The organism is Microbispora sp. NPDC049633 (assembly GCF_040675265.1).
GTDB classification, from domain to species: Bacteria; Actinomycetota; Actinomycetes; order Streptosporangiales; family Streptosporangiaceae; genus Microbispora; species Microbispora maris.
Genome location: NZ_JBFAOO010000057.1, coordinates 1 through 40,891, shown reverse-complemented (window position 1 = coordinate 40,891; position 40,891 = coordinate 1). Strand labels below are relative to the sequence as shown.

At 71.9% G+C, this 40,891-nt stretch carries 45 protein-coding genes; 26 read left to right on the top strand and 19 right to left on the bottom strand.

Annotated elements, in window-relative coordinates:
- The 3 genes from AB0J39_RS17435 to era form a co-directional block, all read left to right on the top strand.
- On the top strand, positions 1-404 hold a 404-nt coding region (locus AB0J39_RS17435), incomplete at its 5' end, for a hypothetical protein (protein WP_363465515.1).
- Positions 401-736, top strand: coding sequence for a cytidine deaminase (locus AB0J39_RS17430; protein ID WP_363465513.1), 336 nt, complete (start codon positions 401-403; stop codon positions 734-736). The genes AB0J39_RS17435 and AB0J39_RS17430, both read left to right, overlap by 4 nt.
- Before the next feature lie 2 nt (positions 737-738).
- Positions 739-1,650, top strand: coding sequence for a GTPase Era (gene era / locus AB0J39_RS17425; protein WP_363465511.1), 912 nt, complete (start codon positions 739-741; stop codon positions 1,648-1,650).
- A 4-nt stretch (positions 1,651-1,654) separates the two neighbouring features.
- Here the strand turns inward: era and AB0J39_RS17420 are convergent, their stop codons facing one another.
- The 7 genes from AB0J39_RS17420 to AB0J39_RS17390 all read right to left on the bottom strand — a co-directional run bounded on the left by AB0J39_RS17420 (position 1,655) and on the right by AB0J39_RS17390 (position 7,261).
- A complete protein-coding gene (locus AB0J39_RS17420) occupies positions 1,655-2,137 on the bottom strand; it encodes a hypothetical protein (protein ID WP_363465509.1) in 483 nt (160 codons plus the stop codon).
- Between the two features lie 164 nt (positions 2,138-2,301).
- Positions 2,302-3,138, bottom strand: coding sequence for an urease accessory protein UreD (locus tag AB0J39_RS17415; RefSeq protein WP_363465508.1), 837 nt, complete (start codon positions 3,136-3,138; stop codon positions 2,302-2,304).
- 16 nt (positions 3,139-3,154) lie between these two features.
- Entirely contained in the window at positions 3,155-3,883 is a 729-nt protein-coding gene (gene ureG / locus AB0J39_RS17410; protein ID WP_363465505.1) for an urease accessory protein UreG, read from the bottom strand.
- A gap of 41 nt (positions 3,884-3,924) precedes the next feature.
- Entirely contained in the window at positions 3,925-4,803 is an 879-nt protein-coding gene (locus tag AB0J39_RS17405) for an urease accessory UreF family protein (RefSeq protein ID WP_363465502.1), read from the bottom strand.
- Positions 4,803-6,521 (bottom strand): urease subunit alpha, encoded by a 1,719-nt coding sequence (locus AB0J39_RS17400; RefSeq protein ID WP_363465499.1) that lies wholly within the window; start codon positions 6,519-6,521, stop codon positions 4,803-4,805. Before AB0J39_RS17400 ends, AB0J39_RS17405 begins: the two co-directional genes overlap by 1 nt.
- Positions 6,514-6,858 (bottom strand): urease subunit beta, encoded by a 345-nt coding sequence (locus AB0J39_RS17395; protein WP_363465496.1) that lies wholly within the window; start codon positions 6,856-6,858, stop codon positions 6,514-6,516. Before AB0J39_RS17395 ends, AB0J39_RS17400 begins: the two co-directional genes overlap by 8 nt.
- Before the next feature lie 100 nt (positions 6,859-6,958).
- Complete coding sequence (locus AB0J39_RS17390) at positions 6,959-7,261, bottom strand: urease subunit gamma (RefSeq protein WP_139579487.1); 303 nt, start codon at positions 7,259-7,261, stop codon at positions 6,959-6,961.
- A gap of 212 nt (positions 7,262-7,473) precedes the next feature.
- Here AB0J39_RS17390 and urtA point away from each other — a divergent pair, with 212 nt between their 5' ends.
- The 5 genes from urtA to urtE are packed head-to-tail and all read left to right on the top strand — an operon-like array spanning position 7,474 to position 12,029.
- Positions 7,474-8,670: an urea ABC transporter substrate-binding protein gene (urtA, locus tag AB0J39_RS17385; protein ID WP_363465523.1), complete on the top strand. Its 1,197-nt coding sequence runs from the start codon at positions 7,474-7,476 to the stop codon at positions 8,668-8,670.
- 9 nt (positions 8,671-8,679) lie between these two features.
- Positions 8,680-9,534, top strand: a complete 855-nt coding sequence (gene urtB / locus AB0J39_RS17380; protein ID WP_363465493.1) for an urea ABC transporter permease subunit UrtB — start codon at positions 8,680-8,682, stop codon at positions 9,532-9,534.
- Positions 9,531-10,592, top strand: coding sequence for an urea ABC transporter permease subunit UrtC (urtC, locus tag AB0J39_RS17375; RefSeq protein ID WP_363465490.1), 1,062 nt, complete (start codon positions 9,531-9,533; stop codon positions 10,590-10,592). Before urtB ends, urtC begins: the two co-directional genes overlap by 4 nt.
- The gene (gene urtD / locus AB0J39_RS17370) at positions 10,589-11,350 is read left to right on the top strand and encodes an urea ABC transporter ATP-binding protein UrtD (RefSeq protein WP_363465487.1); all 762 of its coding nucleotides are present in this window, start codon (positions 10,589-10,591) and stop codon (positions 11,348-11,350) included. The genes urtC and urtD overlap by 4 nt, the downstream gene beginning before the upstream one ends.
- On the top strand, positions 11,337-12,029 hold the full coding sequence (gene urtE, locus AB0J39_RS17365; protein ID WP_363465484.1) for an urea ABC transporter ATP-binding subunit UrtE: 693 nt from the start codon (positions 11,337-11,339) through the stop codon (positions 12,027-12,029). The genes urtD and urtE overlap by 14 nt, the downstream gene beginning before the upstream one ends.
- Here urtE and AB0J39_RS17360 read toward each other — a convergent pair.
- Positions 12,008-14,284: a tetratricopeptide repeat protein gene (locus AB0J39_RS17360; RefSeq protein ID WP_363465483.1), complete on the bottom strand. Its 2,277-nt coding sequence runs from the start codon at positions 14,282-14,284 to the stop codon at positions 12,008-12,010. The genes urtE and AB0J39_RS17360 overlap by 22 nt on opposite strands.
- A gap of 564 nt (positions 14,285-14,848) precedes the next feature.
- Between AB0J39_RS17360 and AB0J39_RS17355 the strand changes: the two genes are divergently transcribed.
- The 3 genes from AB0J39_RS17355 to AB0J39_RS17345 all read left to right on the top strand — a co-directional run bounded on the left by AB0J39_RS17355 (position 14,849) and on the right by AB0J39_RS17345 (position 16,630).
- Positions 14,849-15,898: a sigma-70 family RNA polymerase sigma factor gene (locus AB0J39_RS17355; protein ID WP_363465480.1), complete on the top strand. Its 1,050-nt coding sequence runs from the start codon at positions 14,849-14,851 to the stop codon at positions 15,896-15,898.
- A gap of 61 nt (positions 15,899-15,959) precedes the next feature.
- Positions 15,960-16,403 (top strand): SgcJ/EcaC family oxidoreductase, encoded by a 444-nt coding sequence (locus AB0J39_RS17350; RefSeq protein ID WP_363465477.1) that lies wholly within the window; start codon positions 15,960-15,962, stop codon positions 16,401-16,403.
- Positions 16,400-16,630: a nuclear transport factor 2 family protein gene (locus tag AB0J39_RS17345; protein WP_363465475.1), complete on the top strand. Its 231-nt coding sequence runs from the start codon at positions 16,400-16,402 to the stop codon at positions 16,628-16,630. Before AB0J39_RS17350 ends, AB0J39_RS17345 begins: the two co-directional genes overlap by 4 nt.
- Here AB0J39_RS17345 and AB0J39_RS17340 read toward each other — a convergent pair whose 3' ends face one another.
- Positions 16,631-17,641 carry a GNAT family N-acetyltransferase gene (locus AB0J39_RS17340; protein WP_363465472.1) on the bottom strand — a complete coding sequence of 337 codons (1,011 nt, stop codon included), beginning with the start codon at positions 17,639-17,641 and terminating at the stop codon, positions 16,631-16,633. It lies immediately after the preceding gene.
- A gap of 75 nt (positions 17,642-17,716) precedes the next feature.
- Complete coding sequence (locus AB0J39_RS17335) at positions 17,717-17,962, bottom strand: DUF2630 family protein (RefSeq protein ID WP_363465470.1); 246 nt, start codon at positions 17,960-17,962, stop codon at positions 17,717-17,719.
- A gap of 275 nt (positions 17,963-18,237) precedes the next feature.
- On the opposite strand from AB0J39_RS17335, the gene leuA reads away from it, so the two are divergent.
- From leuA to AB0J39_RS17315, 4 genes are all read left to right on the top strand, one after another.
- A complete protein-coding gene (gene leuA, locus AB0J39_RS17330) occupies positions 18,238-19,965 on the top strand; it encodes a 2-isopropylmalate synthase (RefSeq protein WP_363465521.1) in 1,728 nt (575 codons plus the stop codon).
- A 347-nt stretch (positions 19,966-20,312) separates the two neighbouring features.
- Positions 20,313-21,188: a hypothetical protein gene (locus AB0J39_RS17325; RefSeq protein WP_363465467.1), complete on the top strand. Its 876-nt coding sequence runs from the start codon at positions 20,313-20,315 to the stop codon at positions 21,186-21,188.
- 182 nt (positions 21,189-21,370) lie between these two features.
- Complete coding sequence (locus AB0J39_RS17320; protein WP_363465465.1) at positions 21,371-23,017, top strand: FUSC family protein; 1,647 nt, start codon at positions 21,371-21,373, stop codon at positions 23,015-23,017.
- An 11-nt stretch (positions 23,018-23,028) separates the two neighbouring features.
- The gene (locus AB0J39_RS17315; RefSeq protein WP_363465462.1) at positions 23,029-23,568 is read left to right on the top strand and encodes a MarR family transcriptional regulator; all 540 of its coding nucleotides are present in this window, start codon (positions 23,029-23,031) and stop codon (positions 23,566-23,568) included.
- A gap of 37 nt (positions 23,569-23,605) precedes the next feature.
- Here the strand turns inward: AB0J39_RS17315 and AB0J39_RS17310 are convergent, their stop codons facing one another.
- Positions 23,606-24,304: a TetR/AcrR family transcriptional regulator gene (locus AB0J39_RS17310; RefSeq protein WP_363465460.1), complete on the bottom strand. Its 699-nt coding sequence runs from the start codon at positions 24,302-24,304 to the stop codon at positions 23,606-23,608.
- A 112-nt stretch (positions 24,305-24,416) separates the two neighbouring features.
- Here AB0J39_RS17310 and AB0J39_RS17305 point away from each other — a divergent pair, with 112 nt between their 5' ends.
- Genes AB0J39_RS17305 through AB0J39_RS17295 form a run of 3 tightly spaced genes read left to right on the top strand, consistent with a single transcriptional unit; the run spans position 24,417 to position 26,674 of the window.
- Positions 24,417-24,764, top strand: coding sequence for a YrdB family protein (locus AB0J39_RS17305; protein WP_363465457.1), 348 nt, complete (start codon positions 24,417-24,419; stop codon positions 24,762-24,764).
- 10 nt (positions 24,765-24,774) lie between these two features.
- Entirely contained in the window at positions 24,775-25,704 is a 930-nt protein-coding gene (locus AB0J39_RS17300; RefSeq protein WP_363465454.1) for an NAD-dependent epimerase/dehydratase family protein, read from the top strand.
- Between the two features lie 34 nt (positions 25,705-25,738).
- Complete coding sequence (locus tag AB0J39_RS17295) at positions 25,739-26,674, top strand: Gfo/Idh/MocA family oxidoreductase (RefSeq protein WP_363465451.1); 936 nt, start codon at positions 25,739-25,741, stop codon at positions 26,672-26,674.
- Positions 26,675-26,754: 80 nt separating this feature from the next.
- Here AB0J39_RS17295 and AB0J39_RS17290 read toward each other — a convergent pair whose 3' ends face one another.
- On the bottom strand, positions 26,755-28,095 hold the full coding sequence (locus AB0J39_RS17290) for a Glu/Leu/Phe/Val dehydrogenase (RefSeq protein ID WP_363465449.1): 1,341 nt from the start codon (positions 28,093-28,095) through the stop codon (positions 26,755-26,757).
- A 234-nt stretch (positions 28,096-28,329) separates the two neighbouring features.
- Between AB0J39_RS17290 and AB0J39_RS17285 the strand changes: the two genes are divergently transcribed.
- Positions 28,330-29,913, top strand: a complete 1,584-nt coding sequence (locus AB0J39_RS17285) for an alkaline phosphatase D family protein (RefSeq protein WP_363465447.1) — start codon at positions 28,330-28,332, stop codon at positions 29,911-29,913.
- Here the strand turns inward: AB0J39_RS17285 and rocD are convergent.
- The 3 genes from rocD to AB0J39_RS17270 form a co-directional block, all read right to left on the bottom strand.
- Positions 29,882-31,087, bottom strand: coding sequence for an ornithine--oxo-acid transaminase (gene rocD / locus AB0J39_RS17280; protein WP_363465445.1), 1,206 nt, complete (start codon positions 31,085-31,087; stop codon positions 29,882-29,884). The genes AB0J39_RS17285 and rocD overlap by 32 nt on opposite strands.
- Positions 31,084-31,938 (bottom strand): dimethylargininase, encoded by an 855-nt coding sequence (gene ddaH / locus AB0J39_RS17275; protein WP_363465442.1) that lies wholly within the window; start codon positions 31,936-31,938, stop codon positions 31,084-31,086. The genes rocD and ddaH overlap by 4 nt, the downstream gene beginning before the upstream one ends.
- A 106-nt stretch (positions 31,939-32,044) precedes the next feature.
- Positions 32,045-32,494, bottom strand: a complete 450-nt coding sequence (locus tag AB0J39_RS17270) for an Lrp/AsnC family transcriptional regulator (protein ID WP_169979095.1) — start codon at positions 32,492-32,494, stop codon at positions 32,045-32,047.
- A 101-nt stretch (positions 32,495-32,595) separates the two neighbouring features.
- Here AB0J39_RS17270 and AB0J39_RS17265 point away from each other — a divergent pair, with 101 nt between their 5' ends.
- A complete protein-coding gene (locus tag AB0J39_RS17265; protein WP_363465518.1) occupies positions 32,596-32,958 on the top strand; it encodes a methyltransferase domain-containing protein in 363 nt (120 codons plus the stop codon).
- Between the two features lie 47 nt (positions 32,959-33,005).
- Here AB0J39_RS17265 and AB0J39_RS17260 read toward each other — a convergent pair whose 3' ends face one another.
- Both AB0J39_RS17260 and AB0J39_RS17255 read right to left on the bottom strand, forming a co-directional pair.
- Positions 33,006-33,692 (bottom strand): DsbA family protein, encoded by a 687-nt coding sequence (locus AB0J39_RS17260; protein ID WP_363465439.1) that lies wholly within the window; start codon positions 33,690-33,692, stop codon positions 33,006-33,008.
- A gap of 135 nt (positions 33,693-33,827) precedes the next feature.
- Positions 33,828-34,844: a DMT family transporter gene (locus tag AB0J39_RS17255; protein ID WP_363465438.1), complete on the bottom strand. Its 1,017-nt coding sequence runs from the start codon at positions 34,842-34,844 to the stop codon at positions 33,828-33,830.
- A 71-nt stretch (positions 34,845-34,915) separates the two neighbouring features.
- Between AB0J39_RS17255 and AB0J39_RS17250 the strand changes: the two genes are divergently transcribed.
- On the top strand, positions 34,916-35,641 hold the full coding sequence (locus AB0J39_RS17250) for a helix-turn-helix domain-containing protein (protein ID WP_363465435.1): 726 nt from the start codon (positions 34,916-34,918) through the stop codon (positions 35,639-35,641).
- Between the two features lie 199 nt (positions 35,642-35,840).
- Positions 35,841-36,080: a hypothetical protein gene (locus AB0J39_RS17245; RefSeq protein WP_363465432.1), complete on the top strand. Its 240-nt coding sequence runs from the start codon at positions 35,841-35,843 to the stop codon at positions 36,078-36,080.
- Here the strand turns inward: AB0J39_RS17245 and AB0J39_RS17240 are convergent.
- Positions 36,065-36,697 (bottom strand): helix-turn-helix domain-containing protein, encoded by a 633-nt coding sequence (locus AB0J39_RS17240; RefSeq protein ID WP_363465429.1) that lies wholly within the window; start codon positions 36,695-36,697, stop codon positions 36,065-36,067. The two genes, AB0J39_RS17245 and AB0J39_RS17240, sit on opposite strands and share 16 nt — an antisense overlap.
- A 64-nt stretch (positions 36,698-36,761) precedes the next feature.
- On the opposite strand from AB0J39_RS17240, the gene AB0J39_RS17235 reads away from it, so the two are divergent.
- From AB0J39_RS17235 to AB0J39_RS17225, 3 genes are all read left to right on the top strand, one after another.
- The gene (locus tag AB0J39_RS17235; protein WP_363465426.1) at positions 36,762-37,505 is read left to right on the top strand and encodes an ATP-binding cassette domain-containing protein; all 744 of its coding nucleotides are present in this window, start codon (positions 36,762-36,764) and stop codon (positions 37,503-37,505) included.
- Positions 37,502-38,230, top strand: coding sequence for an ABC transporter permease (locus tag AB0J39_RS17230; RefSeq protein ID WP_363465423.1), 729 nt, complete (start codon positions 37,502-37,504; stop codon positions 38,228-38,230). Before AB0J39_RS17235 ends, AB0J39_RS17230 begins: the two co-directional genes overlap by 4 nt.
- A gap of 70 nt (positions 38,231-38,300) precedes the next feature.
- The gene (locus tag AB0J39_RS17225) at positions 38,301-39,209 is read left to right on the top strand and encodes a LysR family transcriptional regulator (protein ID WP_346226517.1); all 909 of its coding nucleotides are present in this window, start codon (positions 38,301-38,303) and stop codon (positions 39,207-39,209) included.
- Position 39,210: 1 nt separating this feature from the next.
- Here the strand turns inward: AB0J39_RS17225 and AB0J39_RS17220 are convergent, their stop codons facing one another.
- Complete coding sequence (locus tag AB0J39_RS17220; protein ID WP_363465420.1) at positions 39,211-40,110, bottom strand: helix-turn-helix transcriptional regulator; 900 nt, start codon at positions 40,108-40,110, stop codon at positions 39,211-39,213.
- Between the two features lie 220 nt (positions 40,111-40,330).
- Between AB0J39_RS17220 and AB0J39_RS17215 the strand changes: the two genes are divergently transcribed.
- On the top strand, positions 40,331-40,825 hold the full coding sequence (locus AB0J39_RS17215; protein ID WP_363465418.1) for an ATP-binding protein: 495 nt from the start codon (positions 40,331-40,333) through the stop codon (positions 40,823-40,825).
- Positions 40,826-40,891 lie beyond the last annotated feature (66 nt).

Here is a 40,891-nt window from a genome sequence, read left to right as displayed (position 1 = left end):
CACGCGAGGGCCTCAGCGGCACCGCCGCCGCCACCTACCAGGGCGCGCACACCGGCGAGCTCGCCGGGGTCGGCGTCGCCGTCTACGACGGGGGCGAGGCGGCAGGGCACCTCGCCGCGCTCCGCGACGCCCTCGCCCGTTGCGCGACGGCCGACGCCGGCACGCCGTACGACCGCCTGGCGGCCACGCGGACGCCGCTGCCCGGAATCGGCGGCGCGGACGCGGCCGCCCGTGCCCTGGCCGGCCGGGTCGGCGGCTACCCCTACCGCATGCACCTGGTCGTGGCCCGCTCCGGCCACACGCTGATCGCGCTCGTCCACGCCGGCCTGACCCCGCCCGACCCGGCCCGTACGGCCGAACTGACACGGCTGCTCGTCCGCGAGGTCGGTACGCTTGACGCGTGACAGAGACGCTGGACCCCGAGGACAACAAGATCATTACGCTGGCCAGGTCGGCGCGGGCGCGCGGCGGCACTCCCGAGGGCGCCGCGGTGCGCGACGAGACCGGCCGGACGTACGCCGCGACCACGGTGGAGTTGCCCTCGCTCCGGCTCTCGGCCCTGCAGGCGGCCGTGGCCATGGCCGTGTCCAGCGGGGCGAAGTCCCTGGAGGCCGCGGCGATCGTCACCGAGGCCGACGACCCGGCGGAGCCGGACGTGGCCGTCATCGAGGACATGGGGAACGGCACGCTCTTCCTGGCCGCTCCGGACGGCTCGCTGAAGGGCCGGTACATCTGACGATGAACGCCGAACCGAGCGGTTTCCGGGCGGGCTTCGCCTGCTTCGTCGGCAGGCCCAACGTCGGCAAGTCCACGTTGATGAACGCCCTGGTCGGCACCAAGGTGGCGATCACCTCGTCCAAGCCGCAGACGACGCGGCGGGCCATCCGCGGCATCGTCCACCGGCCGGACGCCCAGCTGGTGATCGTGGACACCCCCGGCTTCCACCGGCCCCGGACGCTCCTGGGCGAACGTCTCGACAGCCTGGTGCTGTCCACGCTCACCGAGGTCGACGTCATCGGGTTCTGCGTCCCGGCCAACGAGCCGATCGGCAAGGGCGACCGGTTCATCGTCGAGAAGCTCGCGGCCGTCAAGAAGACCCCGGTGGTGGCGGTCGTCACGAAATGCGATCTGGCCACCCGCGAGCAGATCGCGCACCAGCTCCTGGCGGTGTCCGCGCTGGCCGAGTTCGCGGAGATCGTCCCGGTGTCCGCGCAGGGCGGCGAGCAGCTCGAGGTCCTCGCGGACGTGCTCGTCAAGCGGCTGCCGGAGTCGCCTCCGCTGTACGCCGGAGGGCAGCTGACCGACGAGCCGGAGCAGGTGCTGGTCGCCGAGCTGATCCGGGAGGCCGCGCTGGAGGGCGTGCGGGACGAGCTGCCCCACTCGATCGCGGTGGTCGTCGAGGAGATGCACCCCCGGGAGGGTCGCGACGACCTCCTCGACGTGTACGCCCACATGTTCGTCGAGCGGCCCACGCAGAAGGCGATCGTGATCGGCCCCGGCGGCGCGAGGCTCAAGGACGTCGGCACCCGCGCCCGGCAGCAGATCGAGGCGCTCCTCGGCACCCGGATCTACCTCGACCTGCGGGTGAAGGTCGCCAAGGAGTGGCAGCGCGACCCCAAGCAGCTGCGGCGGCTCGGCTTCTACGACTGACGAATCACCGGCGGCGCAGCAGCGCGGCGGCGGCCAGGACGGCCAGCGCGACCGAGGCCAGCAGGGCGGCGAACCAGCCGTACTGGATCGTGGGGTGCACCCGAAGCAGCCCGGCGACCTGGAAGTCGAGCCGGCCCACGAGGTCGCGCGGGTCGGCGAGGAACATGGCCAGCGCGAAGGCGGCCACCGCGCCGGGCAGGATCGCCAGCCCGGTGAACAGCCAGTTCCGCGCCGCGCCGAGCACGCCGAGCAGCATGGCCGTGATCCCGGCGCCCAGCACGAACCAGCCGGAGCCCGCGTCCACGCCGCGCACGGCGCGCGTGAGGGACGCGTCGAGGACGCCGAACTCGGCGGTGAGACCGGCCCACGGGAGCAGCGCGGTCACGGCCAGTGCGAACCCCGCGACGAAGACGCCGGCGGCCCGCAGGACGCCGGCCATGCTGGTGCCTCGCCGCGGCCGGCCGGGGTGCTGCGTGGGTTCCGACACGATCACCAGGCTACGGCGCGGGGCGGCGAGTTTCAGCCCCGGCCACCGCCGGCGGCGGTGTCCACGAGCGTCGGCCGGGTCGGTCATAGTGCCGGAAGGAACCTCCGGTCCTCGCGAAGCCCGCTCCGCTCCCTCCACCCTGGTGAACGCCGGTGGACGGCGTCCTAGTAGGACTTCGTCAGTTCGTGGTCGTCGGCGGCGGGTAGTCCGGAGGCCGAGGCGGGCCGGACGGCGGCCGGTGGCCGGGGTGGCGGGGCGGCGCCGGCGGCCTCCTCGCCGCGCCGCAGGCGCTCCCTGAGCTGGACGGCGTCCGCGCCGAGCGCGCAGACCTGCACGCCGGGACCGGCCAGGGGCAGGGCCGCCCAGCCGTCCCCCAGGACGGCCCGGCGCTCCCGCCCGGCGTACGGCTCCTCGGGCGGAGCCCAGGCGGGGCCCGCGAGGAGGGTCGAGCCGACGCATCGGGCGTCCCCGTAGACGGCCGGGCTGCCGTCCACGGCATCTTCGCCGACCACAAGGTCCTGGCGGAGCAGGGGCCGCCCGGCCACGGTCGCGTCGAACCGCGCGTGGCCGCGTCCCGGACGTTCGCCGTGCCGCCCGAACACGATCTCCTCCCGCCAGAAGACCGTGGCGTCCTCGGCGAGCGAGAGCCGTACGACGAGGCGGTGGTCGCATCCGGCGGCGAGGACGGTCGGCTCGGGAGAGAAGCGCAGGGCGGCGCCCGCCCCGACCCGCGCCCGGACGACCATGACCGAGGGGGTGCCCGCGAGACCGGGCAGCACCAGCGTGGCCGCCACCGAGCGGACCTCCAGCGAGGTGCCGGGGGCGACGTCCACGGCGAGATCGAGGCGGTCCCCGCGCAGCGGGCCCGCACCTGTCGAGACGAGGTGGACCCGCCGAGGGCCGGTCTGCCGCAGCGTCAGCGGCGGGTCGGAGCGGAGCGTCTCCAGCCGGGTCCGGCCTCCGCCCGCGGCCTCCGTGCGGATCAGCGCCCGCGCCGTCATGGCGCCGGATGCCATGTCAGGGCGCCGCGGCCGGGTGAGGGCCGGCGTGGGAGTCGCTGTGAACGTCGTGGTGGTGATGCGGTTCCCCGTGCTTGCGCCGCCAGGCGTCGACCATGGTCACCACCCACTCCGCGACGGTGTGCGCGGACCTGTCCTCCCTGATCGAGGTGAACAGCACCGGTTTGCCGTCCCGTACGGCCGCCGCGTCGCGGGACATCACGGTCAGATCGGCGCCGACCATCGGCGCGAGGTCGGTCTTGTTGACCACGAGCAGATCGGCCGAGGTCACCCCCGGCCCGCCCTTGCGCGGCACCTTGTCGCCGCCCGACACGTCGAGCACGAAGATCTGCCGGTCGGCCAGACCCCGGCTGAAGGTGGCGGTGAGGTTGTCGCCGCCGCTCTCGACGATGACCAGGTCGAGCGGCCCGAACCGCTCTTCCAGCGTCTCGACGGCGTCCAGGTTGGCCGCGATGTCGTCGCGGATCGCGGTGTGGGGACAGCAGCCGGTCTGCACGGCGAGGATGCGGCCGGGGTCGACGACCCCCGCACGGCGCAGGAAGTCGGCGTCCTCGGTGGTGTAGATGTCGTTGGTCACGACCCCGAGCCGCAGGGTCGGGCCGAGACTGCGGCACAGCGCCGCCACCAGGGCGGTCTTGCCGCTGCCGACCGGCCCGCCGATGCCGAGGCGGAGCGCCCGCCCGTGGGGCTCGGCCGGGTCGTGGACGTCGTCGTGGTGAGCGCCCATGGGGAACCTCGTCTTTCTCGTGCGGGTTGTCGGGTCGGAGGTCAGGAGACGAAGAGCTTCGCCGGGTTGGTCAGGTGTCCCTCCGCCAGGAGGTCGAGCGCGGGCGCGCCGTGCCCGGGCAGCGCCCGCCACGCCGCCCGCCATCCCGCGTGCCGTCCCGTGCCGCGATCGTCCGGCTCCTCGCCGGACTCCTCGTACGGCTCCCCGTACGGCTCATCGTCGAGCGGGACGGCGTCCGCGAGCGAGTCACAGGCGGCGTGGGCCGTCTCGTCGAGCGCGGGCGCGAGGTCGGCGAGCAGGCGGTGGACGGCGACAGGGTCGAGGCCGAGGAGCCGCACCGCGGCCGTGGCCGGGCCGGTGACCGTGGCGTAGGCGGCGGCCAGAGCGGCCTGGAGGGGCCCGCAACCCGCGGCGGCCGCGACCGCGCCGAGCGCGACCGGATGGTGCGGACCCTCCGGCACCGCTCGCACTAGCGCGTCCGATGCGGCCGAGGGCCACATCCGGCGGGCCGTGCGCAGCAGGAGGCGCCCCTGGGTGCGCACGGCCTCCCGCTGGGCCGGTGAGGCGGTCCGGGCGTCGGCCTCGGCGTCCAGCCGCCGCCACAGCGCCGTCACCTGCTCACCCGCGGCATCGGCATCGGCACCGGCATCGGCACCGGCATCGGCACCGCCGCCGCGGCCGGCTGCGGATCCCAGGGCGACCTCGGAGACCGCGAGCTCGCACGCGGCGGCGGCGAGCGCGGCGGTGACGAGGCCGGAGGTGGCGAGCCTGCCGCGCAGGAACCGCGCCAGGTCGTCGGTGCCGGTGACGGCGCCCAGCCGTACGGCCTCCTCCACGCCGCCCGAATGGGCGTGCCCGCCCGCCGGCAGCCGGGAGTCGGCCAGCAGCAGCAGCGCCGCGTCCCCCTTCACGGCGGACATCAGAAGAGGAAGTAGCGCTGCGCCATCGGCAGCGACTCGGCAGGGGCGGGTTCGATCAGCTCGCCGTCCACGCGTACGGCGAAGGTGTCGGGATCCACCCGGATGTCCGGCAGGGCGTCGTTGAGCGGCATCGCGTCCTTGCGCCGGGCGCGGACGTCGGCCACCGGGACCAGCCGCCTGCCGACGGCGAGGCGGCCGGCCAGGCCGTCCTCCAGCGCGAGCGGCGCCACGAAGTGCAGCGAGGTCGCGGCGGCGGTGACCGGGGCCGCGCCGAACATGGGGCGGGGGAGCACGGGCTGCGGCGTCGGAATCGACGCGTTCGCGTCGCCCATCTGGGCGTACGCGATGACGCCGCCCTTGACGACGAGGTCGGGCTTGACCCCGAAGAACGCCGGGCTCCACAGCACGAGGTCGGCGAGTTTGCCGGGCTCCACCGACCCGATCTCCGCGTCCAGCCCGTGGGCGATCGCCGGGTTGATCGTGTACTTCGCCACGTACCGGCGGGCGCGGAGGTTGTCGGCGGGGCCGTCGCCCGGCAGCGCCCCGCGACGCCGCTTCATCACGTGCGCGGTCTGCCACGTACGGATGATCGTCTCGCCGACCCGGCCCATGGCCTGGGAGTCCGAGCCGATCATCGAGATCGCGCCCATGTCGTGCAGGACGTCCTCGGCCGCCATCGTCGTCGGCCGGATCCGCGACTCGGCGAAGGCCAGGTCCTCCGGGATGGCGGGGTTGAGGTGGTGGCACACCATGAGCATGTCCAGGTGCTCGTGGTGGGTGTTGACCGTGTGCGGCCTGGTCGGGTTCGTGGACGAGGGCAGCACGTTGGCGTGGGAGGCCACCGTGATGATGTCCGGAGCGTGGCCGCCGCCGGCGCCCTCGGTGTGGTAGGCGTGGATGGCCCGGCCGCCGATGGCCCGCAGGGTCGACTCCACGAAGCCGGCCTCGTTCAGCGTGTCGGTGTGGATGGCGACCTGCACGCCGGTGGCGTCGCAGACCCGCAGGCAGGCGTCGATGGCGGCGGGGGTGGTGCCCCAGTCCTCGTGCAGCTTGAAGCCCGACGCCCCGGCCCTCAGCTGTTCGAGCAGCCCCTCCTCGCTGACCGTGTTGCCCTTGCCGAGCAGGGCCACGTTCACCGGGTAGGAGTCCAGGGACTCCAGCATCCGGCCGAGGTACCAGGTGCCGGTCACGGTGGTGGCCTTCGTGCCCTCGGCGGGTCCCGTGCCGCCGCCGACGACCGTGGTCACGCCCGAGGCGAGCGCCTCGTCGAGGATCTGCGGGCAGATCAGATGGACGTGGGAGTCGACCGCGCCCGCGGTGACGATCTTGCCGTTGGCCGCGAGGATCTCGGTGGACGGGCCGATGACGAGGTCCGGGTGGACGCCGTCCATCGTGTCGGGGTTGCCGGCCTTGCCGATGGCGACGATGCGGCCGTCGCGGACGCCGATGTCGGCCTTGACCACGCCCCAGTGGTCGAGGACGACCGCGCCGGTGATGACCAGGTCGGCCGCGCCCTCCGCCCTCGTGGTGCGGGCCTGCCCCATCGACTCGCGGATGACCTTGCCGCCGCCGAACACCGCCTCGTCGCCCGCCCCGGCGGGTCCCATCGACAGGTCCTCGGTGACCTCGACGTACAGGTCGGTGTCGGCCAGGCGCACCCGGTCGCCCGTGGTGGGGCCGTACAGCGCGGCGTAGCGCGCGCGCTCGACGCTAGACATCGGTCCTCCCGTCGAGGGGACCGGCCCACTCGGGGCGCAGTCCGGGTACGACGCGGTTCCCCGCGAGCGGGACCAGCGTGACGTCGCGCTCCACCCCGGGCTCGAACCTGATAGCGGTGCCCGCCGGGATGTCGAGGCGGGTCCCCCAGGCCGCCTCCCGGTCGAACTCCAGCCCGGGGTTGGCCGCGGCGAAGTGGTAGTGCGACCCGACCTGCACCGGCCGGTCGGCGGTGTTGACGACTCTCAGGGTGATCCGCTCCCTGCCGGGATTCAGCGGCACGGCGCCGTCGCCGCACAGGATCTCGCCCGGCACGCCCTCCAAGCCCGGCGTACTCATGCCACCCCCTCGCCTGGCGGCTCGGGTCGCGTCGTGCCGGAGGCTCGCAGATGACCCAGCCGAAGTGCGCTGTGCCTACTGATTCGCTCGCTCCGCTCGCTCATGTGATCGGATTGTGGACGGTGACGAGCTTGGTGCCGTCGGGGAAGGTCGCCTCGATCTGGACGGACTCCAGCATCTCGGGCACGCCCTCCATGACGTCCTCGCGCCGCAGGACCTTGCGGCCGGCGTCCATCAGGTCGGCGACGCTGCGGCCGTCGCGGGCGCCCTCCAGGAGGAAGGACGCGATGAGGGCCGTCGCCTCCGGATGGTTGAGGCGAAGGCCGCGCTCCTTGCGCTCGCGGGCCACGCCCGCGGCGACGTGGATGAGGAGCCGTTCCTGTTCGTGTGGAGTGAGCCGCATGGCGGGACGATAGGTACCCGCCGTTTCCCCCGCGTTACCCGCCGATTTCGTACGCGTATCCGGACGGCGGTGAGCTCTCGCTAATGAGTTGTTAACCGCCGGGATTTCGGCGGGAAATACCGCGCGCCCACCTTGACGGCAGACGGATCGGCGCGGGGGCGGTAGCGGCAAGGGAGAGGCAATTGCGGAACTCATTATGGCGTGCCGGAGCGGTGTTCGCTCTCGCGGCCGCGACGCTCGCGGCATGTGGCGGACAATCCTCCACAAGTGGTACATCTGCCTCGTCTGGGGGTTCTGACACCATAAAAGTCGGCATCCTGCACTCCCTCAGCGGCACGATGGCCATCAGCGAGGTCACGGTCAGGGACGCGGAGCTGCTCGCGATCGAGGAGGTCAACGCGGCCGGCGGGGTGCTGGGCAAGAAGCTCGAGCCCGTCGTGGAGGACGGCGCCTCCGACTGGCCGACCTTCGCGGAGAAGGCCACCAAGCTCATCGCGCAGGACAAGGTCGCGACCGTCTTCGGCGGCTGGACGTCGGCGAGCCGCAAGGCGATGCTCCCGGTCTTCGAGAAGCGCAAGGCGCTGTTGTGGTATCCGGTCCAGTACGAGGGCCTGGAAAGTTCGCCGTACATCTTCTACACGGGCGCGACGACCAACCAGCAGATCGTCCCCGGGCTCGACTATCTCAAGGAGAAGGGCAAGAAAAAGCTCTTCCTCGTCGGTAGTGACTACGTCTTCCCCAGAACCGCGAACAAAATCATCAAGGCGTACGCCGCGGCGAACGGGATGGAGGTCCTCGGCGAGGAGTACACCCCGCTAGGGCACACCGAGTACAGCACGCTGGTCAACAAGATCGCCGAGGCGAAGCCGGACGCGGTCTTCAACACCCTGAACGGCGACAGCAACGTCGCGTTCTTCAAGCAGCTCAAGAGCACCGGGATCAGCGCCGACCAGATGCCGGTCATGTCGGTGTCCGTGGCCGAGGAGGAGGTCCGGGGTATCGGGGTCGACAACGTCGCCGGGCACCTCGTGGCCTGGAACTACTACCAGACGACCGACACCCCGGCGAACGAGAAGTTCGTCGCCGCGTTCAAGGCGAAGTACGGCGCCGACAAGGTGACCTCCGACCCCATGGAGGCCGGATACAACGCCGTCCACCTGTGGGCCGAGGCCGTGAAGAAGGCCGGGAGCGCCGACGTGGAGGCCGTCAAGAAGGCCGCCGGCGGGGTGTCCCTGGACCGGCCCGAGGGCAAGGTCACCATCGACGGCGACAACCAGCACGTCTACAAGACCGCGCGCATCGGGGTCGTCCAGCCGGACGGCCAGATCAAGGAGGTCTGGAACTCCGGCGAGCCGATCAAGCCGGATCCCTACCTCAGGACGTACTCCTGGGCCGGCGGCCTGGTCTGACGCGCCGACATGGAGGGAATTGTCAACCAGCTGCCGATCGGGCTGTCGATCGGAGCGGTCCTGCTGCTCATCGCCCTCGGGCTGACGTTCACCTTCGGGCAGATGGGCGTGATCAACATGGCCCACGGCGAGTTCATCATGGCGGGGGCCTACACGGCCTACCTGCTCCAGGGCGTGGGCTTCCTGGTCGCCCTCCCGGCCGCCTTCGTGGTGGCCGGGGTCATGGGCCTGATCCTGGAGCGCACACTGGTCAGGCGCTTCTACGGCCGCCCGCTGGACACGCTGCTGCTCACCTGGGGCGTCAGCCTCATGCTCCAGCAACTGGCCCGTGACCTGTTCGGGGCGCCCAACGTGCAGGTGTCCTCGCCCGCCTGGCTGCGCGGCGGCGCCGGGATCCTGCCCTACAACCGGCTGTTCATCCTGGCGCTCGCCGCGGCGTCGGTGCTCGCGATATGGGCGTACATGAACCGGACCGGGCAGGGGCGGCGCATGCGGGCGGTGATGCAGAACAGGAGGCTCGCGGCCACGAGTGGCATCGACACCGGAAGGGTCGACCAGCGGACGTTCTTCATCGGCTCCGGCCTCGCCGGGGTCGCGGGGGTCGCGCTCACGCTGATCGGGCCGGTCGGGCCGACGCTCGGGACGTACTACATCGTGGACGCGTTCCTCGTGGTCGTCGCCGGCGGCCTGGGACAGCTCCGTGGCGCGGTGCTGGCCGCGATCGGCCTCGGCCTGCTGAACTCCTACGCCGAGTTCTGGAGCGACGCCAGCCTCGCCAAGGTGGTGGTCCTCGTGGCGATCATCGGCTTCCTGCAGATCCGGCCGCAGGGGCTGTTCTTCGTCCGATCGCGGGCGCTCACATGACCGCCCTCACGGTCTCGCGCCGGGTCCTGTCCGGCCGGTGGCAGGGCCCCGCGGCCTTCACGGCGGTGGCGGTGCTCGCCCTGGTGGCGCCGCTGCTGCTGGAGCCGTTCCGCCTCGGCCTGCTGGCCAAGTATCTCTGCTACGCGATCGTGGCACTGGGCATCGGCCTCGCCTGGGGGCAGGGCGGCATGCTCACGCTCGGGCAGGGGGTGTTCTTCGGCCTCGGCGGCTACGCGATGGGCATGTATCTCAAGCTCAACGACGCCGGCGGGGACCTGCCCGACTTCATGGTCTGGAGCGGGGTGGAGAAGCTGCCGGCGCTGTGGAAGCCGTTCGGCAACCCGGTCTTCGCGCTGGCCATGGTCGTCGTGCTGCCGGTCGCGGTCGCGCTGCTGCTCGGCGCGCTGGTGTTCCGCCAGCGCGTACGAGGGGCGTACTTCGCGATCCTCACCCAGGCGCTGGCGGCGGCGCTGGTGATCCTGCTGGTCGGGCAGCAAGGGCTGACCGGCGGCACGAACGGCCTGACCAACTTCTTCGACTTCTTCGGCCGCGACGTGGCGGCCGACGAGACCCAGCGGGGCCTCTACCTGCTGGTGGCGGTCGTGCTCGGGGCGCTCTACCTGGGCGCCAGGCAACTCGTCCGCAGCCGGTTCGGACGGCTGCTGCTCGCGGTGAGGGACGGCGAGGACCGGGTGCGCTTCCTCGGGTACGACCCCGCCACGGTGAAGACGCTGACCTTCGCCGTCTCGGCGGGCATGGCCGGCATCGCGGGGGCGCTGTTCGTGCCCGTGGTCGGCATCATCTCGCCGGCCCTGCTCGGGGTCGTGCCCTCGCTCGAACTCGTCGTCGCGGTGGCCGTCGGAGGCCGGTTCGCGCTGGCCGGCGCGGTGCTCGGCGCGGTCGTGATGGGGTACGCGCGGACGTACTTCAGCGAGGAGCTTCCGGACGCCTGGCTGTACCTGCAGGGCGCCCTGTTCGTGCTCGTCATGACGTTGGCGCCCAAGGGCATCGCCGGCCTGGCCGCCGCTCTCGTACGGAGAAGGGAGGCGAGGGCGTGACCGAGCCGCTCTTGGACATCCGCGGGCTGGAAGTCGCCTTCGGCGGCTTCCGGGCGCTCGACGGCGTGGACCTGACCGTCGGCCGTGGTGAGCTGCGCTTTTTGATCGGGCCGAACGGCGCGGGGAAGACCACCCTCATCGACGTGATCACGGGCCTGACGAAGCCGACGGCGGGCACGGTGCGGTTCGAGGGGCAGGACCTCACGGGCCGCAGGGAGCACGAGATCGTCCGGCTCGGCGTGGGCCGCACCTTCCAGACCTCGGTGGTCTTCGAGGAGCTCACCGTGCTGGAGAACCTGGACCTCGCCGCGTCGTTCCGCCGCCCCCTGTGGGCGCTGCTGCGCCGCAGGCGCGGGGTGTCGGAGGAGGTCGCGGCGGCGCTGGAGACGACCGGCCTGGCCGGGCTGGCCGGCAGCAGGGCCGGGGTGCTGTCCCATGGGCAGCGGCAGTGGCTGGAGATCGGCATGCTGATCGTCCAGCGGCCCCGGTTGCTGCTGCTCGACGAGCCGGTCGCCGGCATGTCCTCCGGCGAGCGCGAGCGCACCGGGGAGCTGCTCACCGAGGTCGCCCGCGACCACACCGTGGTCGTGGTCGAGCACGACATGGACTTCCTGCGCCGCTACGCCTCACAGGTCACCGTCCTGCACGAGGGCAGAGTGCTGACGGAGGGCTCGGTGGAGCAGGTGCGGGCCGATCCGCGCGTGCAGGAGATCTACTTGGGACGGGCGCGGGAGGGTGCCGAGGATGCTGTCCGTTGAGGGACTTGAGTCGGGGTACGGCCGGGCCCGGGTGCTCTTCGGCGTCTCGCTGGAGGTGCCCGCCGGGAGCCTCGTCTGCGTGATGGGCCGCAACGGGGTCGGCAAGACGACCCTGCTCGACACCGTCATGGGCGTGCTCCCGGCGACCGGCGGGACGGTGACGTTCGAGGGCAGGGACGTCACCCGGCTGCGCCCCGACCAGCGCGTACGACTCGGCATGGGCTACGTGCCGCAGGGGCACGAGACCTTTCCCCAGCTCACCGTGATGGACAACCTCCTGGTCACGCTGGAGGCGTCCGCGCACCGTGAGCACGCGGCGCTGGAGGAGGCCCTGGAGGTCTTCCCCCGGCTCAAGCCGCTGCTGAAACGGCCGGCGGGGTTCCTGTCCGGCGGCCAGCAGCAGCAGCTCGCGATCGCGCGCGCCCTGGTCACCCGGCCGAGGCTGCTGATCCTGGACGAGCCGACCGAGGGCATCCAGCCGTCGATCATCCTGGAGATCGAGGAGGCCGTCGAACGCCTGCACGCGACCGGTCTCGCGATCCTGCTGGTGGAGCAGTATCTGGACCTCGCGCTGCGGCTGGCCGACGGGTTCGTGATCCTCGACGCCGGACGGGTGGTCAGGTCGGGCCCCGCACGGGAGCTCCAGGACGAGGAGGTTCACCGCCTGTTGTCCGTCTGACCCTGGCCGTCCCGCCGCACTGCCGGATCTCCGGCGTCCGGAACGTCTGGACCAGGTCCGCCGGCGTGGGGGAGGCGCCGGTGAAGGCGGTGAGCGTGCTGAAGGTGGGTGCGTGCCGCCGTGTGGTCGCCCGTGGCCCGGGCCAGGTGGGCGAGTTCCGTGTGCGCGTCGGCCTGTCCTTGGTAGTGGCTGATCTGCGAGGCGAGGGCGAGGGAGGTGGTCGCGTGCTCGTGGGCGATCTGCGGAGCGCCCAGCCCGCGGTGTACGACGGCCAGGTTGTAGTGGGCGTCGGCCTGGTTCATGAGGTCTCCCAGCTCCCGGAACAGCGAGAGGGCACGGTCCAGGTGAGCTCGCGCGTCGTGGTATCGGCTCAGCTGCTCGTCCAGCATGCCGAGTTGCCTGTGGCAGATGCCGACGCCACGGCGCTGCCCGGCCTGCTCGAACAGCTCCATCGCCCGCGTGAGATGGTCGCGGGCAGTGGTGTGGCTGCCCTCCAACCGGTCGAGGATGCCGAGGTTGGCATGGGCGAACGCCCATTCGACGAGGTCGTCGCCCGAGGACGCGACTTCGAGGCAGAACGTCGCGTGCGCCCGGGCCTGGGCGAGGTCGCCGAGCCACTTGTTGACATTGCAGAGCTCGTGGTGGATCTCCGCTTGTCCGGCTCGGCTGCCGACCTGCTCGTACAGCGCGAGCGCGGTCTGAAAGCGCGTGAGCGCGGCTTGGTAGTCGCTGGTGCGCATGTCCACCAGGCCGAGGTTCTGGTGCATGGCCGCCTGGCCGAGGAGGTCGCCGGTCTGCTGGGTCAGGACCAGCGCCTGGCTGTTCAGTTCGACGATCTCACTGTAGAAGCCGCGCATCCGCTGGTAGAACTCCAGGTTGTAGATCAGTCGCCATGCTTGGGGTGAGCGAGCGGACAGGCACCGGCGGGCCACGGCGAGCAGATCCGGGTGATGCCGATCGAGCCATCGCAGCGCGGCGACATCGGATTCGTGCCGGAGAGGTGGCACCCGGGGATCACCGTCGACGTGGGTGATCGATGGGCTGGAATAGACCGTCAGAACCGCGGCGTCGATGGCGCCTCTGGTGTACCGGAAGAGTCGTTCGCCGGCGGCGGCCAGGTGCCGGGCACTGTCGTGCTGGTCCGATTCCATCAACGCGGCGGCGCGTACGGCGTCGTGCATGCGGTAGCCGCCACTGGTTCGGTTGTCGGGGATGAGCAGACCGCGCTGATAGAGGGTGGCCAGCAGCATGGTGGTCTCACTGATCCGCCGACCGGCGAGGACGGCGGCGATGGGCGCGGTGATCAGCGAGCCGGGGTAGTGGGCGACGCGGCGCAGCACGAGACGGGCGGGTTTGGCCAGGGCCGCGAGAGAGCGGGCGAACGCGGCGGCGGTCTCGTCGCTGATCGTTTCCCTGGGAGAGGCGGGGATGGGCTGGGCGGGGTTGGCCGCTTTCAGGTCGCTCATCTGACGGATGGCGAGCGGGAGCCGGAAGGCGGCGGCGATCGCGGCGACCGCCTGGGGGTCGTTCAGCCCGGCGCGGCGCAGGATGGCTCCGGCCAGGCCGGCCGCCTGGCCGCGGGTGAACGGTGTCAAGGTGATGCTCTGGTCGGGGTCGAGGCCGATCAGCACGTGCCGGGTGGTGATCAGAACGGCCGATTCCTCCTCTGCGGGCAGCAGCGGGCGGATCTGTTCGGCGGAATCGGCGTCGTCCAGAACGATCAGCATCTTCTTGCCCGTGGTGGCGGCACGCCACGTGCGGCTGAGTGCGTCCACACTGGTGGCGTTCGGGTTGGCCGGCACGTCGAGGGCGTTGAGCAAGGTGCGCAACGCTTCGGTGCTGGTCATCTGGGACTCGGCCGCGGCGTAGGTGCGCAGGCCCAGCCAGAACAGTCCATCGGGGTAGCGTGCGGCCAGTGCACGGGCCGCACGGATCGCCAATTCGGTCTTCCCGGTCCCGGGCATGCCCGTGATCACCAGCATGAGAGGCCCGGGCCGGCTCTCCGCGGGGGTGAGTGCCGTCAGCCGGCGCAGTTCCCTGCCGCGCCCCGTGAAGACCCGCGTGCCGGACGGAGGCTGTAGCGGCGAACCAATCTGCTGATCTTCCGCCGGCGGCGTCACCGGGTGCGGCGGGTCGCCGCGCGGCAGAGCGATCAGCGTGCCCGCACTCACCAGGCTGGTCGTCAGGACCAGCCCGCCGAACAGCCACCAGTTCCACGTCTCGGTGAGCAGGTTGGTGAGTCCTCCAGCCGTCACGCCGGCCGTAGGATCCAAGGCCACGATGATCAGACGCCCTCGCCGCCGAGCCCGTGATCCATACGTCACCGAATCACCTCACGCGGCTGCGGGCCGGGTCGACGCCCGGGATGCGGCATGCGATTCCCGCAGCTCGGAGATGTGATCGCGGATCCCGTCCGGACCGACGCCGGGCAGTTCCGCGGCCGCACCCGCCCGCGGCGCCGGTGCTGAACCGTCCCTCGCCTTGGCCATGCTTCCAGCGTGCTGCCCGACCTGAGAAGTGTCGCGCGCAGTGACGAACGTGTTACCTCACCGGGCGGCGGTGAACGGCCGTGGCGGGGTCTCGGTCTCGCCGAGGGGGCCGGGCCTGCGAGCGACCGTTCGGGACGCCTCAAGCGCCCCGAACCCGGGAGTCTAAGCTGGAGGAGAGGAAGCGATCGCACGTGTGAACGCCTTCGGCCGAGCCGGAGGCTCCGCGCCGTCCGTGCGGCGGGGGCCCGTCCGGACCCGGCATTGCGCACGGCCCGACCGCTTCCTCCACTGTCTCCGGCGTCGCCCCCCGAGCCGGGGCAGGATGGGCGGATGAGTGGGGAACGGATCGGCCCGACGGGGCAGTCCGGGGCCGGGCTGCTGGCCGCGGCCCGTTCCGGCGACGGCGACGCCTTCGGGCGCCTGGTAGGGCCGTTGCGGGACGAGCTGCGCGCGCACTGCTACCGCATGCTGGGATCGGTTCACGACGCGGAGGACGTCGTCCAGGACACGCTGGACCGGGCGTGGCGCGCTCTGCCGCGGTTCGAGGACCACGAAGGGGACGGCGGATCTGTGCGGCCCTGGCTGTACGCGATCGCCACGAACAGGGCGCTGACGCTCATCGAGCGGCGTGGGCGGCGCGAGCTGCCCGCCGACCTGAGCCCGGGAGGCGTACCGCCGGCCGAGACGGCGTGGGTCGAGCCGTTCCCGGACCGGTTCGTCAGCTGGACGGCCGAGCTGGGCCCGGAGGCCCGCGCCGTGGCCCGGGAGAGCGTGGAGCTGGCCTTCGTCGCCGCGCTGCAGCACCTGCCCGCTCGGCAGCGGGCCGTGCTGCTGCTGCGCGACGTCCTCGGCTACGACGCCGGCGAGGCCGCCCGCCTGCTGGAGACGACCGTCGCCGCGGTCAACAGCGCGCTGCAGCGGGCCCGCGGCACGCTCGGCCGCCTGGTCCCGCCCACCACCCAGCAGCGGACTCTCGGCCTGCTCGGCGAACCGGCGTGGCGGGAGACGGCCCGGCGCTACGCCGCCGCCTGGGAGGCCGCGGACGTGGACGCCATCGTGGCGATGCTGACCCACGACGCGAAGTACTCGATGCCGCCGCTGACCGCCTGGTTCCACGGGCACGACGGCATCCGCGGCTTCCTGCTGGAGACGGCCGGGAACCGGCGCTGGCGCTTCCTGCCGGCGCGGGCGAACGGGCAGGTCGCCTTCGGCACCTACCTGTGGGACGACGACCGCGGCGTCTACGCCGCCGCCGGCCTGGACCTGCTCGCGCTGCGCGGACCGCTGATCGCCGAGGTGGTCTCGTTCCTGGACGCCCACCTGCCGGCATTCGGCCTGCCGGCGGAACTGACGCGGGCGGATGTGGCGGCCGGCCGATGAGTTCGCCGGTCGCCGAGGGTTGTACGCGGTGACAGCGGACGACCCGGAAGGACCGAGCCAGATGACCGAAGACCACGAGCGGATCCGCGACCTGATCGAGCGCTGGGCCGAGGCGGTCCACCACGGTGACATCGATGGAGTCGTCGCCGACCACGCGGGCGACATCGTGATGTTCGACGTGCCGCCGCCGTACGAGGGCGTACGCGGCCTGAACGCCTACCGTGAGACGTGGCCGCCCTTCTTCGCCTGGCAGGCCCAGGGCGCCTGCTTCGAGATCGAGTCGCTGGACGTGACCGCGGGGGAGGACGTCGCGTTCGCCCACGCCCTGTTGCGCTGCGGCGGCCCGGAAGAGCTCGCGGCCAACCCGCGGATGCGCCTGCGGCTGACGCTCGGCCTGCGCAGGCAGGACGGCCGCTGGGTGATCGCCCATGAACACCACTCGTTCCCGTACGTCGAGCCGGGCGCCGATTCGGGAGCGGCCTCGACGCCGCCGAGGACGGCGTGAGCTGGGACGTCCCCGACCTCAAGATCCTGGCCAGGCAGGACCTGGCGGTCGCGTGGGGGCTCAACCGCATTCGGGTGGAGCAGACCGGCGGGGAGAGCACCGAGACGTGGTCACGCGGGACGCGTGTGTCCGAAAGGCGGGACGGCGCGTGGGAGATGATCCACCAGCACCTCTCCTTCCCGAGCGATCCGGACACCGGCGAGGCCGGGACCGACCTGCGTCCCTAGTCAGATGTCGAGCTGCCACTGGTACCAGGTGTCGAAGACCTCGAAACCCATCGCCTCGTTGATCGCCAGCATGTGCGGGTTCGCCGCGGAGTTCCACGTGATCACCCGCTCGACGGCCGGCTCGCAGGCGCGGAACCAGGTGATGTTGGCGAGCTTCAGCACCAGGCCGAGCCGCCGGCCCCGATGCGGGGCGAGGACCGTGGTCGCGGCCTGACGGGCCCAGCCCTCCGGCCGCTCGGCGTCCACCACCAGCTGGGTGAACCCCGCGGGCTCCCCGCCGGTCGTGTGCCGCGCGATCACCGTGTAGGTCCGCTGGCCCGCCCGCCCGAGCATCTCCTCGCGTGCGCGCACGCGGTCGGCGGTCCACCGCTGGTCCTCCATCGCGAGGTCGCCCAGCGGCTCGTCGTTCATGCCCTCCGCCAGGCGGGCCATGTCGTCGAGCAGGTCGTCGGGGGTCGGCCCCACCCACCGTTCGAGCGAGTACCCGGTGGCGTGCCGTACGGCCCGGGCCCGGAGGAGTTCGAGGCCGGACCAGTCGGCCGTGCGCAGGTCGAGCACCAGCCGGGTGTCGGTGGAGGCGGGGGCGAACCCGCGGGCCTTGGCGAAAGCCGTGCCCGGCCCGTCCGCCGGCGCCTCAGCGATCAGCACGCGTCTGCCCTCGTCGCGCGCCCGGGCGATCGCGTGGTCGAGCAGCATGCCGCCGACGCCCTCGCGCCGTCGCAGCGGATGCGTCATCAGCCGGAGCAGGGCGAGGTGGGTGTTGTCGTCCTGCGGAAAGTGGAGAATGTGGCCGCCGGCGACCTGGTCGCCGTCGCACGCCGCCCACGCCTCGGCCCGCTCGCCACCCGACCCGCTCCGGACGCTCGCCGCGAAGTGCCGCCACGACATCGTGGGACCCGGCTCGTCGCAGACCCGGGACACTGCGTACAGACCGGCCAGAGGGGAGTGGCCCGCCGGGCCGTCGGGGTCGTCTTCCTCCTGCGCCGCGGGGACGACGCGCATCATGTGCATGCCGACAAGAATTCCGCACACCCTGTCAGGGGCGCGACTCGTTTTCACATCGTGGAACCGCGGCGGTGCAGGGGTCTACTGCATGTAGTTCTCGACCTCGTCGACCGGCCGGGGGGAGGCGTAGTCGGGGTCCTCGCCCGCGTCCCGCCGGGCGCGGCGCTGGCGCAGCAGGTCCCAGCAGCGGTCGAGCTGCTCTTCCAGCGAGGAGATCCTGTCGTGCTCCTCCTCGGAGGTCAGCTCGCCCGCGACCAGCCGTTCACGCAGCGAGTGCTCCTCGTCGACCAGCTCGCTGATCTGCTTGAGGATGTCGTTGTCCTTCATGCGGCCTCCTTCGCATCAGGGCTCACCCTAACCCGGTGGTCCGTCTCGGAATGTGATCGGGTGTCTCTTCCGCCGGAGGGCGTCTGCTAGTCTGCTTGGCATGCTGCGCGGACTCCTTCTTATCCGCCGCGGCGAGGGCCTGTAAGAGGCCGGCTCCCTCGCCGCGGTGCGAGAGGCATGCGCGTCGGCCGCCCTGGTTTCTTCCAACGGCGCCCCATTCCAATGATCGACGGCAACGTCGTGCCCGGGGCTCGCCGTGCGCCCGACGAGGAGCAATCATGAATGAGCAGCAGCCGAGCCCGATGCCGTTCCATCGCTACACGCCGTTCGAGCCCGTACGGCTGACCGATCGCACCTGGCCCGACAAGGTCATCACCGAGGCGCCCCGCTGGTGCGCGGTGGACCTGCGCGACGGCAACCAGGCGCTGATCGACCCGATGGACGCCGACCGCAAGCTGAAGATGTTCGACCTGCTGGTCCGGCTGGGCTACAAGGAGATCGAGGTCGGCTTCCCCGCCGCGTCGCAGACGGACTACGACTTCGTCCGCCAGATCATCGAAGAGGAGCGCATCCCCTCCGACGTGGTCATCCAGGTGCTGACGCAGGCCAGGCCCGAGCTGATCGAGCGGACCTTCGAGTCGCTGCGCGGCGCGCGCCAGGCGATCGTCCACCTGTACAACTCCACCTCCACCCTCCAGCGCCGGGTCGTCTTCGGCCAGGACAGGGACGGCATCACCGCCATCGCCGTCGAGGGCGCCAAGCTGTGCAAGAAGCTGGCGGCCGAGATGCAGGGCACGGAGATCTACTTCCAGTACTCGCCCGAGTCCTTCACCGGCACCGAGCTGGAGTACGCCGTCGAGGTCTGCAACGCCGTCAACGACGTGTGGCAGCCCACTCCCGACCACAAGGTGATCGTCAACCTGCCGGCGACGGTCGAGATGGCCACGCCCAACGTGTACGCCGACCAGATCGAGTGGATGCACCGCAACCTGGCGTACCGGGACTCGATCGTGCTGTCCCTGCACCCGCACAACGACCGCGGCACCGCCGTCGCCGCCGCCGAGCTGGGCTACATGGCCGGCGCCGACCGCATCGAGGGCTGCCTGTTCGGCAACGGCGAGCGGACCGGCAACGTCTGCCTGGTGACGCTGGGCATGAACCTGTTCTCCCAGGGCGTCGACCCGCAGATCGACTTCTCGGACATGGACGAGATCCGGCGGGTGGTCGAACACTGCAACCAGCTGCCTGTCCACCCTCGCCACCCGTGGGGCGGCGAGCTGGTCTACACGGCCTTCTCCGGCTCCCACCAGGACGCCATCAAGAAGGGCCTGGAGCACCTGGAGCGCGACGCGGCCGCCGCCGGCGTGCCGGTCGACGAGTTCGCGTGGGCCGTGCCGTACCTGCCGATCGACCCCAAGGACATCGGCCGCACGTACGAGGCCGTGATCCGCGTCAACAGCCAGTCGGGCAAGGGCGGCGTCGCCTACATCATGAAGGCCGACCACCAGCTCGACCTGCCGCGCCGCCTGCAGATCGAGTTCTCCCGCGTCATCCAGGCCCGTACGGACGCCGAGGGCGGCGAGGTCACCGCCGCCGAGATGTGGGAGCGGTTCTCCGACGAGTACCTGCCCAACCCGGCGAGCCCGTGGGGGCGACTGGGCCTGCTGGCCCACCGGCACACCTCCACGGTGGACGACAAGGACGCGATCAGCGCCGACGTGCGGGTCGACGGCCAGATCCGGGAGATCGAGGGCGTCGGCAACGGCCCCATCTCGGCCTTCTGCGACGCGCTGGAGAACATCGGGGTGCCGGTGCGGGTCCTCGACTACACCGAGCACGCGATGAGTGCGGGCGCCGACGCCAAGGCCGCGTCGTACGTGGAGTGCGAGGTCGGCGGGCCGGAGGGCACGCAGGTCCTGTGGGGCGTCGGCATCGACGCGAACACGACGACCGCCTCGCTCAAGGCCATCATCTCCGCGGTCAACCGCGCCACCCGCCACTGACGTCCCCCCGATTCTCGCGGTGACGCGCGACGACCTGCGCCGTCACTGCTCGTGACCTTGCCCAAAATCGCAAGCGTATGTCCTGACCGGCCCACAAGGCGGTCGTGATCACGCGAAAGGCGGCAACCGGGAGATCCCCGACTGCCGCCTTTCGCATGTCTCGTGATCGACGGCGACGTCGCGATTCACCGTCGCGGGCACAATGGATCATGCAACGACATATGCCCCCCTCCTTTATGGGTTAGGACATCCTGCGCATGAGGCGATTGATTGCAGTATTCGGCGCGACTGCTGTGACCTGCGCTCTACCGGTCCCCGCCTCGGCGGCAGCGGCCGCCGGCGATCCCGTGGCCGCGGTACGGCGGCTCCTGTCCGCCCAGCTCACCGTCAGGGTGGTCGAGTGGGGAGACGTCCAGCTGGGTTCGCGCTCGCGGGTGATCAATAACACGGCCAACACCTTTCAGTACGACTTCAAACGCGCGGGGTCGATCCAGCTCGGGGGCAACGGAGTCGTCGCGTCCGACCTGAGCAGGCGACTGCGGTTCGAGCGTGACGACTCCGCGGCCCTCGTGAAGAAGGACGCCGCCGACGGCGATCCCGTGGCCAGGAGCCTCCTCATCCAGACCCGGCCGCACCGTTCCGTGAGCGTGAACGGCAAGCTCTACACCACCGGACCCCTGTACGGGCCCGCGTTGCCGAAGGGGAAGACCTGGGCCCTGCGCGGCGCGATCCCGAACGGCGGCGCCTTCACCGATCAGGCCCTCGACGTCTTCGAGCCCCAGACGCTGAAAAAGCTGCTGTCCGACACCTATTTCAGAAAGCGCTCCGGCTTCAAGGACAGCACCGGCCGGATCCACGAGAACACGATGCTCTACAAGGGGAAGATCACCTTCGCCGACCTGTACGCCGTCTCGCCTGCCTTCCGCGCGCTTCTCGGGCAGAAGCCCGACGCCACCCTCGCTCCCGCCCTCGTCTGGTGGTGGCTGTGGACCGACAAGAACGGCACGCCCATGATGGTCGATTCCATCTGGGACACCTGGATCAAGGGGGGTGCCGGCCGGCCTCATGCCAGGGGAGCGGCGAGAACCGAATACCTCGCCTGGCGACCCCACGTGACTGTCAAGCCGCCCAGGTCGTCGCTGGTGGCCAAGATCGAGGGCCCGGCCGGCGGGCTGCCCGAGATCGACGACGTGGGCGAGGCCATCCGGGACCGGCGAAATTAGTCGCGTCTTCGGCGGACTCTCGTCGGCGTGCTTTGCCGTCGCCGTACGCGGGAGCCGGGCCGGAGCCGCGACCGCCTCACCCCTGAGACGGTCGTTCCGGCCCATCGCAAGGCCACAGGGTCCACGCGTTTCGCGGGCTGATATGTTTTACGAGTAAAACACCCGCGAACGAACAGGGGATCATGAGGCCGGGCAAGCGACATCGGCGGCTGCCGTTGCGGGGGGTGTTCAGCGTCGGCGGGCTGGGGGACGTCTGGCACAAGCAGGCGCTCAGCGCGGTCGTCGCGCTCGCCGTGCCGGACGCGGTCCTCCTCCTGCTGGACCGTCTGGACCTGGCCGTGTACACCTCCGCCGGCGCCTTGTGCGCCCTCTACGCGCACGGCCTGCCGTACCGGGTCAGGGCGCGCACCCTGCTCGGCGTGGCGGCGGGCATGGTCGCCAGCGTGGGCGTCGCGCTCACCGCGGCCGGTCTCACCGGGTCGGCCCCCGTCCTGGTCGTCGTGGCGGCGCTGCTCGCCGCCGCGCACAAGGTGGCGTGCGACGCCGCCCGGATCGGCCCGCCGGGCAACCTGATCTTCACGTTCATCGGCGCGACCTGCGCGTTCCTGCCGCAGCGGCTCGGGGATGTCCCCTTCCATCTCGCGCTCGTCGCGGCGGCGGCGGCGCTCGCCTGGCTCGTCTGCATGGCTCCCGCGCTCGTCCGCCCCGAAGGGCCGCAGCGAACGGCCGTGGCCCGGGCGCTGGAGGCCGCCATGCGGCTCGCCCACGCGGAGTGTCCGGCGGCCACCCGCGCGCGGCACGACGCGGCCGCGGCGGTGAACGCGGCCTGGCACACGCTGCTCCCGTCGCCCGAGGGGAGGGGCAGGCGCGCGCTCGAACGTCTCCTGGCCCGGGTGGAGGCGTCCCTGCCGGCCGTGCCCCGCGACGAAGCGGGCCTGTTCGCGAACTGGGCCGCGGACCTGCGCCGCAACCGGCCGGTGCCCGAAGTGAGCCTCGGTGAGGCGGGAGCCGCCGGGCTCGCCGGCATCGTGCTGGAGCGGGCGGCGCCGGCCGGGCCGGGCCTGCTGCGCATGTTCCACCCCGCCTCCCCGCTGTTCCCGATCGGCGTACGCGTCGCCGTCGGGTCCGCCCTCGCCGGGCTGGTCTCGTTGGCGGCCGGGGTCGGTCACCCCTACTGGGCGGTGGTCACGGCCGCGGCGGTCTTCCAGGCCAACGCCACGCTGTCGTGGCAGCGGGCCCTGCAGCGCGCCCTCGGAAACGTGGTCGGCCTGCTCGTCTTCACGGCGCTGCTGCCGGTCAGCCGTACGGGCGCGCTCGCCCTGGTCCTGCTCACGCTGGCCCTCCAGTTCAGCACCGAGGCGCTGATGACCCGCAACTACTGGCTGGGCACGGTGTGCGTGACGCCGATGGCCCTCCTGCTCACCGAGCTGCCCGGATATCAGCCCGCGTGGCCGCTGGTCCGCGACCGCTGGCTGGACACGGCCGTGGGCGTCGCGGCGGGACTGCTCGGCTGCCTGCTGGTGACCAACCGCCGCAGCGCCGGACGGATCGACCATGCGCTGCGGCGCGTGGCCGCCGCCCAGGCGGCGGCCCGGCACCTCCTCGCCCGTGATCCGCGTGAGCCCGGGGAGACGGCGCGGGTGAGGGGCGTGCTCGTCGACGCGCTGGTGGAGCTGCGCCGGGCCGCCGACGTCGCCGCCGGAGAGTGGTGGCAGCGCGCGTTGCCGGAGGAGCAGGTCGCCCGGGCCGAGCGGGAGGGGCACCGGCTGCTGGCGAGGCTGGCCGTACGGGATCGGGATAGAGTCGGCTGCGAACGGACCCAGGGCTGAGGAATCGGGGCGTGGAGGACATCGCCGGCGAGGCGCCCGAGAGCGTCGCAGAGGACGTCGTCGCGCAGGTGATGCGCCAGTGGCGGCGTGTCCACCCCGAGCTGGACACCGCGCCGATCGCCGTGATCGGCCGCCTCACCCGCTGCGTCCTGCTGCTGCAGCAGGCCGGTGACGCGCCCCTGCGGGAGTACGGACTCACCCGGCCGGAGTTCGACGTCCTCGCCGCGCTGCGGAGGCTGGACCGGGAGCTGACCCCGAGCCGGATCGCCAGGGAGACCTTCGCCTCGGGCGCGGCCGTCACCAAGCGGCTGCGCGGTCTGGAGGAGCGCGGCCTCGTGCGCCGCCGCCCCGACGACCGCGACCGGCGGGTCTCGCACCTCGCGCTCACCGACGAGGGCCGTACGCTCACCGACCGGCTGCTGCCCCGGCAGCTCGGCTACGAGAGCGACCTCCTGGCGGCGCTGGGCGCCGACCGGCAGCGGGAGCTCGGGGACCTCCTCGGCGAGCTGCTCCTCCTCCTGGAAGGACGCCTCGGCGCCCGTCAGTTCTGACCGTGACGTCGGCTAGCGTCCGGCTGCCGGAGGCCGCTTACTCCGGCAGGCCGACGAGGCGGGCGAGGCAGGTCATGTTGTGGTCGAACAGCTCGGCGCGGTGGGTGATCGTGTTGGTGAACTGGCCGAAGAGTTCGAAGCTGACCATCCCGAACAGGCCCGTCCACGCGACGACGGCCCGCGTGATCACGTCGTCCGGCACCTCCGGCATCAGCGACCGGACGACCTCGGCGTCCTCCGACAGGACCGCGGGCGGCGGCGGGCAGACCGGGGGAGGGACGAGCCTGCCCGCGCGGTGGGCGTCGGCGAGGATCCCTCCGTACACGGCCGTGTCCCGCGTCGCCGGCGCGACCGTGTCCTGCGGAGCCGCGTAGCCCGGCACGGGTGAGCCGTACAGCAGGGCGTACTCGTGCGGATGGGCCAGGGCCCAGGTGCGTACGGCACGGCAGACAGCGAGCCAGCGCCCGGTGAAGTCGTCGCGCGCGCAGGCGGCGTCGGCGCGCTCGACGGCCTCTCCGAGCGCGTTGTACCCGTCGATGATCAGCGCGGTCAGCAGGTCGTCGCGGCTGGGGAAGTAGCGGTAGATGGCCGAGGAGACCATCCCCATCTCCCGGGCCACCGCCCGCAGGGACAGGCCAGAGGCCCCCTCGGTCGCCAGCTGGCGCCGGGCGATGTCCGTGATCTCCCTGATCAGCTCCGCTCTCACCCGCTCCCGCGCGGTACGGCTCGCGTTCATGCGGCCAGGCTATCAGAGCACCTGAGTAATTAGAGAGCAGTGCTCTTGACGAAGAGCGCTCCAATCAGAGAGCATTGCTCTCGCAACGGAGCGACGAACGCAAGGAGTGCCGATGCTCACCGTGACCAAGGGAGCGGTCGCCGCAGTGATGTTCTTCCTGGAGCTGGGAGTGCTGATCTCGCTGGCCTACTGGGGCTTCACGCGGGAGGCGCATCTCCTGGTCAGGATCGTGGTGGGGCTCGGCACACCCGCGGTGTTCGCGACGCTCTGGGGGTTGTTCATGGCAGGCGGCAAGGCGCCGCACCAGCTGCACGGGCTCGCCCGGGCGGCCTTCGAGGTCGTGTGGTTCGGGGCGGGGGCGGCCGCGCTGGCCGCCTCCGGGCTCGTCACCGCGGGCGTCGTGTTCGCGGTGGTGTACGTCGTGGACGGCGTGCTGCGGCTGCTGACGGATCAGGTGTGAAGGAGAGGTTATGGGCAAGCATGTGATCGTCGGGGCGGGACAGGTCGGCGGCGGGCTCGCCGAGACGCTGGCGGAGCGGGGGCACGAGGTGACCCTCGTCACCCGCTCGGGCTCCGGACCGAAGCGCCCCGGGATCTCACCGGTCGCGGCGGACGCGGGCGACGCGTCCGCGATGCGGCGGCTCACCGAGGGGGCCGACGCGCTCTACAACTGCGCCAACCCGCGCTATCACCGGTGGCCTGTGGACTGGCCGCCGATCGCGGCCTCGCTCCTGGCCGCCGCGGAGTCGTCGGGGGCCGTCCTGGTCACGCTGGGCAACCTGTACGGGTACGGACCGGTGGACGGGCCGATGACCGAGGACCTGCCGCTCGCCGCGACCGGGACGAAGGGCAGGGTCCGGGCGCGGATGTGGGAGGAGATGCGGGCCGCCCACGAGGCGGGCAGGGTGCGGGTGACCGAGGTGCGGGGCTCGGACTACTACGGGCCGCGGTCGTCCGACCAGTCCTACCTCGGGCCGCGGCTCCTGGAGCCCTTGTTCGCGGGCAAGCCCGCCACCATAATCAGCGACCCCCGCATCCCGCACAGCTACACGTACCTGCCCGACGTGGTGCGGGCGCTGGCGGCGGCCGCTGAGGAGGAGCGCGCGTGGGGCCGGGCCTGGCACATCCCGACCGCGCCGCCCTTCACTCTGCGCGAGTACGCCGAGAGGGTGTGCGAGGCGGCCGGCCTTCCGGCGCCGCGCCTGCGGCGGCTGCCGGCGTTGGTGGTCAAGGCGGGTGGTCTCGCGTCGCCGTTCCTGCGTGAGCTGGGGGAGACCCGTTATCAGTTCGACCGGCCGTACGTGCTCGACTCCGCCGCCTCCCAGGCGGTCCTCGGGTTCGCGCCGACGCCGATGGAGGACGGGGTGAAGGAGACGGTGGCGTGGTGGCGGGGGCGCTGAAAGGCGCCGGAGGGACGGCGGTAGTCTCCCGGGCATGAGAGTCGGGATCATCGGTCTGGGAGACATCGCGGAGAAGGCGTACCTGCCGGTGCTGGCGGCGACGCCGGACATCGAGCCGCTGCTGTGCACCCGTGACCGCACGGCTCTCGACCGGCTCGGCGACGCCTACCGCATCGGCGCCCGCTTCACCGCCCTCGGCGACCTCGTCGGCGCCGGGATCGACGCGGCGTTCGTGCACGCGGCCACGGAGGCCCACGTCCCGATCGTGACCACGCTGCTGGAGGCGGGCGTGCACGTCTACGTCGACAAGCCGCTCGCCTACGACGCCGCCGCCTCCGCCGGGCTCGTACGGCTGGCCGCCGAGCGGAACAGGTCACTGATGGTCGGGTTCAACCGCAGGCACGCCCCCGCGTACGCGGCCCTGCGCGACCTGCCGCGCGACGTGGTCGTGATGCAGAAGAACCGGCGCGACCTGCCCGGCGACCCGCGCGCCGTGGTCTTCGACGACTTCATCCACGTGGCCGACACGCTGCGCTTCCTCGCCCCCGGGCCGATCACCGGCACCTCGGTCAGGACCAGGGTGCGGGAGGGCCTGCTCGAACACGTCGTGGTCACGCTCGGCGGCGACGGCTTCACCGCCGTCGGCGTGATGAGCCGCACCAGCGGCGCGGCCGAGGAGACCTGCGAGGTCATGGGCGACGGCGGGAAGCGGCGCGTGGTCAACCTCGGCGACGTGGTCGACTACGCCGGGGACGAGACCGTCATGAGGCGGGGGGACTGGGTCCCGGCGACCAGGCAGCGCGGCATCGAGCAGATCTGCCGGGAGTTCCTCGGCGCGGTGCGGGAGGGGCGGATCCTCACGGCGGACGACGCCCTGCTGACCCACGAGCTGTGTGAGGAGATCGTCCGGGCCGCGGCGGACATCACCGCTGCGGGTGCCGCCGCTGAGGACGTAGCCGCGACGGCCTGACCGCCTCCCGGAAGCCGCATATTCCCGGGAGGCGGCCGTCATCGCCGTCTTCGGTCGCCGTCAGGGGTCCTTCACGGCCGTCAGGGGTAGAGGCCACGCATCCGGTGGGCCTCGGCCACCCGCCCCACGCCGATCGCGTGGGCGGCCTGGCGGAGGGTGAGGTCGCGCTCCGCGGCCAGTTCCGCGACCGCCCGGTAGGCGTTCTCCATCAGGTCGCGGAGCTTCACCTCGACCTCGCCCGCGCTCCAGGAGTACGCCTGGGTGTTCTGCACCCACTCCAGGTAGGACACGATGACCCCGCCGGCGTTGGCCAGGATGTCGGGGACCACCGTGATCCCGCTGCCCGCCAGGATCAGGTCGGCCTCGGGCGTGGTGGGCCCGTTGGCGCCCTCCACGACCAGGCGGGCCCGTACGCGCGGGGCGTTGTCCGCCGTGATCACGCCTTCGAGCGCGGCGGGCACCAGCACGTCCACGTCGAGTTCGAGCAGGTCGCCGCGGGAGAGCGGGTCGGCGTCGCGGTAGCCGTGGACCGAGCCGGTCTCGGCCGCGTGGGCGCGCAGCGCGGCGACGTCGAGCCCGGAGGGCCGGACGACCGCGCCGCCCGCGTCGGAGACCGCCACGACACGGCAGCCGGCGTCGGCGAGGTACTGCGCGGCGAGCGCGCCCACCTTGCCGAAGCCCTGCACCGCCACGGTCGCGCCCTCGGGGGAGCGCGCCCCGCTGATCTCGGCCAGCGCCCGCAGCGCGGCGATCTGCACCCCGCGCGAGGTCGCGCCCGCGCGGCCCAGCGAGCCGCCGAGCGCCGTGGGCTTGCCGGTCACCACGCCCGGGACCGAGTAGCCCGCGTTCGCGCTGTAAGTGTCCATGATCCAGGCCATGGTCTGCTCGTCGGTGCCGACGTCGGGCGCGGGGATGTCCTTCTCCGGGCCGATCAGCGGCAGGATCTCGTTGACGTAGCGCCGGGTGACGCGTTCGAGCTCGCGCGTGGTCAGCGTGGCCGGGTCCACCGCGACGCCGCCCTTGGCCCCGCCGTACGGAATGCCGACGAGCGCGCACTTCCACGTCATCCACATGGCCAGGGCGGTGACCTCGGCGAGGTCGGTGGCGGGGTGGAAGCGGATGCCGCCCTTGGCCGGGCCGCGCGACAGGTTGTGCTGCACGCGGTGGCCCTGCACCACCTCCAGGCGGCCGTCCTCGCGCCGTACGGGCACGGAGACCGTCAGCGAGCGGCGGGGCGTGGCGAGCATGCGGTGCATGCCGTCGTCGAGGCCGAGGAAGCGGGACGCCTCGGCGAGCTGGAACCGGGCGGCGGCGAGGGCGCGCTCACCGGGGGTGGGCTGGGGGGCGAAAGACGCGGTCTGCCGATCGGGGATCGGGGACCGAACCCCCGACGCCGTTGTCGGGAAGTCCGTGATGGTCATTCTGTTGTGCTCCTGTCGGGAGAGAGGCCGTCCCCCGGACCTCGCGGACCGTCGACGTTGACGACCGCGTACGACCGGCCTGGAGGAGCGACATCAGGATCAAACCGCGAGCCGTGGTGATCGCGATATTGGACAATAAGGAGATCGCCGGGCGACATTTCGCCGTTCTGGTGTACTTAGGGCGCTCTTAGGGGACCTTTTGCGATAGACGGGGTTTGCCAGTAGACAAGGTGGGTGCCGGAACTTGTGCTGGGCCCGCTGCTGCGTCACGTGGACGCGGCCGCCGCGACCGTCTGGGTGGAGACCTCCGAGCCGTGTACCGTCCGCGTGCGGGCCGGCGACGCCTGTTCGGAGGAGCGCACCTTCACCGTGCACGGTCACCACTACGCCCTGATCGACGTCGGCGTCGACGGGCCGGTGGCCTACGAGGTGGAGCTCGACGACCGGCGGGTGTGGCCGGAAGCCGGCCTGCCGCCGAGCGTGATCCACCCGCTCACCCGCCTCGACCGGCTGATCTTCGGCTCCTGCCGCACCAGCGTGCCGCACGAGGAGCCGTACGTGCGCACGCACGGCCCGGACGTCCTGCGGGCGTACGGCCTGCGTGTGATGGAGTCGCCGGACGAGCGGCCCGACCTGATCCTGCTGCTGGGCGACCAGGTGTACGCCGACGAGCTCACCCCGGACATGAAGGAGTTCATCGCCGGGCGCAGGGACGACGGCCCGCAGGAGGTCGTCGACTTCGAGGAGTACGCCGAGCTGTACCGCCAGGCGTGGTCCGATCCTCCGGTCCGCTGGCTGATGGCCACGGTCCCCACCCTCATGATCTTCGACGACCACGACGTCAGGGACGACTGGAACACCTCGGCGGCGTGGCGTGAGCAGATGGCCGACGTGCCCTGGTGGGACCGGCGCATCGTCTCGGCGCTCGGCTCGTACTACGTCTACCAGCACCTGGGGAACCTGCCCCCGGACGAGCGGGCGGCCGATCCCGTGCTCACCGCGCTGAAGGCCGGCGGCGGCGACGAGGTGCTCGACGTCTTCGCCCGGCGGGCCGACCGTGAGCCCGATTCGGTGCGCTGGAGCTACCACCGGGACCTGGGCGACACCCGGCTGATCGTGCTCGACAGCCGCAGCGCCCGGGTGCTGGAGCCGGGACACCGGCGGATGCTCGACCCCGCGGAGTGGGACTGGTTCGACAAGCACGCCACGGGGGACTTCGACCACCTGCTCGTCGGGTCCTCGCTGCCGATCCTGCTGCCCGCGGGCATCCACCACGTCGAGAGCTGGAACGAGGCGGTCTGCGACGGCATCTGGGGCCGCCGGGCGGCACGGTGGGGCGAGCGGCTGCGGCAGTTTCTCGACCTGGAGCACTGGGGGGCCTTCCGCCGGTCGTTCGAGGAACTGGCGCGGGTGGTGTTGGAGGTCGCCTCGGGCGGCCGGGGCAGGCCGCCCGCGAGCGTCCTGCTCCTGTCGGGCGACGTCCACTACTCCTACATGGCGTCCGTACGGCGCCGGGGCGGCGGGCGCGTCCACCAGATCGTCTGCTCGCCGATCCGCAACCCGCTGAGCCGCACGCTGCGCTTCGCCAACATCGTGGCGTCGTTCGGGCTGGCGGGCGTGCTCGGCGGCGTGCTGGCCCGGGCGGGCGGCCTGCCCCGGACGCCGTTGCGATGGCGGATCAGCAAGGGACCCTGGTTCCCCAACATGATGACCGCCGTCGACCTGGCGCCCGGAGAGGCCAGGGTGACGTGGTTCACCGACACCGGCGACCACGACACGGTGCTGATCAGACCCGAGCCTCCCGCAGCACCGCGCTGAGCTGGTCCATCGCCCACTCCAGGTCGTCCCGGGAGACGACGAGGGGCGGCGCGAGGCGGATCGTCGAGCCGTGCGTGTCCTTGACGAGCACGCCGCGGCGCAGGAGCGCCTCGCTGATCTGCCGGCCCGTGCCGAGGGAGGGGTCGATGTCGACGCCCGCCCACAGTCCGCGCCCGCGCACCGCCACCACACCGGGGCCCAGATCGGCGAGCCGCGCGTGCAGGAACGCGCCCAGCTCGCGGGCCCTGGCCTGATACTCGCCGGTCTTCAGCAGCCCGATGACCGCGTCGCCGACGGCGCACGCCAGCGGGTTGCCGCCGAACGTGGAGCCGTGCTGGCCCGGCCCGATCACGCCCATGACGTCGGTGTTCGCGACGACCGCGGAGACCGGGACCACGCCGCCGCCGAGGGCCTTGCCCAGGACGTACAGGTCCGGGACGACCCGCTCGTGGTCGCAGGCGAACGTGTCGCCGGTGCGGCCGAGGCCCGACTGGATCTCGTCGGCCACCAGCAGCACGTCGTTGTCGGTGCAGATCTCCCGGACCGCGGCCAGGTAGCCGTCCGGCGGGACCAGCACGCCTGCCTCGCCCTGGATCGGCTCGAGCAGCACGGCCACGGTGTTCTCGTCGATCGCCTCCCTGACCGCCTCCACCGAGCCGTACTTGACGGTCCGGAAGCCGGGGGAGAAGGGGCCGAACCCCTCGCGCGACTCGGGGTCGGTGGAGAAGCCCACGATCGTCGTCGTACGGCCGTGGAAGTTGTCCTCCATCACGACGATGTTGGCCTGGTCGGGGGCGACGCCCTTGACCTCGTACCCCCACTTGCGGGCCACCTTGATCGCGGTTTCGACGGCCTCCGCGCCGGTGTTCATCGGCAGGACCATGTCCTTGCCGCACAGCTCGGAAAGGCCGGTGACGAACGCCGCGAACCGGTCGTGGTAGAACGCCCGGCTGGTCAGCGTCAGCCGGTCGAGCTGCTCGCGCGCCGCCGCGAGGATCTCGGGGTTGCCGTGGCCGAAGTTCAGCGAGGAGTAGCCGGCCAGGCAGTCGAGATACCGCTTGCCCTCCACGTCGGTGACCCAGGCGCCCTCGGCGGAGCTGATCACGACCGGCAGCGGGTGGTAGTTGTGCGCGCTGTGGCTCTCGCTGAGCCTGATGAACTCCTCTGTCCTCATCGGATCTCCCTGCTCGGCCGGATCTCGAGGGTGCAGCACTTGGGGCCGCCGCCGGACTTGCGCAGCTCGCTGAGGTCGACCGGGACGACCTCGAAGCCGCGGCGCTTCAGTTCGAGGGTCAGCCCGGTCGCCTCGGCGTTGACGACGACGTTCCGGCCGTCGCTCACCGCGTTGAGGCCCAGCACCTCCGCGTCCGCGGACGTGGCGATCACGGCGTCGGGGAACAGCCGCCGCAGCACCTTCCTGCTGCCCTCGCTGAACGCCTCCGGGTAGTACGCCACGTTGTGGCCGTCCAGCGGGAACAGAGCGGTGTCGAGGTGGTAGAACCTCGGGTCGACCAGGCGCAGCGTGACGACCGGGCGGCCGAGGAACTCCTGGGCCTCCATGTGCGCCGCCACGTCGGTGCGGAAGCCCGTCCCGGCCAGGATCATCTCGTCGAGCGTCAGGTAGTCGCCCTCGCCCTCGTTGGTGAAGGACGCCTCCAGTGTCTCGTATCCCCGCTCGTCGAACCACCGCAGGTAGGCGGGGCCCTCGGCGGCACGCTGCGGGTGCGCGAACCTGGCGCCGTAGACCCGTCCGTCGACCACGAGCGCGCCGTTGGCGGCGAACACCATGTCCGGCAGGCCCTCGATCGGGTCGATAAGGCTGACGGTGTGGCCCAGGCTCTCGTACGCCTGCCGGAGGCTCTCCCACTGCCGCAGCGCCCGTGCGGTGTCGGTCTCCTTCTCCGGGTGCATCCACGGGTTGATCGAATACGAGACCGTGAAGAACTCGGGCCGGCACATCAGGAAATGCCGGGCCGTACCCGTGCGGCCACTCTCTGTGGCCTCGGTGGCTGGCGCGAGCGTCATCGTCGACTCCAAGCGGGAAACCGGTGAACGGGACTTCAGCGTAGGAATCCGGAGACGACAATCCAATGCGCCCGCGTTGCGGTCACGTGTGGATCGGTTGCGTCCTTCACCCGTTTTGCGGCGATCCGTTAATCAGCCGGGACAGCACGATCGAGCTCTTGGTGCGCACCACGAACGGCTCGGCCGCCAGGCGTTCGATCACGCGCTCGACGTGCCGTACGTCGGTCGCGCGGATGTGCAGCAACGCGTCCGCCTCCCCGGTGACCGTGCATGCCGAGACGACCTCCGGATGCCGGGACACGGCCATGCCGATCTCCGTGGGGGAGGTCTTGCCCCGGCAGTACAGCTCGACGTACGCCTCGGTGGTCCAGCCGAGGGCCGACGGCTCCACCCGGGCGCTGAACCCGGTGATCGCGCCACTGGCGACGAGCCGGTCGACCCGCCTCTTCACGGCCGGAGCCGACAGCCCCACTTGAGCGCCTATCTCGGCGTACGTCGCTCGGGCGTCCTCGACGAGGGCCCGGATGATGGCGCGATCGAGCTCGTCCAACTTCACGTGGAACTGTATACAGCCGCCGCGTCCGGCATGCCCCCGCGCCCGGCGCGCCACCCCGCCCGCGGCCGCGACGGCATGCGCGAGGTGCTCGCAGGCGTCTCCTGGCCGGCGACGCCGTCGTCCCGCCCGTAGGCGACGACCGGTTCGACATGCTGCTCTGCCGGCACCTGATCTGGACCCTGCCCGATCCGCACGCCGCGCTGCGCGGGTGGGTCGCCCGGCTTCGGCCCAACGGCCGGCTGGTGCTCATCGAGGGACGCTGGGGTGAGGCCGGGCAGGCCGCACTGCCTTATGTGGCGGGCGCCGAATCGCTGCCCTGGGGCTTCGGCGTCACCGCCGCCGACCTGGCCGACGCGGTGCGGCCGCTCGTCGCCGACGTGCGTGTCGAACCGCTCAGCGACGATCCCGCCCTGTGGGGGCACCCGGTGGGCGACGAACGCTACGCGCTCATCGCCCGTATCTAGCCCGGGCGGGTCCGCCGGCGTGAGGCGCCTTCGGGAGGGTGCTCCGGTCAGGCGGCGGCGCGCTTGAGGATGTCCTCGAACACGCCCGGATCGTCGGAGGAGACGACGGGCCAGCCGATGCCGTACCCGCCGGCCCAGCCGACCTCGATGCCGGGGTTGGCGTGGTCGGTGCCGTCCGGCAGGAACAGGTGCGGACTGCAGTTCACCCGGTCGGTCGCCGCGACGGCGGCCTGCTCGGACAGCGCCGCGCGTGCCCGGCCGTCGTCCAGAGCGGCCGCCAGCGCGGCCACGTCCACCACCCCGGTGGACGCGGCGGCGTCCAGGATGACCTTGCGGTGACTGACGCACCGCGACTCGGCCCAAAAGGCCCTCCGCAGCGCCAGGTCGAGCTGCTCCGAAGCGGTGAAGCCCTGCTCCTTGGCCGCCTGGACGGCCTCCAGCGCGGGCAGCGTGGTGGAGGGGTACAGCCAGTCCTTCGCCTGCCACAGCTGCCACCCCGCGCCGGGTTCGAGCGAGGCCATCCGGGCCACCTCGCTGTCGGTCCCCGGCCGGGGGCTCGGCGCGTCGTTGAGCAGTTCCAGCGGGAAGGCGCGGTGGTCGAACCGGACCCGGCCGGTCAGGCCGAGCCGTTCCCGGGTCTGATGGAGCCGGTGCACCGCGATGTGCGCGAAGGAGCACCAGATGTCGGAGAAGATGATGATGGTGCCGGGCTCCGGGGTCGGTGTCGTCGTCATCGGCGTTCTCCTTGTGTCGTCTCTTGTCCCGCGACGGTGCGCGCGAGCTGAGGATGTGCCGGGGCGCCGGCCGGGGCGGGTCGTCCGGCGCGGCGACGAACCCGGCCGGGCCGGACAGGTCGTAGGCGGGTTCGCTCAGGTGAGCTGGACGAGCACCGAGCCGGCGATGAGCAGGGCGAGACCGGACATGCGCGGCGCGGTGAGCGGGCGGCGGGGCAGCCGCAGGAGGCCGTGGTTGTCGATCACGGCCGAGGCGAGCTGCTGACCGGTCACGGTCAGCGCCACGGTGGTGGCGGCGCCGATCGCGGGGATGAGCGTGAAGGTCGCGGTGACATAGGCCGCGGCGCAGGCACCGCCGAGCCAGCCCCACCAGGGCATCGTGCGCAGCCCGCCGAGTCGCGGCCGGGGGGTGCGGCGCGTCGCCAGCAGGACGATCAGCACTACGGCGATGGTGATCGTGGCCACGATGAAGCTGATCATCGCGGTGGTCACCGGCTCGTGGATGTCCGCGCGCAGCGCGGCGTTGACCGCGCCCTGCACGGGCAGGACCGCGCCCGCGACGATGCCCAGCAGGATCCAGCCGCCCTGGCCGAGGCCGCCCGCCCGGCGTACGCCCGGGGTGGCCGGCGCGGTGAGGGTCGCGGTCCCCGCCCCGCCGGCGGGGCCGCCCGGGGCCTCGGGCGCCGGTCCCGGAGCGGACGAGGCCGTGCGCTGCCCACGGATGATCACCGTGATGCCGGCCAGGACCGCGAGCGCGCCGAGCGCGACGCCGAGGCTCGGCGGCTTGCGCGCGACGCCGAGCAGGCCGAACAGGTCGAGCCCCAGCGACGCGAACATCTGGCCGGTCACGAACAGCCCGGCCGCCGCCAGAGCGCCCAGGCGGGGGAAGAGCAGGATCCCGCTGGTGATGTAGAGCGGGCTGGCCAAACCCCCGAGCAGGTGCCAGACCGGGACACCCGGCACGAGGCGGACCGCGCCGACCGCACCGGCGGCGACCGCGAGGAGCGCCAGCAGGGCGGTCGCCACGCTCAACTGCAGGGTCGAGGCGCCGTACGGCGTGCCGACGGCCTTGTTGAGCTGGAGATTCACTGAGGCCTGCACGGCCAGCAGGCAGCCGGCCAGCAGCGCCGAGGCGAGAAACAGGGCATGCATGGCAGTCCCCTACGACATAAGTGGACGTGGTGTCCGCATGAGCGTAAGCGAGAACCGGACACCGTGTCCACATGGCTGACGCGAGGGGCTACCATGTCCTCATGGCCAACGGGTTGACGGGTCCCGGCGGGAACCGGGCGAACGGCCGCGTTCCGTCGGAGGAGGCCGTCCCGGTCGGCGTCGGCCGGGAACTGCCCGTGCTGGACCTCGAACCGGGCCGGCCGGTGCGGGAACGGGCGGACGCCGCACGCAACCGCATGCGGGTGCTGAAAGCGGCGGAAGAGCTGTTCGCGACGAGGGACGCCCGGCACGTCACGATGGACGAGATCGCCAAGGCGGCGGGGGTGGGCCGGGCCACGCTCTACCGGCGCTATCCGGACACCGCGTCGATCGCGACGGCCCTGCTCGACGAGCACGAGCGGCAGGTGCAGGAGCACATCCTGAGCGGTCCGCCGCCGCTCGGCCCGGGCGCCTCACCGGCCGACCGGCTCGCCGCGTTCCATGTCGCCATGACCGACCTGCTGGAGCGTCACCTGCACCTCGTGCTGGGGGCCGAGACCGGGAGCGCGCGGTTCGGCACCGGCGCCTACCGCTTCTGGCGCCTGCACGTGCGGATGCTGCTGACCGAGGCGGGGGTGCCGGACCCCGACGCGACGGCGGACGCCGTGCTGGCGCCGCTCGCGCCCGAGGTCTACCAGTTCCAGCGGCACACCCTGGGCCTGTCGCAGGCCCGCGTCACCGAGGCGCTGGTGTGGAGCGCCCGCCGCCTGGCGGGAGGCGACCCAGGCCGTGTCTGACCGATCAGGCCTTGCTATGCGTGGCCTGGGCGGAGTATCGCGGCGTTGCCTCACGGAGACTACTCGCGGGCTCGGACGATCGCGCGGAGGCCCGGATTCGCGGTCGGCCGGAGGCTCCGCTTCGACCTCCTCCTTCACCTTGCACAGTTCTCTCCGAGAGCATCACGGGTTCTGCACATTACGCGCTTAGCGTGTGGGGGTGATCGCCTCGAAGGAGCCCGGGGTCACGCGTCCCGCGGTCATCCCCCTCCTGGTCATGGCGGTCGCCGCGATCGTGATGGTGGCGCTGGAGCTGCACAGGGGCCTCGTCTGCAGCGCGCTGTGGCTGTTCGGAGTCTTCGCGGAGGGCGCGGCATATCTGGTGTTCTTGGCCGTCTGCCTGCCCATGCTGGTCGCGGACGGCGAGGCCGGCGGCGGCTTGTCTCACCGGGTGCAGTAGTCGCCGATGCCACGCTCCAGCAGGTCGAAGGCGCGTTCGGCGTGGTTCCTGATGTCGGCCCTGATCTGCGCGGGGTCCTCGCCGGCCATCTGCCGCATCGCGAAGTGACGGGTCAGCGCGCGGACGACGGCGCAGATCTGCGCCGCCACCAGCCAGGGGGTCAGGTCGTCGGGCTCGGCGTCGGCGTCCTCCGCGAGCGTCCGGGCCAGCCGCTCCTCCCGGTTGACATCCAGCATGTGCACGCGTGACTGGAGGGACGAACTCTCCCGCACCCGCTGCGTGAACAGGTCCAGGCCCTCGCTCATCCCGTAACGCCAGTCGCCCGCGTCGAGGGCGTCGAAGAAGTCGCGCCGCACCGCCTCGACCGCCGTCTCGCCCGCGCGGCGCTCGCGCACGGCGCGGGCCAGCAGGTCCTCGGTCTCCTCGCCGCGGTCGAGGAACAGGTCCTCCTTCGTGCGGAAGTAGTTGAAGACGGTGTTGACCGACACGTCGGCGGCCCTGGCCACCTCCGCCACCGTGACGTTGTCGAAGCCCCGTTGCAGGAACAGCCCCATCGCGATGTCCGCGATGCGCTGCCGGGTCTCCCGCTTCTTCCGCTCCCGCAGGCCCTCTTCCATGCCTCGATTGTAAGGGCGAACGCAATCTTTAAGCGACTCCAAATTTGGTGCTACTCTACCCGGCATGATTCATGCCAGAGGGCTCACCAAGACGTTCGGCCCGGTCGAGGCCGTCCGAGGGATCGATCTCGACGTCTCCGCGGGGGAGATCGTCGGTTTCCTCGGACCGAACGGCGCGGGCAAGACCACCACACTGCGGATGCTGACCACGCTGCTGCGCCCGACGTCCGGCACCGCCACGGTCGCGGGCGCCGACCTGTTCGCCGACCCCGCGGGCGTACGCCGCCGCATCGGCTACGTCGCCCAGGGCGGCGCGTTCGCCCCGTTCTCGCCGGTCGGGGAGGAGCTCGTGCTCCAGGCCCGCCTGTACGGCCTGACCAGGGAGGAGGCCCGCGAGCGGGTGACCGCCCTGCTCGCCGAGCTCGACCTGCCGGGAGTCGAGGAGCGTACGACGGTCACCCTGTCGGGCGGTCAGAAGCGCCGGCTGGACATCGCGATGGGCCTGCTCCACCGGCCCGAGCTGCTCTTCCTCGACGAGCCCACGACCGGGCTCGACCCGCAGAGCCGCGCCAACCTGTGGGGCCACGTGCGGCGGCTGCGCGAGCGGGACGGCCTGACGGTCTTCCTCACGACCCACTACCTGGAGGAGGCCGACGCGCTCTGCGACCGCGTTCTGATCATCGACAACGGCCGGATCGTCGCCGCGGGCACCCCGGACGAGCTGAAGTCCGAGCACGGCGCGCGCACGCTCGACGACGTCTTCCTCGCCGTCACCGGCCGCGAGCTGCGCGAGGGGGCCGCCGCGTGACCGCCCTCGCCGCCCTGACCGGCCACTATCTGCGCGCCTCGTTCGGCAACAAGTTCAGCCTGGCCTTCGGCGCCCTGCAGCCGTTCCTCTACCTCGTGCTGTTCGGCCCGCTGTTCGCCCGCAGCGGTGTGGGGTCGTGGGCCGTCCTCGTGCCCGGCCTGCTGGTGCAGCTCGGGCTGACGAGCGCGGGCATGGCGGGCTTCAGCATCGTCTTCGACCAACGGTTCGGCGTGCTCGAACGGCTACGGGTCACGCCGGTGAGCCGGGTGACGCTGCTGCTCGGCCGGGTGCTCAGGGACAGCGTCGTGCTGCTGATCCAGGCCGTGGTGATCGTCATGGCGGCCTGGGCGCTGGGGCTGCGGGCGCCGCTGGCGGGGGTGCTCGCCGCCCTGCTGCTGGTCACCGTGCTGTCCGTCGGCATGGCGTCGCTGTCGTACGCGGCGGCGCTCACGATGCGGCAGGAGCTGTTCGCGCCCGTGATGTCCACCGTGGTCATCCCGCTGATGCTGCTGTCGGGCGCGCTGCTGCCGATGTCGCTCGCCCCGGCCTGGCTGGACGTGGTGTCGCGGCTCACGCCGTTCCGGTACGCGGTCGAGGGTTTGCGCGCGCTCTTCGCCGGTTCCTACGCGTCGTCGGCCCTGTTGTGGGGGGTCGTCGTGTCCCTGGTTTTCGCCGTCGTGGGCGTCGCTCTGGGCACCAGTCGTTTTCAAAGAGAAAACGCCTGATCAGGGCCAGGGAAAGGCATTCGAACTTCATACCGGTTTGCGGGCGCCGCCGGGCACTGAGACGGTCACAATGGGGGGCGTGGCGGACGTCAACTTCACCCTCGTCCAGCTGCGTTACTTCGTAACCGCGGCCGAGCTCGGCAGCATGACCGCGGCCAGCAGAGAACTCATGGTGGCGCAGTCGGCGATCTCGGCCGCCATCGCCCAGGTGGAGCGGGAGTTGGGGGTCCAGCTCCTGATCCGCCACCACGCCCGCGGCCTGTCGCTGACCCGCGCGGGCGAGCGCTTCCTCGTCGAGGCCCGGGAGTTCCTGTCCCACGCCGCGGCGCTCGCCCAGTCGGCCCGCGGCCTGGCGGGGTCGCTGACCGGTGAGCTCGCCGTCGGCTGCCTGACCACGCTCGCGCCGTTCTACCTGTCCCGCTTGCTGCGCGCGTTCGCCGGGCGGTATCCGGGGGTGCGGGTCAGCGTCGCGGAGGGCGAGATCTCCACCATGGAGTCGGCCCTGCTCGACGGGCGGTGCGAGGTCGCCCTCGTCTACGCCATCGACCTCGCCCTCGACCTCGACATCCGGCCGCTCACCCGGGCCAGGCCGTACGCGCTGCTGCCGCCGGAGCACCCGCTGGCCCGGGCGGAGGCGGTGTCGCTTGCGGAGCTGGCGGCCGAGCCGATGATCCTGCTGGACCTGCCGCGCAGCCGCGACTACTTCCGGACCATCTATCCCACCGAGCCGCGCGTGCGGTTCCGCACGTCGAGCTACGAGACGGCGCGCTCGCTGGTGGCCGGCGGACACGGCTACTCGATACTCAACCAGCGGGCCGAAAGCGACCAGACCTACGACGGCGGCCGGGTCGCGTGCGTCCCCATCAGCGACGACGTGCCCACGCTCGACGTCGTGCTCGCCTCGGTGCGCGGTGTGCGGCCCACCGCGCGCGCCGTCGCCTTCGCCGAGACCTGCCAGGCGTTCTTCTCCGGCGGGTAGTTCACCCGAGGTCGGCGAGCAGCCCCTCCAGGAACGCGCCGGTGTGCGTGGCCGGCCGGGCGTCCACGCACACCGCGTTCAGCACCTGCGTGTACGCCTCGGTGTCCTCGGCCTTGTCCAGATAGAGAGCGCTGGTGAGCTGTTCCAGGTAGACGACGTCGGGCAGCTCGGGCGCGTCGAAGCGCAGGATCGTGAAGGGCCCCCCGCACGCGGCGTGCCCGCCGTGGTCGAACGGCACGATCTGCAGCGTGATGTTCGGCTGCCTGGTCACCTCGATGAGGTGCTCCAGCTGGGCCCGCATGACCTTCCGGCCGCCGATCGGGCGGCGCAGCGCGCCCTCGTCCATCACGGCCCACAGCGTCGCCGCGTCGGGGCCCGTCAGCCGTTCCTGCCGGCGCATCCGCAGGTCGACGTGCCGGTCGACGTCGTCGGCCGACCGCCCCATGGTGCCGCGCAGGACGAGGGCCCGCGCGTACTCGGGCGTCTGCAGCAGCCCGGGGACGTACTGCAGTTCGTAGCAGCGGATGACGGACGCCGCCTCCTCCAGCCCTACGTAGAACTCGAACCAGCCCGGCAGTACGTCGCTGTACTTGTGCCACCAGCCGGGGATGTTCGCCTGCCGCGCCAGGTCGAGCAGCACGGCCCGGTCGTCGGGGTCGGTCATGCCGTAGAGGGTGAGCAGGTCGGCGACGTCCCGCTCCTTGAAGCCGACCCGGCCGAGCTCGAGCCTGCTGATCTTGGCGTGCGACGCGCGGATGGCGCGGGCCGCCTTCTCGGGGGTGATACCGCTCTCCCGGCGTAGCCGCCTGAGCTGGGCCCCCAGCAGAAGCCGCAGGGCGGTCGGGCCGCCGCGGGCGATCGCGGCCGGTGCGGGGGCGGTGCTGCCCGCCTGTCCGTTCACGTGGGCTCCATACGCTCCGGAAGAATTCCTGGTCGACCGATCGGATTGATCATCCTACCGGAGCGGGGTGAGGTCGTCTTTTCTGGGAACTTCGACAGAAAGTCGGGGGGCCTACGACATTTGCACGTGCACGCGTGCTTGCATCCGCAAGGCACAGGGCAAGATACACGACGGCAGGGAAATTCACATCATGTAATGAGTGAGACCTGAGGGATCGGCGATGACTGCAGACCTGGCGGGCCCGGGAGCCGCGACGGCGCCCACGTGGTTGACCTCGACGTTCGAGCGAGACGACATCGCCGGCTTGTCCCTGCCTCCGTCGGCGACGTGCACATTCCACGGGCGCACCAGGTCCGCCGCCGCCGCGCGTGATTTCACGGCCAGGACGCTGTGCGGGTGGGGGATCCCCGATCTCGTGCCGGACGCGCAGATCGTGGTGTCGGAGTTGGTGACCAACGCGCTGCGGCACGCTCCCGGCGATCCCGCCGACGCCCCGCCGATCCGGCTGAGGCTGGTGAAACACCGGTTTCATGTCGGCTGCGGAGTGAGCGACGCCAGCGCCCGCGTGCCCGCGGTCTCGCCCTGGAGCGATCTGTCGGAGTCGGGCCGCGGGCTGCATCTGGTCGACGCGCTGACGGCGGCGTGGGGATGGGTCCTCACCCGTGGCGGCGGCAAGGTGGTGTGGGCCCTGTTCGACGCCTCGCCCGCCTCCTGACGATCGATCCGCCCCCGGAAGCCGGTCGGGGGGGGGGGGGGGGGCGCGCCGCGGCGGGGCGCGCGC

What these genes read in the sequence shown, in the direction of transcription:
- era (WP_363465511.1), top strand. Translation starts at nt 739, where the DNA reads ATGAACGCCGAACCGAGCGGTTTCCGGGCGGGCTTCGCCTGCTTCGTC.
- AB0J39_RS17415 (WP_363465508.1), bottom strand. Translation starts at nt 3,138, where the DNA reads ATGACGGCGCGGGCGCTGATCCGCACGGAGGCCGCGGGCGGAGGCCGG.
- ureG (WP_363465505.1), bottom strand. Translation starts at nt 3,883, where the DNA reads ATGGGCGCTCACCACGACGACGTCCACGACCCGGCCGAGCCCCACGGG.
- AB0J39_RS17405 (WP_363465502.1), bottom strand. Translation starts at nt 4,803, where the DNA reads ATGTCCGCCGTGAAGGGGGACGCGGCGCTGCTGCTGCTGGCCGACTCC.
- AB0J39_RS17400 (WP_363465499.1), bottom strand. Translation starts at nt 6,521, where the DNA reads ATGTCTAGCGTCGAGCGCGCGCGCTACGCCGCGCTGTACGGCCCCACC.
- AB0J39_RS17395 (WP_363465496.1), bottom strand. Translation starts at nt 6,858, where the DNA reads ATGAGTACGCCGGGCTTGGAGGGCGTGCCGGGCGAGATCCTGTGCGGC.
- AB0J39_RS17390 (WP_139579487.1), bottom strand. Translation starts at nt 7,261, where the DNA reads ATGCGGCTCACTCCACACGAACAGGAACGGCTCCTCATCCACGTCGCC.
- urtB (WP_363465493.1), top strand. Translation starts at nt 8,680, where the DNA reads ATGGAGGGAATTGTCAACCAGCTGCCGATCGGGCTGTCGATCGGAGCG.
- urtC (WP_363465490.1), top strand. Translation starts at nt 9,531, where the DNA reads ATGACCGCCCTCACGGTCTCGCGCCGGGTCCTGTCCGGCCGGTGGCAG.
- urtE (WP_363465484.1), top strand. Translation starts at nt 11,337, where the DNA reads ATGCTGTCCGTTGAGGGACTTGAGTCGGGGTACGGCCGGGCCCGGGTG.
- AB0J39_RS17355 (WP_363465480.1), top strand. Translation starts at nt 14,849, where the DNA reads ATGAGTGGGGAACGGATCGGCCCGACGGGGCAGTCCGGGGCCGGGCTG.
- AB0J39_RS17350 (WP_363465477.1), top strand. Translation starts at nt 15,960, where the DNA reads ATGACCGAAGACCACGAGCGGATCCGCGACCTGATCGAGCGCTGGGCC.
- AB0J39_RS17340 (WP_363465472.1), bottom strand. Translation starts at nt 17,641, where the DNA reads ATGCACATGATGCGCGTCGTCCCCGCGGCGCAGGAGGAAGACGACCCC.
- AB0J39_RS17335 (WP_363465470.1), bottom strand. Translation starts at nt 17,962, where the DNA reads ATGAAGGACAACGACATCCTCAAGCAGATCAGCGAGCTGGTCGACGAG.
- AB0J39_RS17320 (WP_363465465.1), top strand. Translation starts at nt 21,371, where the DNA reads ATGAGGCCGGGCAAGCGACATCGGCGGCTGCCGTTGCGGGGGGTGTTC.
- AB0J39_RS17310 (WP_363465460.1), bottom strand. Translation starts at nt 24,304, where the DNA reads ATGAACGCGAGCCGTACCGCGCGGGAGCGGGTGAGAGCGGAGCTGATC.
- AB0J39_RS17305 (WP_363465457.1), top strand. Translation starts at nt 24,417, where the DNA reads ATGCTCACCGTGACCAAGGGAGCGGTCGCCGCAGTGATGTTCTTCCTG.
- AB0J39_RS17300 (WP_363465454.1), top strand. Translation starts at nt 24,775, where the DNA reads ATGGGCAAGCATGTGATCGTCGGGGCGGGACAGGTCGGCGGCGGGCTC.
- AB0J39_RS17295 (WP_363465451.1), top strand. Translation starts at nt 25,739, where the DNA reads ATGAGAGTCGGGATCATCGGTCTGGGAGACATCGCGGAGAAGGCGTAC.
- AB0J39_RS17290 (WP_363465449.1), bottom strand. Translation starts at nt 28,095, where the DNA reads ATGACCATCACGGACTTCCCGACAACGGCGTCGGGGGTTCGGTCCCCG.
- rocD (WP_363465445.1), bottom strand. Translation starts at nt 31,087, where the DNA reads ATGAGGACAGAGGAGTTCATCAGGCTCAGCGAGAGCCACAGCGCGCAC.
- ddaH (WP_363465442.1), bottom strand. Translation starts at nt 31,938, where the DNA reads ATGACGCTCGCGCCAGCCACCGAGGCCACAGAGAGTGGCCGCACGGGT.
- AB0J39_RS17260 (WP_363465439.1), bottom strand. Translation starts at nt 33,692, where the DNA reads ATGACGACGACACCGACCCCGGAGCCCGGCACCATCATCATCTTCTCC.
- AB0J39_RS17255 (WP_363465438.1), bottom strand. Translation starts at nt 34,844, where the DNA reads ATGCATGCCCTGTTTCTCGCCTCGGCGCTGCTGGCCGGCTGCCTGCTG.
- AB0J39_RS17250 (WP_363465435.1), top strand. Translation starts at nt 34,916, where the DNA reads ATGGCTGACGCGAGGGGCTACCATGTCCTCATGGCCAACGGGTTGACG.
- AB0J39_RS17240 (WP_363465429.1), bottom strand. Translation starts at nt 36,697, where the DNA reads ATGGAAGAGGGCCTGCGGGAGCGGAAGAAGCGGGAGACCCGGCAGCGC.
- AB0J39_RS17235 (WP_363465426.1), top strand. Translation starts at nt 36,762, where the DNA reads ATGATTCATGCCAGAGGGCTCACCAAGACGTTCGGCCCGGTCGAGGCC.
- AB0J39_RS17225 (WP_346226517.1), top strand. Translation starts at nt 38,301, where the DNA reads ATGGGGGGCGTGGCGGACGTCAACTTCACCCTCGTCCAGCTGCGTTAC.
- AB0J39_RS17215 (WP_363465418.1), top strand. Translation starts at nt 40,331, where the DNA reads ATGACTGCAGACCTGGCGGGCCCGGGAGCCGCGACGGCGCCCACGTGG.